The sequence below is a fragment of the Prodigiosinella aquatilis genome, from assembly GCA_030388725.1.
Classification (GTDB): Bacteria; Pseudomonadota; Gammaproteobacteria; order Enterobacterales; family Enterobacteriaceae; genus Prodigiosinella; species Prodigiosinella aquatilis.
This window is the reverse complement of sequence record CP128857.1, coordinates 4,091,938-4,149,608: the sequence shown is the minus strand read 5'-3', so window position 1 is coordinate 4,149,608 and position 57,671 is coordinate 4,091,938. Positions and strand designations below refer to the sequence as shown.

Annotated in this window: 47 protein-coding genes and 2 pseudogenes (1 of these 49 running past the window's edge); 26 read left to right on the top strand and 23 right to left on the bottom strand. The window is 49.3% G+C overall.

The features are described from left to right. The 3 genes from ftsA to lpxC form a co-directional block, all read left to right on the top strand. Positions 1–1,005, top strand: partial view of a cell division protein FtsA gene (ftsA, locus tag PCO85_19365; protein WJV53298.1) — the 3' portion only. 252 nt of this gene lie to the left of the window's left edge; the window shows 1,005 of its 1,257 coding nt (coding positions 253–1,257); its start codon lies beyond the left edge, outside the window; its stop codon occupies positions 1,003–1,005. A gap of 74 nt (positions 1,006–1,079) precedes the next feature. Beyond that, entirely contained in the window at positions 1,080–2,231 is a 1,152-nt protein-coding gene (gene ftsZ / locus PCO85_19360) for a cell division protein FtsZ (protein WJV53297.1), read from the top strand. A gap of 100 nt (positions 2,232–2,331) precedes the next feature. Continuing rightward, positions 2,332–3,249 carry a UDP-3-O-acyl-N-acetylglucosamine deacetylase gene (gene lpxC, locus PCO85_19355; protein WJV53296.1) on the top strand — a complete coding sequence of 306 codons (918 nt, stop codon included), beginning with the start codon at positions 2,332–2,334 and terminating at the stop codon, positions 3,247–3,249. A gap of 22 nt (positions 3,250–3,271) precedes the next feature. Here the strand turns inward: lpxC and PCO85_19350 are convergent, their stop codons facing one another. After that, positions 3,272–3,790, bottom strand: coding sequence for a DciA family protein (locus tag PCO85_19350; GenBank protein ID WJV53295.1), 519 nt, complete (start codon positions 3,788–3,790; stop codon positions 3,272–3,274). 28 nt (positions 3,791–3,818) lie between these two features. On the opposite strand from PCO85_19350, the gene secM reads away from it, so the two are divergent. The 3 genes from secM to mutT all read left to right on the top strand — a co-directional run bounded on the left by secM (position 3,819) and on the right by mutT (position 7,713). Further along, complete coding sequence (secM, locus tag PCO85_19345; protein WJV53294.1) at positions 3,819–4,328, top strand: secA translation cis-regulator SecM; 510 nt, start codon at positions 3,819–3,821, stop codon at positions 4,326–4,328. Positions 4,329–4,429: 101 nt separating this feature from the next. Then, positions 4,430–7,126, top strand: coding sequence for a preprotein translocase subunit SecA (gene secA / locus PCO85_19340; protein WJV53293.1), 2,697 nt, complete (start codon positions 4,430–4,432; stop codon positions 7,124–7,126). A gap of 191 nt (positions 7,127–7,317) precedes the next feature. Then, positions 7,318–7,713 carry an 8-oxo-dGTP diphosphatase MutT gene (gene mutT / locus PCO85_19335; protein ID WJV53292.1) on the top strand — a complete coding sequence of 132 codons (396 nt, stop codon included), beginning with the start codon at positions 7,318–7,320 and terminating at the stop codon, positions 7,711–7,713. 24 nt (positions 7,714–7,737) lie between these two features. On the opposite strand, the gene yacG is transcribed toward mutT, so the two are convergent. From yacG to coaE, 3 genes are read right to left on the bottom strand one after another with little or no spacing between them, the layout of a single operon-like run. Beyond that, positions 7,738–7,935, bottom strand: a complete 198-nt coding sequence (gene yacG, locus PCO85_19330) for a DNA gyrase inhibitor YacG (GenBank protein WJV53291.1) — start codon at positions 7,933–7,935, stop codon at positions 7,738–7,740. A 9-nt stretch (positions 7,936–7,944) separates the two neighbouring features. Further along, positions 7,945–8,697 carry a cell division protein ZapD gene (gene zapD, locus PCO85_19325; protein WJV53290.1) on the bottom strand — a complete coding sequence of 251 codons (753 nt, stop codon included), beginning with the start codon at positions 8,695–8,697 and terminating at the stop codon, positions 7,945–7,947. Next, on the bottom strand, positions 8,690–9,310 hold the full coding sequence (gene coaE / locus PCO85_19320) for a dephospho-CoA kinase (GenBank protein ID WJV53289.1): 621 nt from the start codon (positions 9,308–9,310) through the stop codon (positions 8,690–8,692). The genes zapD and coaE overlap by 8 nt, the downstream gene beginning before the upstream one ends. A gap of 173 nt (positions 9,311–9,483) precedes the next feature. Between coaE and PCO85_19315 the strand changes: the two genes are divergently transcribed. Then, entirely contained in the window at positions 9,484–10,524 is a 1,041-nt protein-coding gene (locus tag PCO85_19315; GenBank protein ID WJV53288.1) for a GMP reductase, read from the top strand. A gap of 18 nt (positions 10,525–10,542) precedes the next feature. On the opposite strand, the gene hofC is transcribed toward PCO85_19315, so the two are convergent. From hofC to nadC, 4 genes are all read right to left on the bottom strand, one after another. Beyond that, positions 10,543–11,745 (bottom strand): protein transport protein HofC, encoded by a 1,203-nt coding sequence (gene hofC, locus PCO85_19310; protein ID WJV53287.1) that lies wholly within the window; start codon positions 11,743–11,745, stop codon positions 10,543–10,545. Positions 11,746–11,754: 9 nt separating this feature from the next. Continuing rightward, complete coding sequence (gene gspE / locus PCO85_19305) at positions 11,755–13,173, bottom strand: type II secretion system protein GspE (protein ID WJV53286.1); 1,419 nt, start codon at positions 13,171–13,173, stop codon at positions 11,755–11,757. Positions 13,174–13,175: 2 nt separating this feature from the next. Beyond that, positions 13,176–13,622 (bottom strand): prepilin peptidase-dependent pilin, encoded by a 447-nt coding sequence (ppdD, locus tag PCO85_19300; protein ID WJV56144.1) that lies wholly within the window; start codon positions 13,620–13,622, stop codon positions 13,176–13,178. Positions 13,623–13,823: 201 nt separating this feature from the next. Further along, the gene (nadC, locus tag PCO85_19295; protein ID WJV53285.1) at positions 13,824–14,714 is read right to left on the bottom strand and encodes a carboxylating nicotinate-nucleotide diphosphorylase; all 891 of its coding nucleotides are present in this window, start codon (positions 14,712–14,714) and stop codon (positions 13,824–13,826) included. Between the two features lie 366 nt (positions 14,715–15,080). On the opposite strand from nadC, the gene ampD reads away from it, so the two are divergent. Both ampD and ampE read left to right on the top strand, forming a co-directional pair. After that, positions 15,081–15,632 (top strand): 1,6-anhydro-N-acetylmuramyl-L-alanine amidase AmpD, encoded by a 552-nt coding sequence (gene ampD, locus PCO85_19290; protein WJV53284.1) that lies wholly within the window; start codon positions 15,081–15,083, stop codon positions 15,630–15,632. A 17-nt stretch (positions 15,633–15,649) separates the two neighbouring features. Next, positions 15,650–16,504 (top strand): beta-lactamase regulator AmpE, encoded by an 855-nt coding sequence (gene ampE / locus PCO85_19285; GenBank protein WJV53283.1) that lies wholly within the window; start codon positions 15,650–15,652, stop codon positions 16,502–16,504. Here ampE and PCO85_19280 read toward each other — a convergent pair. From PCO85_19280 to PCO85_19270, 3 genes and pseudogenes are all read right to left on the bottom strand, one after another. Then, a pseudogene (locus tag PCO85_19280) lies at positions 16,505–16,657 on the bottom strand (alpha-N-arabinofuranosidase). It lies immediately after the preceding gene. Then, a pseudogene (locus PCO85_19275) lies at positions 16,651–17,205 on the bottom strand (MFS transporter). Before PCO85_19275 ends, PCO85_19280 begins: the two co-directional pseudogenes overlap by 7 nt. A gap of 214 nt (positions 17,206–17,419) precedes the next feature. Beyond that, on the bottom strand, positions 17,420–18,775 hold the full coding sequence (locus PCO85_19270) for an amino acid permease (protein ID WJV53282.1): 1,356 nt from the start codon (positions 18,773–18,775) through the stop codon (positions 17,420–17,422). Positions 18,776–19,423: 648 nt separating this feature from the next. On the opposite strand from PCO85_19270, the gene pdhR reads away from it, so the two are divergent. The 7 genes from pdhR to yacL all read left to right on the top strand — a co-directional run bounded on the left by pdhR (position 19,424) and on the right by yacL (position 31,589). Beyond that, positions 19,424–20,188, top strand: a complete 765-nt coding sequence (gene pdhR, locus PCO85_19265; protein WJV53281.1) for a pyruvate dehydrogenase complex transcriptional repressor PdhR — start codon at positions 19,424–19,426, stop codon at positions 20,186–20,188. A gap of 138 nt (positions 20,189–20,326) precedes the next feature. Then, positions 20,327–22,990: a pyruvate dehydrogenase (acetyl-transferring), homodimeric type gene (gene aceE, locus PCO85_19260; GenBank protein ID WJV53280.1), complete on the top strand. Its 2,664-nt coding sequence runs from the start codon at positions 20,327–20,329 to the stop codon at positions 22,988–22,990. A gap of 14 nt (positions 22,991–23,004) precedes the next feature. Then, positions 23,005–24,888 (top strand): pyruvate dehydrogenase complex dihydrolipoyllysine-residue acetyltransferase, encoded by a 1,884-nt coding sequence (gene aceF / locus PCO85_19255; GenBank protein WJV53279.1) that lies wholly within the window; start codon positions 23,005–23,007, stop codon positions 24,886–24,888. Between the two features lie 231 nt (positions 24,889–25,119). Further along, the gene (gene lpdA / locus PCO85_19250; protein ID WJV56143.1) at positions 25,120–26,544 is read left to right on the top strand and encodes a dihydrolipoyl dehydrogenase; all 1,425 of its coding nucleotides are present in this window, start codon (positions 25,120–25,122) and stop codon (positions 26,542–26,544) included. Between the two features lie 313 nt (positions 26,545–26,857). Continuing rightward, a complete protein-coding gene (locus tag PCO85_19245) occupies positions 26,858–28,030 on the top strand; it encodes an alpha/beta fold hydrolase (GenBank protein WJV53278.1) in 1,173 nt (390 codons plus the stop codon). 466 nt (positions 28,031–28,496) lie between these two features. Continuing rightward, positions 28,497–31,094 (top strand): bifunctional aconitate hydratase 2/2-methylisocitrate dehydratase, encoded by a 2,598-nt coding sequence (gene acnB / locus PCO85_19240; protein ID WJV53277.1) that lies wholly within the window; start codon positions 28,497–28,499, stop codon positions 31,092–31,094. A gap of 132 nt (positions 31,095–31,226) precedes the next feature. Then, positions 31,227–31,589: a protein YacL gene (yacL, locus tag PCO85_19235; protein WJV53276.1), complete on the top strand. Its 363-nt coding sequence runs from the start codon at positions 31,227–31,229 to the stop codon at positions 31,587–31,589. Positions 31,590–31,843: 254 nt separating this feature from the next. Here yacL and PCO85_19230 read toward each other — a convergent pair whose 3' ends face one another. The 4 genes from PCO85_19230 to PCO85_19215 all read right to left on the bottom strand — a co-directional run bounded on the left by PCO85_19230 (position 31,844) and on the right by PCO85_19215 (position 36,304). Beyond that, positions 31,844–33,163: an MFS transporter gene (locus tag PCO85_19230; GenBank protein ID WJV53275.1), complete on the bottom strand. Its 1,320-nt coding sequence runs from the start codon at positions 33,161–33,163 to the stop codon at positions 31,844–31,846. 83 nt (positions 33,164–33,246) lie between these two features. After that, a complete protein-coding gene (locus PCO85_19225; protein ID WJV56142.1) occupies positions 33,247–34,197 on the bottom strand; it encodes a phosphoglycerate dehydrogenase in 951 nt (316 codons plus the stop codon). A 39-nt stretch (positions 34,198–34,236) separates the two neighbouring features. Continuing rightward, positions 34,237–35,127 (bottom strand): dihydrodipicolinate synthase family protein, encoded by an 891-nt coding sequence (locus tag PCO85_19220; protein ID WJV53274.1) that lies wholly within the window; start codon positions 35,125–35,127, stop codon positions 34,237–34,239. A 40-nt stretch (positions 35,128–35,167) separates the two neighbouring features. Further along, entirely contained in the window at positions 35,168–36,304 is a 1,137-nt protein-coding gene (locus tag PCO85_19215; protein ID WJV53273.1) for an iron-containing alcohol dehydrogenase, read from the bottom strand. A 217-nt stretch (positions 36,305–36,521) separates the two neighbouring features. On the opposite strand from PCO85_19215, the gene PCO85_19210 reads away from it, so the two are divergent. Genes PCO85_19210 through PCO85_19200 form a run of 3 tightly spaced genes read left to right on the top strand, consistent with a single transcriptional unit; the run spans position 36,522 to position 39,654 of the window. Beyond that, complete coding sequence (locus PCO85_19210; protein ID WJV53272.1) at positions 36,522–37,829, top strand: four-carbon acid sugar kinase family protein; 1,308 nt, start codon at positions 36,522–36,524, stop codon at positions 37,827–37,829. Further along, on the top strand, positions 37,822–38,802 hold the full coding sequence (locus PCO85_19205; GenBank protein WJV53271.1) for a D-threonate 4-phosphate dehydrogenase: 981 nt from the start codon (positions 37,822–37,824) through the stop codon (positions 38,800–38,802). Before PCO85_19210 ends, PCO85_19205 begins: the two co-directional genes overlap by 8 nt. A 33-nt stretch (positions 38,803–38,835) precedes the next feature. Continuing rightward, a complete protein-coding gene (locus tag PCO85_19200) occupies positions 38,836–39,654 on the top strand; it encodes a DeoR/GlpR family DNA-binding transcription regulator (GenBank protein WJV53270.1) in 819 nt (272 codons plus the stop codon). Between the two features lie 374 nt (positions 39,655–40,028). Here the strand turns inward: PCO85_19200 and PCO85_19195 are convergent, their stop codons facing one another. From PCO85_19195 to PCO85_19185, 3 genes are all read right to left on the bottom strand, one after another. Continuing rightward, positions 40,029–40,160: a hypothetical protein gene (locus PCO85_19195; protein ID WJV53269.1), complete on the bottom strand. Its 132-nt coding sequence runs from the start codon at positions 40,158–40,160 to the stop codon at positions 40,029–40,031. A gap of 93 nt (positions 40,161–40,253) precedes the next feature. Further along, complete coding sequence (locus PCO85_19190) at positions 40,254–41,261, bottom strand: LacI family DNA-binding transcriptional regulator (protein ID WJV53268.1); 1,008 nt, start codon at positions 41,259–41,261, stop codon at positions 40,254–40,256. Between the two features lie 97 nt (positions 41,262–41,358). Then, positions 41,359–42,285 (bottom strand): ROK family protein, encoded by a 927-nt coding sequence (locus PCO85_19185; protein ID WJV53267.1) that lies wholly within the window; start codon positions 42,283–42,285, stop codon positions 41,359–41,361. A gap of 771 nt (positions 42,286–43,056) precedes the next feature. On the opposite strand from PCO85_19185, the gene PCO85_19180 reads away from it, so the two are divergent. The 3 genes from PCO85_19180 to PCO85_19170 all read left to right on the top strand — a co-directional run bounded on the left by PCO85_19180 (position 43,057) and on the right by PCO85_19170 (position 47,803). Continuing rightward, complete coding sequence (locus PCO85_19180; GenBank protein WJV53266.1) at positions 43,057–43,974, top strand: dihydrodipicolinate synthase family protein; 918 nt, start codon at positions 43,057–43,059, stop codon at positions 43,972–43,974. Positions 43,975–44,178: 204 nt separating this feature from the next. Further along, positions 44,179–46,146 (top strand): YjhG/YagF family D-xylonate dehydratase, encoded by a 1,968-nt coding sequence (locus PCO85_19175; protein ID WJV53265.1) that lies wholly within the window; start codon positions 44,179–44,181, stop codon positions 46,144–46,146. 310 nt (positions 46,147–46,456) lie between these two features. After that, the gene (locus tag PCO85_19170) at positions 46,457–47,803 is read left to right on the top strand and encodes a gluconate:H+ symporter (GenBank protein ID WJV53264.1); all 1,347 of its coding nucleotides are present in this window, start codon (positions 46,457–46,459) and stop codon (positions 47,801–47,803) included. Between the two features lie 138 nt (positions 47,804–47,941). On the opposite strand, the gene PCO85_19165 is transcribed toward PCO85_19170, so the two are convergent. The 5 genes from PCO85_19165 to PCO85_19145 all read right to left on the bottom strand — a co-directional run bounded on the left by PCO85_19165 (position 47,942) and on the right by PCO85_19145 (position 52,241). After that, positions 47,942–48,709 carry an IclR family transcriptional regulator gene (locus PCO85_19165; protein ID WJV53263.1) on the bottom strand — a complete coding sequence of 256 codons (768 nt, stop codon included), beginning with the start codon at positions 48,707–48,709 and terminating at the stop codon, positions 47,942–47,944. A gap of 227 nt (positions 48,710–48,936) precedes the next feature. Next, positions 48,937–49,503 (bottom strand): TIGR00730 family Rossman fold protein, encoded by a 567-nt coding sequence (locus tag PCO85_19160; protein ID WJV53262.1) that lies wholly within the window; start codon positions 49,501–49,503, stop codon positions 48,937–48,939. Positions 49,504–49,780: 277 nt separating this feature from the next. Further along, entirely contained in the window at positions 49,781–50,659 is an 879-nt protein-coding gene (locus PCO85_19155; GenBank protein ID WJV53261.1) for a metal ABC transporter substrate-binding protein, read from the bottom strand. 26 nt (positions 50,660–50,685) lie between these two features. After that, positions 50,686–51,540: a metal ABC transporter permease gene (locus tag PCO85_19150; GenBank protein WJV53260.1), complete on the bottom strand. Its 855-nt coding sequence runs from the start codon at positions 51,538–51,540 to the stop codon at positions 50,686–50,688. Next, on the bottom strand, positions 51,537–52,241 hold the full coding sequence (locus tag PCO85_19145) for an ABC transporter ATP-binding protein (GenBank protein ID WJV53259.1): 705 nt from the start codon (positions 52,239–52,241) through the stop codon (positions 51,537–51,539). The genes PCO85_19150 and PCO85_19145 overlap by 4 nt, the downstream gene beginning before the upstream one ends. Before the next feature lie 918 nt (positions 52,242–53,159). Here PCO85_19145 and PCO85_19140 point away from each other — a divergent pair. From PCO85_19140 to PCO85_19125, 4 genes are all read left to right on the top strand, one after another. Continuing rightward, entirely contained in the window at positions 53,160–53,507 is a 348-nt protein-coding gene (locus PCO85_19140) for a hypothetical protein (protein ID WJV53258.1), read from the top strand. Between the two features lie 73 nt (positions 53,508–53,580). Continuing rightward, entirely contained in the window at positions 53,581–54,249 is a 669-nt protein-coding gene (locus PCO85_19135) for a YjbF family lipoprotein (protein WJV53257.1), read from the top strand. A gap of 14 nt (positions 54,250–54,263) precedes the next feature. After that, positions 54,264–55,034 carry a capsule biosynthesis GfcC family protein gene (locus PCO85_19130; GenBank protein WJV53256.1) on the top strand — a complete coding sequence of 257 codons (771 nt, stop codon included), beginning with the start codon at positions 54,264–54,266 and terminating at the stop codon, positions 55,032–55,034. Continuing rightward, entirely contained in the window at positions 55,034–57,169 is a 2,136-nt protein-coding gene (locus PCO85_19125) for a YjbH domain-containing protein (protein ID WJV53255.1), read from the top strand. The genes PCO85_19130 and PCO85_19125 overlap by 1 nt, the downstream gene beginning before the upstream one ends. Positions 57,170–57,671 lie beyond the last annotated feature (502 nt).

Genomic DNA, 57,671 nt, shown 5'->3' with positions numbered 1-57,671 from the left:
GGCAAGCATATCAGCTGTCAGAATGAAATCGGCATGGTGCCGATTTCAGAAGAAGAAGTGACGCCGGAAGACGTGGAAAGTGTCGTACATACCGCTAAATCGGTACGTGTACGTGATGAACACCGCATTTTGCATGTTATCCCACAAGAATATGCCATTGATTATCAGGAAGGGATAAAAAATCCAGTGGGATTATCGGGTGTGCGTATGCAGGCAAAAGTGCACTTGATTACCTGCCACAACGATATGGCAAAGAACATTGTCAAAGCCGTGGAGCGTTGTGGTCTTAAGGTCGATCAGCTTATTTTTGCCGGCCTGGCATCCAGTTATGCGGTGTTGACGGAAGATGAACGTGAGCTTGGTGTCTGTGTGGTGGATATTGGTGGTGGCACTATGGATATGGCGGTCTACACCGGTGGGGCATTGCGTCATACCAAGGTAATTCCTTATGCGGGTAACGTAGTGACCAGTGATATTGCCTATGCGTTTGGGACACCGCCAACAGATGCTGAAGCAATTAAAGTGCGCTATGGCTGCGCTCTCGGTGCTGTTGTCAGTAAAGATGAAAGTGTAGAAGTGCCCAGTGTGGGGGGCCGCCCGCCGCGGAGTTTGCAGCGTCAGACACTGGCCGAGGTGATTGAACCGCGTTACACCGAGTTATTGAATCTGGTAAACGATGAACTTTTACAGTTGCAGGAGCAGTTACGTCAGCAAGGCGTAAAACATCATCTGGCTGCCGGAATCGTGCTGACAGGTGGTGCGGCGCAGATTGACGGTCTGGCAGCATGTGCTCAGCGTGTTTTTCATACGCAAGTGCGCATTGGGCAGCCTTTGAATATTACAGGTTTAACGGATTATGCGCAGGAGCCTTACTACTCTACAGCCGTGGGGTTACTGCATTATGGCAAAGAATCTCATCTCAATGGTGAGCATGAAGTTGAAAAACGCGCCTCAGTGAGTAACTGGTTTAAACGCCTGAACAGCTGGCTGAGAAAAGAATTTTAATGGTTATCAAAAGAGATCTTTTGGCACAACTTTTTTGATCTCGAAGTAACACAGGCACAAAACGGAGAGAAATTATGTTTGAACCTATGGAATTAACCAATGACGCGGTGATTAAAGTCATCGGCGTTGGTGGCGGTGGCGGTAACGCTGTCGAACACATGGTGCGTGAACGCATTGAAGGTGTTGAATTCTTTGCGGTAAACACCGATGCACAGGCACTGCGCAAAACCGCGGTAGGTCAGACCATTCAGATCGGTAGTGGTATTACCAAAGGTCTGGGGGCTGGCGCAAACCCGGAAGTGGGACGCAATTCAGCAGAAGAAGATCGTGAAGCACTGCGCACTGCGCTGGAAGGTGCGGATATGGTATTCATCGCTGCTGGCATGGGGGGGGGAACGGGTACTGGTGCCGCTCCTGTCGTGGCCGAAGTGGCAAAAGATTTGGGCATTCTTACGGTTGCGGTGGTTACCAAACCGTTTAATTTTGAAGGTAAAAAGCGGATGGCTTTTGCCGAGCAAGGGATTGCAGAGTTGTCCAAACATGTGGACTCTTTGATTACGATTCCAAATGACAAATTGTTGAAAGTGCTGGGGCGTGGTATTTCGCTGCTGGACGCTTTTGGTGCGGCAAACGACGTATTGAAAGGCGCGGTACAGGGGATCGCTGAGCTGATTACTCGTCCGGGTTTGATGAATGTGGACTTTGCAGACGTGCGTACCGTGATGTCTGAAATGGGTTATGCCATGATGGGGTCAGGTGTCGCTCGTGGTGAAGATCGTGCTGAAGAAGCGGCTGAGATGGCAATTTCCAGTCCGTTGCTGGAGGATATTGATCTGTCTGGCGCGCGTGGTGTGCTGGTTAACATCACTGCCGGTTTCGATCTGCGTCTGGATGAATTTGAAACTGTTGGTAATACCATTCGCGCATTTGCATCTGACAATGCAACTGTGGTTATCGGTACATCGTTGGATCCAGATATGAACGATGAACTGCGTGTAACGGTTGTTGCTACCGGTATCGGTATGGATAAGCGTCCAGAAATCACGTTGGTTACGAATAAACAAAGCAGTCAACCTGTCATGGATCACCGTTACCAGCAACATGGCATGACACCGTTGACGCAGGAGAAACCAGCCGCGAAAGTGGTGAATGATCCGAATACTCAGACTAATAAAGAGCCTGATTATCTGGATATTCCCGCCTTCTTGCGTAAGCAGGCTGATTAATCTGACCGTAAGGTTGGCATCTCCGCTCTTTGTGCTAAACTGTGCCGTCGGCCTTTGTATAAACTAAGGCCGTAGGTTCAGATAATTGCGAGATAAAACGATGATCAAACAACGAACTTTAAAGCGTATTGTACAGGCGACAGGGGTCGGTTTGCATACCGGCAAGAAAGTCACCTTGACTATGCGCCCTGCACCGGCTAACACCGGGGTCATCTATCGCCGTACTGACTTGAATCCACCGGTTGATTTTCCAGCTGACGCAAAATCAGTGCGTGATACCATGCTTTGTACTTGCTTGGTTAATGAGCATGATGTTCGTATTTCTACAGTAGAACATCTGAATGCCGCTCTCGCTGGCTTGGGCATTGATAACATTGTTATTGATGTTGATGCACCTGAAATTCCAATCATGGATGGCAGCGCCAGTCCATTTGTTTATTTACTGTTGGATGCGGGTATTGAAGAGCTGAACTGTGCTAAAAAGTTCGTTCGTATCAAACAGCCTGTGCGTGTTGAAGACGGTGATAAATGGGCTGAGTTGACACCATTTAATGGTTTTAGCTTGGATTTTACCATCGACTTTAATCACCCAGCGATTGGTGCCGGTGCTCAGCGTTATTGCCTGGATTTTTCCGCCGATGCTTTTGTTCGTCAGATCAGCCGGGCACGCACGTTTGGTTTTATGCGTGATATTGAATATCTGCAGTCTCGAGGGTTGTGCCTGGGCGGCAGTTTCGATTGTGCTATCGTCGTTGATGATTATCGTGTCTTAAATGAAGACGGTTTGCGTTTTGATGATGAATTTGTCCGTCACAAAATGTTAGACGCGATTGGTGATTTGTTTATGTGCGGTCATAACATCATCGGTGCATTCACGGCATTTAAGTCAGGTCACGCGCTTAACAACAAGCTGTTGCAGGCCGTGCTGGCGAAACAGGAAGCATGGGAATATGTCACCTTTGAAAACGAGGCTGAAATGCCTTTGGCTTTCAAAGCACCTTCTACTGTGTTGGCCTGATAGCCAAAGATTCTGATTACTGCTACGACTGGTTTTTGCTGGTACTCTCTCCGGCCAGCGATGCCAGTCGTTCTAATACTCGTTTTAATCCCTCTGGACTTTGATTTGCCAATCCCTTCAACATATCAGCACTTTGTGGACTCAGTTTTCTTAATGCCGTCGTAGATGATCCCTTTGTGTGTGGTGATGCTTCTTTTCTCTCGTTTTCATACGCTTTTGCGGCCATCTCTGGATTAATCCTGATGTCGATCGCAGCTAATGATGGTAGTATTTGTGCACGTAGTGCAGAGAGTAGCGTTGGCTGTTCATAACGTAACCGCATCATCCAACTGGCATTAGCGGTTTCAAGCACTAACAGATTGTGTCGGTAATTGGCGACCCGGCACCAGGGGTGCAGTTGTGCCGGTAATAGTGCGCTAACGGCCCGATTAAGTTTTAATAATGCGATAGCGCGTTGCTGGATATCCCGTAGTGGACTATTTTTCGCATCCGATGCGCTATCGAAAAGATATTCCAATGAATGTGGGCGGCTATCACGCATAACGCAGGCTCCGACGGACAGTAAACTTGTGATTGGTATTCTAAATCGTTGGCGACAATTTGGTAGGCGTTATTTCTGGCCGCATCTTCTGTTGGGGATGGTCGCGGCGAGTCTTGGTTTGCCTAACAGTCTGGGAGAATCGCAGAATCCGTCGTCACTATCAAATTCCTCTTCGGCAATAAGCCGCCAGAATTCGGTTTCTTTTGATTTTACTGACCTGGTGGCGTTGAAGGATTCACACCGCCGTTCATCGTTTAGCGTTGATTACTGGCATCGGCATGCCATACGCACGGTGATTCGCCATTTGTCTTTTGCACTAACTATTCCTCAGTCAAGTAATTTTGTACCGTCTGAATCTGCGTCTACTGTACACCATCAGGTATTACTTGAAACACTGAATGCACTGTTGACACATGAAGTTAAACCGCTAACGTTGTCTGTTGCGGCGGAATATCATTTTCCTCTCCCTTCTGTTATTCATCAGCCCGGACTCTGGTTGGCTCAGACTCAGGGTATTCGAGCAGGTCCTTGTGCGTAACGCCGATAACGTTAACGCTATAGCGACGAGTTATAGTTTCCTGAAATTTTCTGATGTTATGCCATTACTGAAAGAATGGCATTGTTGAGATTAAAATTACTATGTTAATGAAATTTTTAACCAAAGTTTTTGGTAGTCGTAACGATCGTACTTTGCGCCGTATGCGTAAAGTGGTGGATGTGATTAATCGTCTCGAGCCCGATATGGAAGCGCTTTCTGATGAGGCACTGAAAGCGAAAACCCAGGAATTCCGCGAACGTCTTAAAAATGGTGAAAAGTTAGAAGCATTGTTACCCGAATCTTTTGCGGTAGTGCGTGAAGCCAGTAAGCGTGTTTTTGGCATGCGTCATTTCGATGTGCAGTTAATGGGCGGGATAGTACTTAATGAGCGCTGCATTGCAGAAATGCGTACTGGTGAGGGTAAAACGCTAACTGCAACGCTACCGGCTTATCTGAATGCTTTGACCGGACGCGGTGTGCATGTTGTGACGGTGAATGATTATCTGGCGCAGCGTGATGCTGAGAATAACCGCCCGCTGTTTGAATTTCTTGGCTTGACGGTGGGAATTAACCTGCCTGGCATGCCTGCTCCTGCGAAACGCGAAGCGTATGGTGCTGATATTACCTACGGTACCAATAATGAATACGGCTTTGACTATCTGCGTGACAATATGGCTTTCAGCCCGGAAGAGCGCGTACAGCGCCAGCTTTATTATGCGTTGGTGGATGAAGTTGACTCCATTCTGATCGATGAAGCCCGTACCCCACTTATTATTTCCGGTCCGGCAGAAGACAGTTCTGAACTTTATATCCGCGTTAACAAAATCATTCCTTACTTGATTCGCCAAGAAAAGGAGGATTCAGACACTTTCCAGGGAGAAGGTCACTTCTCTGTAGATGAAAAAGCGCGTCAGGTTAACCTGACTGAGCGCGGTCTGGTGGTGATTGAAGAGTTGTTGGTGAAAGAAGGCATTATGGATGAGGGTGAGTCATTGTATTCACCGACCAATATTATGCTGATGCATCACATCACTGCTGCATTGCGTGCACATGTGCTATTCACCAAAGATGTTGATTATATTGTTAAAGATGATGAAGTAATCATCGTAGATGAGCATACGGGCCGTACAATGCAGGGGCGTCGTTGGTCTGATGGCTTACACCAGGCAGTGGAAGCGAAAGAGAATGTAACGATTCAGAATGAAAACCAGACACTGGCATCAATCACTTTCCAGAACTATTTCCGCCTGTATGAAAAACTGGCCGGGATGACGGGGACGGCGGATACTGAAGCGTTTGAATTCAGTTCTATTTATAAGCTGGACACTATTGTTGTCCCGACCAACCGTCCGATGATCCGTAAAGATCTGCCTGATTTAGTGTACATGTCTGAACAGGAAAAAATTAACGCGATTATTGAAGATATCAAAGATCGTGCCGCCAATGGGCAGCCGATTCTGGTCGGCACCATTTCGATCGAAAAATCAGAAGTTGTATCACATGCACTGACGGCTGCGGGCATCAAGCACAGTGTATTGAACGCCAAGTTCCATGCAATGGAAGCGGATATTGTTGCTCAGGCGGGGCAGCCTGGTGCCGTAACGATTGCTACTAATATGGCTGGGCGCGGTACAGACATCGTGTTGGGTGGTAGCTGGCAGGCGGAAATCGCACATCTGGAGGCCCCGGATGAAGAGCAGATCGCGGCCATTAAAGCTGCCTGGCAGAAAAGGCATGATGCGGTGCTGGCGTCAGGTGGTCTGCATATCATTGGTACCGAACGCCATGAGTCTCGTCGAATTGACAACCAACTGCGTGGTCGTTCTGGTCGCCAGGGTGATGCTGGTTCCTCTCGCTTCTATCTGTCGATGGAAGATGCACTAATGCGTATCTTTGCCTCTGATCGTGTTTCCAACATGATGCGTAAGCTGGGTATGAAAGAAGGCGAGTCCATTGAGCACCCATGGGTGACCAAAGCGATTGCTAATGCACAACGTAAAGTTGAAAGTCGTAACTTTGATATTCGTAAGCAATTGCTGGAGTACGATGATGTGGCCAACGATCAGCGCCGGGCCATCTACAGTCAGCGCAATGAATTACTTGATGTTTCTGATATCAGTGAAACGATTAACAGTATTCGTGAGGATGTATTCAAAGCCACGCTTGATAGCTATATTCCGCCACAGTCGCTGGAGGAAATGTGGGATATCGACGGGCTGCAACGGCGCCTGAACGCTGATTTTGATCTGGACCTACCGATTAGCGAATGGCTGGATAAAGAGCCTGAGCTGCATGAAGAGACGCTTCGCGAGCGTATTTATGAACAGGCGGTGGAAGTTTATCATCAGAAAGAAGAGGTTGTGGGCAGTGAAGTGATACATAACTTTGAGAAAGGTGTGATGTTACAAACGCTGGACTCATTGTGGAAAGAGCATTTGGCGGCGATGGACTATCTGCGTCAGGGAATTCATCTCCGTGGTTACGCTCAGAAAGATCCTAAACAGGAATATAAACGCGAGTCGTTTTCCATGTTTGCGGCTATGCTGGAATCGCTGAAATATGAAGTGATAAGCACCTTGAGTAAAGTTCAGGTGAGAATGCCAGAAGAGATAGAAGCGCTGGAACAGCAACGCCGTGAAGAGGCCGAACGCCTGGCTCGTCAGCAGCAACTAAGTCATCAGGATGATGTCACTGCGGGTATTCCTATCCAGGTCGATCGTAAAATTGGTCGCAATGACCCGTGTCCGTGCGGCTCTGGCAAAAAATATAAACAATGTCACGGTCGTATTCAGAAATAGGACTGGTTTGTTCGGCATAAGATGAAAGGCGGTCAATAACCTGAGCCTGAACACTCGGACATGTTATTTCGGTGAGCATGAGGATGGCGTGCCTGAGGGGACGCCTCTCCTCGTGTCAGACTAGAATATTCAGGTGTCTTGGTTGACGGGCATGATGAGTTAATGACCGTGTTTACGTGATGGAAGATATAATGACGCAAAAACCTTTATCCGTTGCGGTGGGGATTATTCGCAATGCCCAACGGCAGTTTTTTATCGCTTGTCGGCCCGCCGGTGTTCATATGGCAGGTATGTGGGAATTTCCGGGAGGAAAGGTCGAACAGGGAGAAACACCGGATCAGGCATTAATCCGGGAACTGTGTGAAGAAACCGGAATTGAAGCTATTGACCCACAACCATTGGACAGCAAAACATTTTCTATTGGTGATCGCCTGATTACGCTGCATTTTTTCCTGGTGGAGAACTGGCAGGGTGAGCCTTATGGTCGGGAAGGTCAGCCATCACGTTGGTTGGCTGCAGAGGAACTAAGAGAAGATGAATTTCCACCAGCAAATGCAGAGATGATCCGCTGGTTGAAAACGCATTAAGTCGCTGAGATTCCCACCACCAGATTAGTCTTTCTGTTCGCTCCAGTTTTCATTCTCAGAAATGTCTTCATTACTGGGAATGTATTTCTCTTCATCTGCCCATTCGCCAAGATCGATAAGTTGGCAGCGTTTGCTGCAGAAAGGGCGATAAGGACTTTGTTTGCCCCAGACTACCAGTTTGGCGCAGGTCGGGCATTTTACTGTGGTGATATTGTCATCCATTGTTTTCTCCTAACAGCAGGCCAGTTCAAACAGTAAACGTGGCGAAATTTGTCCATGTTCGCTATCCAATGGTAAGAAGCGAATGGCATAACGAGTTTTGTGACCAGAAATTTGTGGATAGATTTGACTCTCCAGCGCTATGCGTAAACGCAACAAATCGGTATCGGCGGCGTTGCCCTGATAAAAACCGTTCAGACTGGTTTGCGGACGAAATATTCCAGAGTAGCGGATCAGTTCCAGAATCATATCCAGTGAGTGTTTCAACGGAGAAAGTGAACTCATCCAGTCAGATATCTGGCTAGTCTTCTGCTCTTGCAACTGATGCAGCCAGATATGCAGAGTAGGTAAATCGAAGCTGCAACAACCACCGGGAATACTGAGCCGCTGACGCACCATGCTGATGAGGCGGTCTTCCCGTAAGCCTTGTCCCATCCGAGGGGCTGATACCAGGTTGGTGGACTGTTGTTTCAGGTTTCGTCGTAGAGTATTAATGCGCTCCATATCGACACCAGGTACTTCACTCCACTGCAATAGCTTATTTTGTTGGCGTTCTAGCTCTTTCAGTAATTCAGGCCGGGGATCGCCACGCTCAAGAATATCCAGCATATCCGCGATAGCACGGAAGAATGTCAGTGCAGTTCCGATATCATTCAGTGCATGATTGTCACACATCTGCTGTAGTAAAAACTCAATGCGTAACCAGGTGCGCATTTTCTCATTTAGTGGATATTCAAATAAAATCGTTGATGAAACATCACTCATTATTAGTAATCCTGTCTGTTGCTGCCAACTCAAGATAACGTTGATGTAAAGCAGCAATGCGCGGAGCGAGATCGCTCGGGCTACCGTTATTGTCAATGATATCATTGGCACAAGCCAGGCGCTGTTCCCGTGTCGCCTGGGATGACAGTATATTTTTCGCTTGCTGGCGACTGATCCCATCGCGGGCAAGAGTGCGTTCCAACTGGATTTCCGGGGAGACATCCACGACCAGAATGCGTTGTGCTCGCTGCTGTAAATTATTCTCGATTAAAAGAGGGACAACCCATAAGACGTAAGGACCAGGCGCAATCTGTAGCTGGCGTTGTGTTTCTGCGCTGATCAGTGGGTGGAGCAAGTTGTTCAGCCACTGTTTGTCTTCTGGAGCCGAGAAAATACGTTCACGCAGCGCGGCGCGGTTGAGAGTACCATCAGTGTTCAGTATGGCAATACCATATTTTTGTACAATTTTTTTCAGTGCCGGTTTACCCGGCTCAACAATCTGGCGGGCAATAATGTCCGCATCAATGGTGGTTATCCCCAATTTGGAGAAGCCCTCCGCTACTGTACTTTTACCGCTACCAATACCGCCAGTTAAGGCTACGATGTATGCCATTGTGTCAATCTGAAAAAAAGCGAAGTAAATTTACCGGATTCTAGCCCAAATAAAGGTAAATTCGCAGTCTTGTCGCAGGATTATTCATGCGTATGATAACGTCACTGGATATGGCACTTAATCACGACGATTATTTTCTTTGCAAATTTTCGCCGCTAACCAGGATGTATCTTATGCGTATTGAAGAAGATTTAAAGTTAGGTTTTAAAGACGTTCTTATTCGTCCGAAACGTTCCACCTTAAAAAGCCGCGCTGAAGTGGAGCTGGCACGTCAATTTACTTTTCTCCACGCAGGATGCGACTGGTCCGGTGTACCGGTTATTGCTGCCAATATGGACACCGTAGGTACATTTCGCATGGCACAGGTATTGGCGACATTTGATGTCTTAACTGCCGTGCATAAGCACTATTCCCTGGAGCAATGGCAACAGTTTGTCAAAGACTCTTCCACTTCCGTGTTGCGTCATGTAATGGTTTCTACTGGTACATCCGATAATGATTTTTCCAAGATGAAACAGATTTTGGCGTTGTCACCAGAACTGAAATTTATCTGCATTGATGTAGCCAATGGTTATTCCGAGCATTTCGTTACGTTCCTGCAAAAGGCGCGTGAAGCTTGTCCGGATAAAGTGATTTGTGCGGGCAATGTCGTGACCGGGGAGATGGTGGAAGAGCTTATCCTGTCTGGCGCGGATATTGTTAAAGTTGGTATCGGGCCTGGTTCCGTGTGTACGACACGCCTGAAGACTGGCGTGGGATACCCGCAGCTTTCTGCTGTTATTGAATGCGCGGATGCAGCGCACGGATTGGGTGGGCAAATTGTCAGTGATGGGGGATGTGCTTCTCCAGGGGATGTAGCCAAAGCCTTTGGCGGCGGAGCAGATTTCGTGATGTTGGGAGGCATGCTGGCTGCACATGATGAATGTGAGGGGGCGGTAGTGGAAGAGAATGGTGAGAAGCAAATGCTGTTTTACGGCATGAGTTCAACATCTGCCATGCAACGTCATGTCGGTGGTGTAGCGGAATATCGTGCAGCAGAGGGAAAAACCGTGAAGCTACCACTGCGTGGGCCGGTAGAAAATACTGTGCGTGATATCCTCGGTGGATTACGTTCAGCTTGTACCTATGTTGGCGCCTCTCGTCTAAAAGAACTGACCAAACGCACGACCTTTATCCGGGTAGTAGAACAAGAGAACCGTATTTTTAATCAGTAGTTATTGATGCTGGCTGGCTCAGGTTCCAGCCAGCACATTACCCAACTGGAATATCGGCAGGTACATGGCGACAACCAGTGTGCCAACCATTCCACCTACAATGACGAGTAATATGGGTTCGAGTGTTTGCGTTAGCGTTTCGGCAAACTGTTGGGTATGACGTTCGTACCATTCAGCCAATTGGGCAAACAGATTATCCAGTGCCCCGCTTTCTTCACCCACACGGATTAATTGCTGACAGGGGGCCGGGAACAGAAAAGAATCGTCGATTGCTTCACCCAGTGGTATTCCCTGCTGTATTTGCGACTGAATGTGCTGCAATGCATGTTGGTATATCCGATTGTTGAGACCGGAAGCCGCGGCCAATCCGGAAGGGAGCGAAACACCAGCATATTGTGTCATAGCCAGTGTATGAAAAATCTGACTTAGGCAGTTTCCTCGTATGATTTTTGAAACAACTGGCAGTTTCAACCACAGCCGTTGCTCCCGCGTTTTCCAGACACTATTCCGTTGACGCAGATGGATATAGATCGAGGAAACAAGAAACAGGATGAGGATACCGGAAACACTATAGTGTGTTATCAGATCAGACAATGTCAGCAGTGTCCGGGTAAACCAGGGCAAGGGCGCATCAAAAGAGGCGTAAAGCCGGGCGAACTCAGGCAATACCTGCGTCATCATTAACAAACTGACTGCTATGCCCACGGCAATAACAAAGCAAGGATAACGTAGTGCTTTGGCGACTTTTTGTCCTAGTTCCTGTTGTGTTTCCTGATATTGCGCCAGTTGCAGACAGCATTCATCCAATTTCCCTGTTAGTTCTCCAACGGTAATTAATGAGTAGCAAATAACGGGAAATATCATGGGGTAACTACGCAATGTTTCAGAGAGTGTCTTGCCCTGAGAAATCTGTACGCCAATATCTTGTAACAGGCAACGCCATCCTGGACGCTCGTGCTGTTCGGCAATCAGTGTCAGTGCATTCAATAGCGGTAATCCTGCCTGTAGCAGAGTCGCTAACTGGCGGATAATGGCGGTTAGCTCAGTAGTGCGCCAGTAGTGTTTGGTCAGGTATTGGCCGATTTTTACCCGTAAAGGTTGATACCCCAGTTCAATCAGATAGTCATAAATTTGCTGTTGCTGAAAACCAATACGTTCACCATAACAAAGTTCTCCATCTGTAGTGATTGCCTGCCAATAGTACAGTTTTTGTAACCTCATGTTTTCCCCTTAATTTGTAATATCACCTATGACCCGATAGACTTCTTCTTGAGAGGTAACACCTTCATTAACCAGAGATAATCCGGCAGATAGTAACGAAGGGAATACAGTTGAAGAGGCGTGGGCGGCTTGTTGGACCGGAATGTCTTCTGCTAATGCCTGCTGCATGTCAGGTGTGATAACCAACAATTCGTAAATGGCTGCACGGCCGTAATAACCGGAGAAACAGTGGTTGCATCCTTGGGCTGTCCAGCGGTGTAACGAGCCTTGCCAGAGATGTGGTGGTAAAGATAGTTCTGGTGTTGTGGACGTGCGGCAGTAAGGACACAACCGACGAACCAGACGCTGAGAGATGATCAGTCTTAGCGCTGCGGCTAATAAATAGCCGGGAACGCCCAATTGCCTTAGCCGAGTAAGTGTTTCAGCGGCTGAGTTAGTGTGCAAGGTGGATAGCACTAAGTGCCCGGTTTGTGCCGCATTCACTGCTATTTCAGCTGTTTCGGCATCACGGATTTCACCGACCATAATCACATCTGGATCTTGTCGCAACAGCGCCCGCAATACTCGCCCAAAGCTCAGGTTATTCTTGGTGTTTATCGCTGTTTGATTAATGCCCGTAAGTGGTATTTCCACGGGGTCTTCCACACTGCATATATTACGACTGGTGTCGTTGAGCCAGCGAATGGCGCTGTAGAGTGTAAAGGTTTTCCCACTGCCAGTGGGGCCAGTCACTAAAATCATGCCCTGAGGCAACTGAAGTGTTTTCATAAATTGTTGTAATGCCACCGGAGAGAGCCCCAGCGTTTCCAGTGTAAGTGCGTGCTGATGGGTCTGTAGTACCCGGAGCACCACTTTTTCGCCTTCCTGCACCGGCAATGTGGCGATACGAAATGAGTAGGATTGTTGGTCCAGTGACAGACTGAATTGCCCATCCTGAGGTAGTCGTCGTTCTGCAATATTCAGTTTCCCCATAATCTTGAGCCTTGCAGTGATACGCGGGGACAGTTCAGCAGCAACTGATGGAACTTCTTGCAATACACCATCGATGCGCAACCGAACACGATAGCCAGACGTCAGTGGTTCAAAATGGATATCGGATGCGCGTCGCTGTATTGCCAACTTCAGGGTTTGGTTGATGAATTGCACTACTGGTGCATCTTCACCGTCGTCTATTGTGTTTGGCGCCGTCTGATGCTGTTGTACATTTTCTGTCTCCTGATGAGGGTTCAGATGTTGCTCTAATCTGGCTACAGGCCACTGTTCAATCAATACATGTCGGTTGCTGGCAAAACGCAGAGCAGAAATTAACTCTTTCGATTCAGTACCGTTGATGGCGATGGATAAGGTCTGATCATCCATGTCCAGCAATAGCGCATGGTAGCGGTGGCATAGGGATGATAGTTCTTTGGACAGGTCATTATTCATCATGGTCAGCCTGCCGTATTATCAAAGCGGAACACATCCTGACAGGCTTGGCGCAAGCTCTCCGCGTCGGCATCAGTCTGGCAGTCCCTTGTCCAATGTGATGCACCGGTTTGCACATCCAGACTGGGCGTCATCACAACGCGTAATCCTTGCAGTGTTGACTGTCCCGTCAGGGAAATCGACCCTTGACTGACGGTAGATGCGCTGACATAGCGGGAGGTTGTCGCTGTCGGTATCCCCTGACTGCCAGCGTTACAAGTAGCAAAGCTAGCGTTGCTCAGACCACAGAGATCGATGGTGGTTTTGTAGGAAACCATGGTCTGGAGCATGTCTGTCATGGCGGCTTTTTGCAGATAGCCCTGATAAGCGGGAATGCCCAGGGAACTGAGTATGGCGATGATCACAATGACCACCATCAGCTCGATTAGCGTAAATCCATGCTGTTTCACGATATCAATCCTTGCTGTGACGGGTGGCGGCAGGATAGCGTTGCTGGTGTAACTTCGTCGATGTGGTGAAATCAGATCAGGAACTGTGCTCGGGGAAATTTTTGAGGATTACATTGAATAACGATTTTTTTGCGTAGTCGGTTACAGTTTTATTTGGTGTTCCAGGTGTGGCAGTAGGAAAAACCCGGCATTGCCGGGCTCGATTCAGTTTAAACGCATAGAGAGATCCAGTGCATGGACATGTTTAGTCAACGCACCAACCGAGATGTAATCGACACCGGTTTCGGCGTAGTCCCGTAACGTTTTCAAGGTGACATTACCGGAAACTTCCAGCAGAACCTGCCCTTGAGCAAGCTGTACTGCCTCACGGATTTTTTCCAGGCTGAAGTTATCCAGCATCACGATATCCGCACCTGCATCCAGTGCTTGTTGTAGTTCATCGAGGGTTTCCACTTCCACTTCAACCGGAACATCGCTGCGTAGCTTAAACGCCTGCTCTACCGCCTGCCTGATAGATCCGGCGGCAATAATATGGTTTTCCTTGATCAGGAAGGCATCAGATAATCCCAGGCGATGATTGCTGCCGCCGCCGCATAAAACCGCATATTTCAATGCTGTTCGTAATCCGGGCAGCGTTTTGCGGGTATCCAGCAACTGAGCGTGAGTTCCTGCCAGCAACTTCACATATCGGCTGACTTCTGTGGCGATGCCGGACAGTGTCTGCAGAAAATTAAGTGCGGTACGTTCTCCAGTTAAAAGTTGACGCGACGGCCCTTGCAAGCGGCACAGTGGCTGATTTTCCGTCAGCAGTGAGCCATCTTTCACATACCATTCCACACTGACCTGATCGCCAAGCTGGTGGAAGACTTCTTCCAACCAGTGTTGCCCGCAGAAGATACCGGCTTCACGAGTGATAATGACGGCGGTTGCTGATTTGTCATCTGGCAGTAGTAGGGCAGTGATATCCTGTTGTACATCAACCTCACCACCCAAATCTTCGCATAACGCCAGACGAACGCAGACCGGAATATCATTCTCAATGCGTTTTAACAACATTGCCTGGCGTTGTTCCTGACTATAACGACGAGTAGTCATCGTATAAAAACTCCGAGAGGGATCCGGAGGCTTATGCTACCTTGTTTATGCAATGACATCCAATTTGAATGTTTTTATAATTCAAAATGTTACTTGTTATTCTGGGCGGTTCACGCAGATATCGCCAGTATGAAGGATAATGCGAAGCGCGGGTTGTCAGCCATCAAACATGACCTCATCCGTTTGCTGGAGCCGTTAAGGAGAGGGCATCACAATCGAATTTAATGATAGGATAATCAATAATAGCTTTATATCCAGCCGGTTAGTCTGGTTTCTGGAAACGTGCTACTCTTTTTGCCGAGATCGTGCGGCAGTGTAATAGACCGATATCGATCTTCATGGTGCATTGATGTAAGGGTTCTGCTGATGAGATTGGAGAATGGCTGGTTATCAGGGGTCACGCGTGTTCCGTCTCCCTATCATGATGATCGGCCGGAGAATGAACTACCTTCCTTGCTGGTGGTACATAATATTAGTCTTCCGCCTGGTGAGTTTGGCGGCCCTTATATTGATCAATTATTTACCGGCACGTTGGATGCAGCTGCACATCCCTATTTTGCGGATATTTGTCATCTGCATGTCTCTGCCCATTGTTTGATTCGCCGCGATGGTAGCATTGTTCAGTATGTGTCGTTTGATAAACGGGCTTGGCACGCGGGTGTTTCACACTTTGAAGGGCGTGAGCGTTGTAATGATTTTTCCATCGGTATTGAGCTGGAAGGAACCGATACGCTACCTTTTACCACCGAACAGTATTCTCAATTGGCGACAATGACTCGCCTGTTGTGCCGTGCTTATCCGATTACGCCATCACGCATTACCGGGCACAGTGATATTGCTCCCGGACGCAAAACCGATCCTGGCCCGGCCTTTGACTGGGATTTTTTCCAGCATTTGTGGCAGGCTCACCTGGATTAAGAAGGGAGTAACAACAGATGACGCTGTTTACATTATTATTGGGGTTAGGGTGGGAGCGCTTGTTTAAACAAGGTGAACACTGGCAGTTGGATCATCATTTGGAAGTGTTGTTCCGCCACCTTTCACCTCCCACATTGTTTCAGACAATTACGCTGACCTGTTTCAGTATGGGTGCAGTGGCGTTGGTATTGTGGTTTTTCAGCGGACTCTTGTTTGGTGTGATTTTGCTTCTGTTATGGATTGCGATTTGTCTGCTTTGCATTGGCGCCGGTGAAGTAAGGCAGCATTATCATCGTTACCTGCAGGCCGCGGATCGCGGTGAAGCCGATGCCTGCCGGGAGATGGAGGCGGAATTGTCATTAATACATGGCTTGCCAGTGGAAAGTGGTGAGCATGAACGGCTGAAGGAGTTACAAAACGCGCTGTTGTGGATTAATTTTCGCTTTTATCTGGCACCAATATTCTGGTTTATCGTGGCGGGCCCATATGGACCGGTAGCGCTGGTGGGATACTCTTTTTTGCGAGCCAGACAAGCTTGCCTAGCCCGGCACCATACGCCACTGGACCGTGCCCGTTCAGGCGTGGATTCGCTGCTTCACTGGCTCGATTGGATCCCGGTCCGATTGGCTGGCGTGGCTTATGCATTGCTCGGACATGGTGAAAAAGCATTACCCGCATGGTTTGCTGCGCTAGGGGATTTCCATAGCTCGCAATATTGGGTATTAACCCAGTTGGCCCAGTTCTCACTGGCCCGAGAGCCTCATGTTGATCAAGTCGAAGCACCAAAAGCGGCGGTTACTCTGGCGAAGAAAGTGACGCTGGCGATTGTGGTTGTCGTGTCGTTGCTGACTATTTACGGTGCGTTGGTGTAATCATTGTTCAGCCGGCGGTATGCCGAAATCTGGCATACCATCGGCACTCCAGTTGAAGGTTTTGATACGCGTATGTCGGTTCGGATCCCACAAGGGGTCGCCCTCAATTTCCGTATAGTTACGTGCATGATAAACCAGCACGTCCTCGCCATCTGATAGCCGCGCGCTTTATTGTCACCGCCAAACCATTCTGCCAGCGGCAACAGCAATAGCGATAGAATCAGTGTGGCAATGCCGACCATCACAAAACGATAAGACTGGCAGGAAACGCGCTCGCCGGGATCGTTGGTGATAACGCCGCCCAGTGAACAGTAAGGAATATTAATCGCAGTATAGGCAAGCGACATCAGGAAGTAGGTGACAAAGGCATAGACCACCTTACTTTCATATTCCCAGTCCGGCGTGGTAAACATCAGCACGCTGAATATGACGTAAGGGACTGAAACCCATAATAACCATGGTCTAAAACGTCCCCAACGGCTACGCGTACGGTCGGCAATCGCGCCCATAATCGGATCGGTGATGGCATCTACTACCCGTACCGACAGTAGCAGGATGCCGACCATTGCCGGCGCCAGTCCGAAAATATCAGTGTAAAAGTAACTCAGGAATAACATGACGGCACCGTTGATCATATTGCAACCCGCATCGCCCATGCCGTAGCCAATCTTCTCTTTAACTGAAAGTGCTGTAGTGCTCATCGTCTGTTCCCACCCCTGGATGATAATCCTGTGTAGTGGAAAACATTATTGATGCTTATGTCTTCATCTGCGCAGCAGGAAACCGCCACACAGATAGATAAAATGGCTGAAGATGGGGAGGTGTGATGGAGTTAACAATACGTACATTGAAAATCATCGATACGGGGGGTATTCGAAATATCGTAGGGGGAGCCATTAATGGTCCCCCTTATCATTACGCTTTCTGCACTTTGCCCTTAATAAAATAGCCAATGCCCAGTATCAATATCCAGACCGGAATCAGTAGTACGGATATCCGAATACCCGGTGTCAGGTACATAATCACCAGAATGGCGGCCAGAAATAGCAGGCACAGATAGTTGCCAAATGGATATAACAGCGCTTTGAATTTAGTTTCTGTTCCTTCGCGCTCTTTTTGCGCACGGAATTTCAGATGTGCCAGACTGATCATCGCCCAGTTGATCACCAGTGCGGAGACCACCAGCGCCATCAACAGCTCAAACGCTTTACCGGGCACCAGATAGTTAATCAGTACACACGCTGCTGTCGCCAGAGCTGAAAGAGCAATCGCGACAACGGGGACACCACGGCTATCCATTTTCAGCAATACTTGTGGGCCGTTACCTTGTTTCGCCAAGCCATACAGCATACGGCTATTACAATATACACAGCTGTTGTAGACCGACAGCGCTGCGGTTAATACCACAATGTTTAAGACCGTTGCGACTATATTACTGTTCAATGCATGGAAAATCAGAACGAAAGGGCTACCACCTTCCACCACCTTTTCCCAAGGGTACAGTGATAACAATACCGTCAGGGAGCCAATGTAGAAAATCAGGATACGGTAGATAACCTGGTTGGTGGCGCGCGGAATGCTTTTTTCCGGGTCATCCGCTTCTGCAGCGGTAATACCGACCAGTTCCAGGCCACCAAAAGAGAACATGATGACGGCCATCGCCATGACCAACCCGTTAATACCATTCGGGAAAAATCCTCCCTGAGCCCATAGATTGGTAATAGTCGCTTCAGGTCCACCATGGCCGCTTATCAATAACCAACTGCCAAAGGCAATCATCCCGACAATGGCTGCAACCTTGATGATGGCAAACCAGAATTCCAGTTCGCCATACACTTTTACATTGGCCAGGTTGATGGCATTGATAAACAAAAAGAAGACGGTGGCAGAAACCCAGGTCGGAATATCTGGCCACCAGTATTGTACGTAAATGCCAACTGCGGTCAGTTCCGCCATGGCGACCAGTACATACAACACCCAATAATTCCAACCAGAAGCAAACCCGGCAAAATTACCCCAGTATTTATAGGCAAAATGGCTGAAAGATCCTGCTACAGGTTCCTCTACTACCATTTCTCCCAGTTGGCGCATGATGAAAAAAGCGATAATACCGCCAATGGCATATCCCAGCAGGACAGACGGCCCCGCCATTTTTATTGTCTGTGCGATGCCGAGAAACAGACCCGTACCTACTGCACCACCCAGGGCAATCAACTGTATATGACGGTTTTTTAAGCCACGCTGTAGCGTTCCGTCTTGTTGACCTTCCATTGTTTTAACCCTCTGCCAATGTAAGCCAAGGCAAGGAAATACCGCCAGCATGATAGCGCGGTTTTTTTTGCCTTTTTACGTTTATGTAATTTTATGTTTACGGGAGCCTATCGGATGAAAATGCCGAGCTATCTACCGTTCGTCAGAGAATAGTGATAAGCAATTAAGATTGCACTGATTTCTTGCTGATATTGAGAGGGAAATGCAGTGCAATGATACAAAGTTACCCCTTTGATGTTTTTTATCCTTTCTCATTACCAGTAGATTCCCGATTTCACGTTGATCCGAACACATTGCACATGTATTTAAAGCGCCTTGCACAAGGCCAGAACAGCCTTTCATGGCAAATGTGAATTTAAATTCTATTTTAGTGAATTAATATTCATAAATTAGTCATTTAAACGGTTCAGCTTTGCCTGAAATTGGTTTCAAAAAAGTTAAAATAATTGGATGGGAGCAATGGTAATACCACTGACCTCTTAGGCCTTTGCAGCATATATTTCAGGCATTTGTTAAAATTTAAGGGGATTGGTAATTTAGCGCAATGACTGTATGGACAGAAGGTGAATACTTTGTTACTTTAGCGTCACGTTTTTTGGAATTGGTATTACCAATTTACTCTGCGCTTTCCGCTGAGAAGAATTCACCATGGCATATAGCAAAATCCGTCAACCCAAATTGTCAGATGTGATTGAGCAACAGCTGGAGTTTCTGATCCTTGAAGGAACCCTACGTCCCGGCGAGAAACTTCCCCCGGAGCGTGAGCTGGCTAAGCAGTTCGATGTCTCCCGTCCTTCTCTGAGAGAAGCTATACAGCGTCTGGAAGCCAAAGGACTGCTTTTACGCCGTCAAGGCGGTGGTACTTTCGTGCAGACCAACCTCTGGCAGAGTGTTAGCGATCCGCTGGCAGAATTACTGAGCAATCACCCCGAATCACAATTCGATCTCCTCGAAACTCGTCATGCGCTTGAAGGCATTGCTGCTTACTATGCTGCATTGCGCGGCACAGAGTCGGATTTACAGCGTATCCGAGATTGTCATGCCTTGATTGAAAAGTCTCGGGAAGCGGGTGATTTGGAGGCGGAGTCAGAAGCCGTTATGCACTATCAGATCGCCGTCACCGAAGCCACTCACAACGTGGTACTGCTGCATCTGCTGCGCTGTATGGGGCCGATGCTGGAACAAAATGTGCGGCAAAATTTTGAATTGCTTTATCTGAGCCGGGAAGTTTTGGCGAAGGTAAGCAGCCATCGCGCCAGAATTTATGAGGCGATTGTTGCCCGTGAGCCAGAACAGGCGCGCGAAGCATCACACCGTCACCTGGCGTTTATTGAGGAAATATTGCTGGATCTTAACCGGGAACATAGTCGGCGCGAACGATCACTGCGTCGTCTCCAGCAACGCAAGGATTAAGTGCCCTATTTGGGGTTCTGTATGCGATAACCAAGACGAAGGGCCTGTCTTCCTGCGCTTTTTTCCATCGCAGGTTCAGAGTGTAAGAAGACAGGCTCCAGATAACTCAACTGATTAGAAACAGATAAGGAATAAACCATGTCAGAACGTTTGAATAATGACGTGGATCCGATCGAAACACGCGACTGGCTACAGGCGATCGAATCGGTTATCCGTGAAGAGGGTGTTGAACGCGCTCAGTTCCTGATTGATCAGGTACTTTCCGAAGCGCGTAAAGGTGGCGTCAAAATGGCTGCCGGCAGTGCAGTAAGCCAATATGTGAACACCATCAGCGTGGACGATGAGCCGGAATATCCTGGCAACCTTGAGCTGGAGCGTCGTATTCGTTCTGCTATCCGCTGGAATGCGATCATGACGGTACTACATGCTTCGAAGAAAGATTTGGAGCTCGGTGGTCACATGGCGTCATTCCAGTCTTCTGCCACGTTCTACGAAGTGTGCTTTAACCACTTCTTCCGCGCCCACAATGCGCAGGACGGTGGCGATTTGGTGTATTTCCAGGGTCATATTTCTCCAGGCATCTATGCCCGTGCCTTCCTGGAAGGCCGTCTGACAGAAGATCAGATGAATAACTTCCGTCAGGAAGTCCATGGTAATGGCTTGTCTTCTTACCCACATCCAAAATTGATGCCGAATTTCTGGCAGTTCCCGACCGTATCCATGGGGTTGGGGCCTATCGCGGCTATTTACCAGGCTAAGTTCCTCAAATATCTGGAACATCGTGGCCTGAAAGATACATCTAAACAAACCGTCTATGCGTTTCTGGGCGATGGTGAAATGGATGAGCCGGAATCCAAAGGCGCCATCACCATCGCTACCCGTGAAAAACTGGATAATTTGGTGTTCTTCATCAACTGTAACTTGCAGCGTCTGGATGGCCCGGTTACGGGTAATGGCAAGATCATTAATGAACTGGAAGGTATCTTCGGTGGTGCCGGCTGGGAAGTTATCAAGGTTATCTGGGGTGGCCGTTGGGATGAACTGTTGCGTAGAGATACCAGCGGTAAGCTGATCCAACTGATGAATGAAACCGTTGATGGTGATTACCAGACCTTTAAATCCAAGAATGGCGCTTATGTGCGGGAGCACTTCTTCGGTAAATATCCGGAAACCGCCGAACTGGTGAAAGACTGGACTGATGATCAGATTTGGGCGTTGAACCGTGGTGGTCACGATCCGAAGAAAGTCTATGCCGCTCTGAAGAAAGCGCAGGAAACCAAAGATAAACCGGTCGTTATTCTGGCACATACCATTAAAGGCTACGGTATGGGTGACGCGGCTGAAGGCAAGAATATTGCCCACCAGGTTAAAAAGATTAACATGGACGGCGTGCGCTATTTCCGTGACCGCTTCAATGTGCCGGTCAGTGATGAAAACATCGAAAAGCTGCCGTTCCTGACATTTGAAAAAGACTCCGCAGAGTACAACTATCTGCACGAACGTCGCCAGGCTCTAGAAGGTTATTTACCGACTCGTCACACTAAGTTTACCGAAAAACTGGAATTGCCGACGATGGAAGATTTCAGTTCTCTGCTGGAAGAGCAGACCAAAGAAATCTCTACCACTATCGCTTTTGTTCGTGCTCTGAACGTGATGCTGAAGAACAAATCGATCAAAGATCGTCTGGTTCCGATTATCGCTGATGAAGCCCGTACTTTCGGTATGGAAGGTCTGTTCCGTCAAATCGGTATCTACAGCCCGAATGGTCAGCAGTATACTCCGCAGGACCGCGAGCAGGTCGCTTACTACAAAGAAGACCAGAAAGGTCAGATTCTGCAGGAAGGCATCAATGAACTGGGTGCTGGCGCATCCTGGCTGTCGGCGGCAACGTCTTACAGCACCAACAACCTGCCGATGATTCCGTTCTACATCTACTATTCCATGTTCGGATTCCAGCGTATCGGGGATCTGTGCTGGGCCGCCGGCGACCAACAGGCTCGTGGCTTCCTGATCGGCGGTACTTCTGGCCGTACGACGCTGAATGGTGAAGGTCTGCAGCATGAAGATGGTCACAGCCACATTCAGGCGCTGACCATTCCAAACTGTATCTCCTATGATCCGTCTTATGCCTATGAAGTCGCGGTGATCATGCATGATGGTCTGGTTCGTATGTACGGTGAAACGCAGGAAAATATCTATTACTACATCACCACACTGAACGAAAACTACCACATGCCAGCCATGCCGCAAGGTGTGGAAGAGGGTATCCGCAAGGGTATTTATAAACTGGAAACGGTTGAAGGCGGCAAAGGTAAAGTTCAGTTGCTGGGTTCAGGTTCTATTCTGCGTCATGTGCGTGATGCCGCTCAGATTCTGGCGAGCGACTTCGGTATCGGCTCTGATGTTTATAGTGTTACATCCTTTACTGAACTGGCCCGTGATGGTCAAGATTGTGAACGCTGGAACATGTTGCATCCGACGGAAACCCCGCGCGTACCGTTCATTGCCCAGGTCATGAATGATGCACCCGCTGTCGCTTCCACCGACTATATGAAACTGTTTGCAGAACAGGTACGTACCTACATCCCGGCCAGCGATTATCGCGTACTGGGTACTGACGGTTTTGGTCGTTCCGACAGCCGTGAGAACCTGCGCCACCACTTCGAAGTGGACGCTTCCTACGTGGTAGTTGCAGCATTGGGTGAACTGGCTAAACGCGGTGAAGTTGACGCTTCTGTAGTGGCTGAAGCCATCAAGAAATTCAGCATTGATCCTGAAAAAGTTAACCCGCGTCTGGCATAAGAGGTAAAGATTACATGGCTATCGAAATCAACGTACCGGATATCGGTGCAGATGAAGTTGAAGTCACCGAAGTGATGGTGAAAGTCGGCGATAAAGTTGAAGCAGAACAGTCGCTGATCACGGTAGAAGGTGATAAGGCTTCTATGGAAGTCCCTTCACCTCAGTCGGGCGTGGTTAAAGAGATCAAAGTGGCGGTGGGCGACAAGGTTGCTACCGGTAAATTGATTATGATTTTTGATTCTGCTGACAGTGCTGTTGCGGCTGCACCCGCCAAAGTCGAAGAGAATAAAGCAGCGGCTACACCGGTTGCTGCGACTGCCAGTGTCGCCAAAGAGGTTGAAGTACCAGACATCGGTTCGGATGAAGTTGAAGTTACCGATGTGATGGTGAAGGTGGGTGACAAGGTTGAAGCGGAACAGTCTCTGATCACCGTAGAAGGCGACAAAGCTTCGATGGAAGTCCCGGCACCATTTGCCGGTATCGTGAAAGAAATCAAGATAAGCACTGGCGACAAAGTGAAAACCGGCTCGCTGATTATGGTTTTCAACGTGGGTGGCACGGCGCCCGTCGCTGCTGAGACTGCCTCGGCGGTGGTCAGTAGTGTTTCCGCAGCAAAAGATGTGAATGTGCCTGATATCGGCGGTGATGAAGTTGAAGTTACCGAAGTGATGGTGAAAGTGGGCGACAAAGTGGCCGCTGAACAGTCACTGATCACTGTGGAAGGCGACAAAGCCTCTATGGAAGTCCCGGCGCCGTTTGCCGGTATCGTGAAAGAAATCAAGATAAGCACTGGCGATAAGGTGAAAACCGGTTCGCTGATTATGATCTTTGAAGTTGAAGGTGCAGCTCCTGCTGCTGCGTCGGCGGCGAAGAAAGAAGATACGGCACCGGCGGCTAAAGCAGAGAAAGTTGCTGCCCCCGCGGTTGCCAACGCGGACAGCAAGGGCGAGTTTGCCGAAAACGACGCTTATATTCATGCCACTCCGGTTATCCGTCGTTTGGCGCGCGAATTTGGCGTCAATCTGGCGAAAGTGAAGGGGACCGGCCGTAAAGGTCGTATCCTGCGCGAAGACGTTCAGGCGTATGTGAAAGACGCGGTGAAACGCGCTGAATCCGCTCCTGCCGCTGGTGCTGGTGCTACCGGTGGCGGTCTGCCTGGTATGCTGCCGTGGCCGAAAGTGGATTTCAGCAAGTTTGGTGAGATTGAGGAAGTTGAACTGGGTCGTATCCAGAAAATATCTGGTGCCAACCTGAGCCGTAACTGGGTAATGATCCCGCATGTTACGCAGTTCGATGAAGCTGATATCACTGAAGTAGAAGTATTCCGTAAACAGCAGAACCTGGAAGCCGAGAAGAAGAGACTGGACGTGAAAATCACGCCGCTGGTCTTCCTGATGAAAGCCGCTGCCAAAGCGCTGGAAGAATTCCCACGTTTCAACAGCTCTATTTCTGAAGATGGTCAGAAGCTGACACTGAAGAAATATATCAATATCGGCGTGGCGGTTGATACACCGAATGGTCTGGTGGTTCCGGTATTCCGTGATGTTAACAACAAAGGCATCATTGAATTGTCCCGCGAACTGGCGATTATCTCCAAGAAAGCTCGCGATGGTAAGCTGACCGCATCTGATATGCAGGGTGGCTGCTTTACTATTTCCAGCCTTGGCGGCATCGGCGGAACGGCGTTTACGCCGATCGTCAATGCACCGGAAGTGGCTATTCTGGGCGTGTCAAAATCGTCCATGAAGCCGGTCTGGAACGGCAAAGAGTTTGCTCCGCGTCTGATGTTGCCGCTGTCACTGTCCTTCGACCATCGTGTCATTGATGGTGCTGCGGGTGCACGTTTCGCCGCATATATCAGTACGATAATGGCAGACATTCGTCGTCTGGTGATGTAACGGTAAAGGCTGGCTCTGTGGCCAGCCTTTTTGTTAACGTCAGTGCCGCAGGTCGGAGCATGCTCTCCTGCGGCGGTTGAGACACTGTTCACCCGAACATGCTTTGCAGATTATTAACAATTCTGTAAACTGCTGGCGGTGGAAGCGTCCCGGTGGATGAAGGGCGTGCTTGAATTAACTCGCCATAAAAATGACGTCTGACCCGCCGGACAAACAAAACAAGAGGTCATGATGAGTACTGAAATTAAAGCTCAAGTGGTGGTGCTTGGCGCGGGTCCTGCAGGATATTCTGCAGCATTCCGTTGCGCAGATTTAGGTCTGGACACCGTACTGGTAGAACGTTATGCCACCCTGGGTGGTGTGTGTCTGAATGTAGGTTGTATCCCCTCGAAAGCATTACTGCACGTAGCCAAAGTCATTGAAGAAGCCAAAGCGCTGGCGGAACACGGCATTGTGTTTGGTGAACCGCAGACTGACATCGACAAAATTCGGACCTGGAAAGAAAAAGTCATCAACCAGCTGACGGGTGGTCTGGCTGGTATGGCGAAAGGCCGTAAAGTTAAAGTGATTAACGGTCTGGGTAAATTTACCGGCCCGAATACGCTGGTTGTCGATGGTGAAAACGGCAAAACTACCGTTAATTTCGATAACGCCATTATCGCGGCAGGTTCCCGTCCGATTCAGTTGCCATTCATTCCACATGAAGATCCACGCATATGGGATTCTACTGATGCGCTGGAGCTGAAAACCGTTCCAGGACGCATGCTGCTCATGGGCGGCGGTATCATCGGTCTGGAAATGGGTACTGTTTATCATGCTCTTGGTTCACAGATCGACGTGGTTGAAATGTTGGATCAAGTCATTCCGGCAGCGGATAAAGATGTCGTTAAAGTGTTTACCAAACGCATCAGCAAGAAATTCACCCTGATGCTGGAAACCAAAGTGACCGCTGTCGAAGCCAAAGAAGATGGTATCTATGTCACAATGGAAGGCAAAAAAGCGCCTGCCGAACCACAGCGTTATGACGCGGTGCTGGTAGCGATTGGTCGTGTACCAAATGGTAAACTGCTGGATGCAGGTCAGGCTGGCGTGGAAGTCGACGATCGTGGTTTCATTCATGTCGACAAACAGATGCGTACCAACGTACCCCACATCTATGCTATCGGCGACATCGTAGGCCAGCCTATGCTGGCGCATAAAGGTGTGCATGAGGGACATGTGGCAGCTGAAGTTATCGCTGGCAAGAAACACTATTTCGACCCGAAAGTCATCCCGTCCATTGCCTACACTGAACCAGAAGTGGCGTGGGTGGGCTTGACCGAGAAAGAAGCCAAAGAGAAAGGCATCAGCTACGAAACCGCAACTTTCCCATGGGCAGCCTCTGGACGTGCTATTGCGTCTGACTGCGCAGATGGTATGACCAAACTGATTTTCGACAAAGAGACCCATCGTGTTATTGGTGGTGCGATTGTCGGTACTAACGGTGGTGAACTGTTGGGTGAAATCGGTCTGGCGATTGAGATGGGTTGCGATGCGGAAGATATCGCACTGACTATTCATGCGCACCCGACGTTGCATGAATCTGTTGGTCTGGCAGCCGAGATTTTCGAAGGCAGCATTACTGACTTGCCGAATCCTAAAGCAAAAAAGAAATAAATTTTTCCATCTCTGATACCGGTCACTTAGGCTGAATTTCAGGGAGAAGCCATGGGAGAGGTTCCCAAAGGGATACCTCATCCTGTGGGCCACCCCGAGTACCTGGGCATTTAAACGATCGACATTCCCCGTATCGCTGTCTGAAGCCTGGGACGCTCCATTAAGCATTTCATATTCTATCCGGCACATGTTGCCGGATTTTTTTCTACCTATATCGCAGAATTTCACTTCTCTTCCGCCGTTCTTATTTCTGTCAATTACAATCAACTCCCTATAAAAGAAACATTGTTTTATTTTTATGGTGAGAATAATAATGAAACTGAACCGATTACGTAACACCCTCTGTTTGCTGACAATGTGTCTGGTAAGTTCTTCACTGATGGCTAACGACAAGGATTACCAAACCTCCGCGGTTACTGAAGACGCGTTGCCAACGTTCTATCCGCAACTCAAGCAGCAGATGACTTATTCAGACTCTTGGCTGTCTGGGCACGATAAGAATTTCAGTCAGTGGAAAGTACAGTCACGAAATAAGGTTCGTACATTGTTACTGACGCCAGATTCCAGTAAAGCGTTTGATCCGCAAATGGTGGATCAACAGGATCGCGGCAGTTATAAAGCTGAAAAAGTGGCATTTAATCTGACAGACGAGAGCCGAGTGCTTGGACTGCTACTCATCCCAAAAACACCTGGCCCTCATCCGGCAGTGATTTTGCTGCATGACCATGGCGCGAAGTTTGATATCGGCAAAGAGAAAATGATTAAGCCATGGGGGGATGAAGCACAACTGACGTCGGCGCAGGCATGGGCAGATAAATATTTTACTGGCCGATTTGTGGGTGACGAACTGGCCAAGCGTGGTTATGTGGTGTTGGCAGTGGATGCCATTGGCTGGGGTGATCGTGGGCCGTTGAAATATGAACAGCAGCAGGCGTTGGCCAGTAATTTCTTCAATCTGGGACGTTCACTGGCGGGAACGATGGCGTATGAAGATATGAGAACGCTTGACTTCCTTGCCTCGCTGAAACAGGTCGACCCGCAACGTATTGGCATCGTAGGTTTTTCGATGGGCGCGTACCGTGCCTGGCAATTGGCGGCGTTGTCTAACAAAGCCGCCGCAACAGTAGCGGTTTCCTGGATGGGAACCTACGAAGGGTTGATGACACCAGGCAACAACGTATTGCGTGGTCAGTCGTCGTTTTACATGCTACATCCAGGATTATCATCCTATTTCGATTTCCCTGATGTGGCCAGTATTGCTGCTCCCAAACCGATGTTGGTCTTCAACGGTGGCAAGGATAAACTCTTCCCCGTCAGCGCGGTAGAAGACGCTTATGACAAAATGCACCGAGTCTGGCGTTCACAACATGCCGACGACAAGCTGGAAACACGTATCTGGCCGGAATTAGGGCATGTGTTTTATCAGGAGCAGCAGGATGTGGCTTTTCAATGGTTGGATCGTTGGCTGATGCCGGAGAAAAAGTAGTCACTTCTCTGGAGAGAAATTCTCTGTATATCGGCGTAGTTTGACACTGCATTTTCAGTCAGTCCTCAGAATGATGAGGGCTGACATTGGCGGCAATACCAGGTGGTGCCATATTGCGGACATAGTCGAACTATCTCTTTCTTAACTCATTGTTATTTTGAGTTTCTTTTGCTTTTTAGCGAAACACTTCTTTTGTCTTTTATATGCTAGAGCGGCCTGCAAATTACGTGCTATTCTGGCAATACAGACAGTAACAATAGGGTCATATTGAGACGTGAATCGATTAAGTAACAAAACAATGTTGCTATTATGTGAATGAATTAACAATCAATTCAAATCCTGATATGCTCAACAGGCTGGACCGGACACTCTGACCCTACATCCACACGCTTACATTCAGGCATGGACATCACAACCGGAAGCAGAGCGCCGGGTTAATTAAGACAATGAGAGCGAGGAGAAAGTCGTGCTAGAAGAATATCGTAAGCACGTAGCCGAGCGGGCTGCACAAGGGATCGTTCCTAAACCATTAGACGCCGCACAGATGGCGGCATTGGTGGAATTGCTGAAGAATCCTCCCGCTGGTGAAGAAGCATTTTTAGTCGATCTGTTAGTCAATCGCGTTCCGCCGGGTGTTGATGAGGCGGCCTACGTCAAAGCGGGTTTCCTGGCCGCCATCACCAAGGGTGAAGCTGTGTCTCCCCTTATTACGCCGGAAAAAGCCACCGAACTGTTGGGTACCATGCAGGGTGGATACAATATTCATCCACTGATTGACGCGCTGGAAAACCCCACGCTGGCGCCCATCGCCGTCACGGCGTTGTCTCACACCCTGTTGATGTTTGACAACTTCTATGATGTGGAAGAGAAAGCCAAGGCTGGTAATGCTTACGCCAAACAGGTGATCCAATCCTGGTCGGAGGCCGAATGGTTCCTGTCTCGCCCGGCGCTGGCAGAAAAAATTACCGTGACCGTTTTCAAGGTGACGGGAGAAACCAACACTGATGACCTGTCTCCGGCACCGGATGCCTGGTCCCGTCCCGACATTCCGCTGCATGCTCTGGCGATGTTGAAAAATGCCCGTGACGGCATTGAGCCGGATCAACCCGGCGTGGTGGGGCCCATCAAACAGTTGCAGGCGCTGGATCAGAAAGGGTTCCCGCTGGCTTATGTGGGCGATGTGGTGGGAACCGGCTCGTCCCGTAAATCGGCCACCAATTCGGTGCTGTGGTTTATGGGGGACGATATTCCCAACGTCCCGAACAAACGCGCCGGTGGCGTGGTGCTGGGGGGTAAAATCGCGCCGATTTTCTTCAACACGATGGAAGATGCGGGTGCATTACCAATTGAAGTCGATGTTGCCAAACTGAATATGGGCGACGTGATCGACATTTACCCCTACAAAGGGGAAGTGCGTCATCATGATACTGATGCGCTGTTGGCGACCTTTGAGTTGAAAACCGACGTGTTACTCGACGAAGTGCGTGCCGGTGGACGTATTCCGTTGATTATTGGCCGTGGGTTGACCACCAAAGCCCGCGAATCGCTCGGATTACCGTCCAGCGATGTCTTCCGTATCGCCAAAGCGGTCGCCGCCAGCAGCAAAGGCTTCTCGCTGGCGCAGAAAATGGTGGGGCGCGCCTGTGGCGTGGCCGGTGTTCGTCCGAACGAATATTGCGAACCGAAGATGACGTCGGTGGGGTCGCAGGACACTACCGGTCCGATGACCCGTGACGAGCTGAAGGATCTGGCCTGCCTTGGTTTCTCGGCGGACCTGGTGATGCAATCTTTCTGTCATACCGCCGCCTACCCGAAACCGGTTGATGTCACCACACACCATACGCTGCCCGATTTCATCATGAACCGTGGCGGTGTGTCGCTACGTCCCGGTGACGGTATCATCCACTCCTGGCTGAACCGGATGCTGCTGCCGGATACGGTCGGTACCGGAGGGGATTCGCACACCCGTTTCCCGATAGGCATTTCTTTCCCGGCGGGGTCGGGGCTGGTGGCGTTTGCGGCGGCGACAGGCGTGATGCCGCTGGATATGCCGGAGTCGGTACTGGTGCGTTTCAAAGGCAAAATGCAACCAGGTATCACGCTGCGGGATTTGGTGCACGCGATCCCTTATTACGCCATTCAGCAGGGGTTGCTGACTGTCGAGAAGAAAGGCAAGAAAAACATCTTTTCCGGCCGTATTCTGGAAATTGAAGGGTTGCCGGATCTCAAGGTCGAGCAGGCGTTTGAACTGGCGGATGCGTCTGCCGAGCGTTCGGCGGCGGGTTGCACCATCAAACTGGACAAGGCGCCGATCATCGAATATCTCCACTCCAACATCGTCTTGCTGAAGTGGATGATTGCCGAAGGTTATGGCGACCGTCGCACGTTGGAGCGTCGCATTCAGGGGATGGAAAAATGGCTGGCGGAGCCGACGTTGCTGGAAGCGGATGCGGATGCGGAATACGCCGCGGTGATCGAGATCGATTTGGCGCAAGTCAAGGAGCCGATCCTGTGTGCGCCGAACGATCCGGATGACGCCCGCCTGTTATCTGATGTGGCGAACAGCAAGATTGATGAAGTGTTCATCGGCTCTTGCATGACCAACATCGGCCATTTCCGGGCGGCGGGGAAATTGCTGGATCAGCATAAAGGCCAGTTGCCGACCCGGCTGTGGGTGGCACCACCGACACGGATGGATGCCGCGCAGTTAACGGAAGAAGGCTACTACAGCGTGTTTGGCAAGAGTGGCGCGCGGATTGAAATTCCCGGTTGCTCGCTGTGCATGGGGAATCAGGCACGAGTGGCGGAAGGGGCGACGGTAGTGTCCACGTCGACGCGTAACTTCCCGAACCGTTTGGGTAATGGCGCGAATGTCTATCTGGCGTCAGCGGAGCTGGCGGCGGTTTCCGCCCTGTTGGGCCGTTTGCCGATGCCGGAAGAGTACCAGACCTACATGGCACAGGTGGACAAAACCGCGAACGATACCTATCGTTACCTGAATTTTGACCACTTACAGCAGTATACGGAAAAAGCGGATGCGGTGATCTTCCAGACCGCCGTTTAAACCGTTATAGTTATGCCCGCATAAAAGGGAGGCCGTTTGGCCTCCCTTTTTTACTGTCAATTTGCGGGCTGTCACTACGGCATCTCCGCCTGGTAGCTACACTGACTATTGCGTACTCACAGGAGAATCATCATGGACTATGAATTTTTACGCGATCTGACTGGTCAGGTAATTGTCAAAATGTCGATGGGGCATGAGGCAGTTGGGCATTGGTTTAATGAGGAAGTAAAAAGTCAGTTGGTACTCCTGGACGAGATTGAAAATGCGGCGCGTGATATCGCTGGAAGTGAACGCCAGTGGCAGCATATCGGGCATGAGTACACATTATTGTTAGACAGTGAAGAAGTCTTGATTCGTGCAAATCAGCTTGAACTTGATGGTGATGAGATAGAAGAAGGTATGAGCTATTACGACGAGGAAAGTCTGTCGCTGTGTGGGCTGGATGATTTTCTCGATCTGGTTGTGAAATATCGGGCGTTTGTGCAAAAAAGTTGAAATATCCGATAGTAATATAGTGCGAAGTGTAACCTCACAAGAAAGGTCGGGTAGTCGGAAAATAGCAAGAGTATGGCACCAGAAGAAAGCCGAGTGTAGCGGGCTGTTGTCAGTGTTGAAGCGTTGAGATCGTGGGCCACAAACCACACTTATTGTGGCACGACTGGTGTAGTTAATGGCAGTACTGAAAGAGAGTACGGTCAAAGCCACAAACCGTACTCTCTGAGTATTTGTGTGCTTACCTTGCTGATTGGTCAAGCTCTTCCCATCGATAACTGATGTGTTGAAGGCGCATCGGGATCCTCGATTGGCTCAACTTTTCCCATGAGGAGTAGGTAGTTCAGGATACCGATTGCTACTAACACGGAGGAGAAGACTAACGCCCAGGTGAAGGAGCCTGTGGTGGCCACAATAGCTCCGGTTACAACCGGCCCGATAGCCCCCCCCATATTGGAAACGCTGTTTTGCAGACCGGCGACCACAGAAACGCTGTTTTTGGGGGCCACGTCACCGGGTAATGCCCAGACCTGAGAAGCAGCGACTGTGGTGCCCGACTTTGCTACGCACAGTAAGAAAACAGTCATAGATACCGAATCGGTGAAGGGAGCAATACCAATGCAGAGCGCCATCAATAGCCCAATAGTTAAAAACAGCTTACGGGTGGTGGTCAGCGATAATATTTTTTTATGTATTATCCGGTCGGATGCCCAGCCAGCTATGATTTCGACAATCATGCCGCACAACAGAGGTAGGGCAGCAATCATCCCCATTTTGATAAAATCCATTCCTTTATCCTTTACCAGATAGGTCGGTAACCAGGTGATAAAGAAGTAGGAGGTGTAGTTGATAGTGAAGAAACCAATGCACATGGCCCAGATATTGCGATAGCGCAGTAATTTGTACCACTTCATTGGACGAACGCTTCTATCACCATGTTTACGGGCCTGACCATCACGGATCAAGCGCACTTCCTGTTGGCTGATTGTCTTATGCTCTTCCGGGTTTTCCGAGTATATAAAATACCAGGCAATCACCCACAGTAGACCGACAGAACCGATGATCAGAAAAGTCAGTCGCCAGTCGAACATGTAGATCATCCAGACGATCAGTGGCATGGCCACAGCACCACCAAATTTTGATGCACTGTCGAATAGACCGGAGACGGTAGCTCGTTCTTTATCCGGGAACCAGCGAGCAGTGATTCCGGCGTTACTGGGATAAGCTGCCGCCTCGCCCACTCCTAGAGCCAGACGCAATGCCAGTAGGGATTTGAAACCGGTTGAGAGCCCCATCATTGAGGTGGCAATAGACCACCAGGCAACGGCTAATCCCAGCCCCTTTTTTTGGCCGAAGCGATCGGCAAACCAGCCAGCGGGAATTTGCAGTAGAGCATAGGACCAGAAAAATGCGGCCATAATAAAGCCCATTGTTTCGGGATTCAGACTCAGTTCATCAATAAGATGCGGTGCAGCGGCAGAGAGCACGGTACGGTCAATATAGTTAATAGCAATTGCCAGCCACATCAAGCATGCAATCCACCAGCGGATATGGGTGTTACCTGTATGAGAAGTCATAGTCATAGCCCTGTACAGAGATTATTATTAGCTGAATCAATGTTCAGCTTTTTGTCGGTGAGGAGGCGGTGCCCCAGGCTTATTTACAGATTGTTCATCACATTGACGGGAGGCTGCTGCTGCTTCACACATTGAATAATTTGCTGCACACAACGGGCGCTGATGGCGCTGATGGCCCCGTCGGTATATCCCGCGATATGTGAGGTGGGAATGAAATTAGTCAGGGAAAATAGCGGATGCTCAGTCAGCGGTTCATGCTCAAAAACGTCGGCGGCGGCACCAGCGATGGTGTTGTCAATCAGCGCCTGATAAAGGTCGCTTTCGTTGATCACGCCGCCTCGTGACACGTTGATCAAAAAAGCCGATTGCTTCATTTGGCGCAGACGCACGGCATTAAACAGATGGTGTGTCTCATTCGTCAACGGTGTATGCAGGGTGATAAAATCACTCTGCTCTGTCAGCTCATCCAGAGAAACAAACTGAATGTTATATTCATCGGCAAACTGTTGATCGGGATAAAAATCGAAAGCCAGCACTCGCATATTGAAACCGTTTGCCCGCAGAGCTACCTGTTTGCCAATGTTCCCCAGACCGATAATGCCCAGCGTTTTTCCATAAACATCAGTGGCAAAAATACGTGGCCAGCGACCGGCGCGAGTCTCCAGCGCTGCCGTTGTCACTTGACGTGCTGCATTGAGAATTAATGCAAGGGTAAAGTCGGCAACCGCATGCTTGTTGGCGTCGGGAACGTTGGTTACATAAATGCCTCTGTCCCTGGTAGCTTGCAAATCGATATTGTCGACACCTACGCCATGTTTGCAGATGATTTTCAACTGTGGGGCAAGATCCAGCAACGTATCACTGACGTCGGTAAACGCCACAATCAGTGCCACGGCATCAGCCAGGTGCGGCTTAAGTGCTTTTAACGGTGCATCTGTAGGCAGAGTAATCAGTTCAAAACCCTGTTCCTGTAACACAGTGATCGGCTGTGGATCATATTTGGCAAAAGAAGGGGAGGTACAGATCACTTTCATCATGTTTTTCCTGATGTTAAAGCAGGCAACACTCTGCCGCTAAATGATTGAACAATATTGATTGACGATCTGGTGGATCCGCTGCTCTTCTTCGGCGCTGAAACACACGGGATAGCGGCTCACGCCAACATCCTGGCCCATCAACGTCAGCGCCTTTTTCACCACAGCCGGGGAGAAGGCGACGGCATAGAGCGTTTTGCGTAATTCGCTAACCTGTTCCTGAGCGAGTTTCGAGCCTTCAATGTTGCCAGCATGAAAACGCTGCCAGATTTGACTGATAGCTTCAGGAGCAACGTTGGCCAGCCCAGAAATACAGGCTGAACAGCCGTCGACAAATCCTTGATGGATCAATGAATCCGGGCCGTTCAGTACATCAAAGCCCGGCATATCTTTGACGGCATTGAGAAAACCGCTCAGGCTTTCATAGCTGCCAGCACTGTCTTTGATGCCGATGATATTGGGATGGTCCGCCAGAATGCGGGCGGTTTCAGGGTGGATCGTATTGCCGGTACGGGCTGGAATGTTGTAGAGAAATATCGGTACGGTTAACGCATCCGCGACAGCGCGATAATGGGCGATTAACTCTTCCTGTTTGAGTGGCACAAAGTACGGTGTGATGACGGAGACGGCATCGACACCCAGCGCAGCGATTCGTTTACCTAACTTGATGGTCTCCCTGGTCGAAATTTCACCAATGTGTGCCACTACTGGCACGTTACCGGCCACTTCATCGACACAAGCCGCAGTGACCGCCACTTTTTCATCGGTGTGCAATACAAAAAACTCACCATTGGTGCCATTACAAAAAACCCCGTTGCCGTATTGCATCTGGCGTCGTACCTGATGGCGCATGGCTGAAGGACTGAATTCACCTTGCTCGTCAAATGGCGTGACAACTGCTGTCAGTACGCCGGTAATACGTTTATTCATTTGTGTTTCCTCGTCGTTCTCATTATCCGAAGATGAAGGCTTAAAACAGTGTTAAATAGATATCGCGAACGTCATCAGCGCTGACGGTGGTCGGTACGTTCTTCATTAAACGCTGTACCTGTAAGGCTGACTCCACCAGATAAGGCAGGTGCTCTTTGTCGATACCCAGTTGTTGCAGTGAGGCCGGTAAATTCAGACGTTTCACCAGTGCGGTGAAATAACTGACCAACTCTTGGGCTTTCTGTGAAGCATTAAGGGACAGATCTGCGTCCGGTAGCAGATCGTAAGCCTGTGCAAATTTTTCCTGAGCCGCTGGCTGGACGAAACGCATGCAGGGTGCCAGCAGAATGGCGTTAGCTACGCCATGTGGTATGTGATATTTGCCGCCAAGGGGATAAGACATCGCGTGTACCAGGTGAGTGCCGGAATGAGCGATGGCTGCACCGCCGTAATATGAGGCCCATAGCATGTTGAGCCGGGCTTCCAGATTTTCCGGTTCGCGTACCGCTGTTTCGATGTTGGCAAACAGTTTCTTTAATCCTATCAGGGCATAGTTGTCTCCCACCGGATTGGAGACGGTGGCGGTGAAGCATTCAATCAGATGGCACAGCGCATCAATGCCGGTTGATGCGGCAATGTGCGGCGGCATGCTAGTGGTCAATTCTGGTACCAAAGCAACGTAATCCGGCAACATCATGGGAGTGATGATCCCGACTTTGGTTTCTTGTTCCGGGATAGCCAGAATGGCATTCGGGGTGGCTTCGGAACCGGTTCCTGCTGTGGTGGGAATAAGCAGGGAAACGGTGCGTCGGGTGGGTTTTATTCCGGCGAGCAAGGCTTCCAACGTAATGGTTGTATCACCGGCACACAGCAAAGAAAGCAGCTTGGCGACATCCAGTACACTGCCCCCGCCAACACCAATCACTGCATCAACGCCGGTGGCGGTAAGCTGATTCAGGATTGCTTCCACATCATGCTGGCTGGGCTCAGCCGGTACATTATCAATCAAAGATAGTTGCGGTACGTTGTTCTTTATCTGTGTGATCAGCGTTTGAACACCGGGTAATCCCACAATATTTTTGTCAGTAACCAGTAGTGCGTGCCGCTTGCCATTCAAGAGGTAGCGAATGTCCTGTAGTGACTGATGACCACTGATGATGGTGCTGTTGATATTCATGCTAATTACCTTGCCTGTTTTTACTGTTACATCAGCATAATAGTGATGATTTTTATCAGTCATTATGACTTCTTATGATCAAAATGAACCGTTAATTGCCACATTATGGGGGTAATTTATAGATTAAATTCATATTTGATAATTTGATATTGCTCACATATAATCAAATATGATTTTATATGATCATAATCAGGTAATCACAAGGCGGGGATTGGGTATGCCGAAAGGGCAGGATGTAACCCAGGTAGAAGTAACCCAGGTATTGGTCGTCGCGGATGATTTCACTGGTGCCAATGATGCGGGCGTTGAATTGTCACTCCGTGGCGCTCGGGTCAATGTGGTATTTGATGTCAACAAACTGCATGGTGATTTGCTGAGCGATGTGACCGTCATTAATACTGACAGCCGCGCGCACTCGGCATCATCGGCGTCAGAGCTTACCGTACAGGCGGTGAGTGCCTGGTTGAAGGCCGGTGGTCGGGGCTGGATCGTGAAAAAAATAGATTCGACTCTGCGAGGCAATCCAGGTGCGGAAATCGAAGCGGTTCTACAGGTGGCAGATATTCCACTGGCACTGGTCGTTCCCGCATCGCCGTCTCTTGGCCGTATTACTCGCGATGGGCAAGTGTGGGTCAATGGGCGTCTGTTAACCGACACAGAATTTGCCAGCGACCCAAAAACACCAGTGTGTTCTGCATCCGTAGGCATGCGTCTGGCCGAGCAAAGTCGTTTACGTCAGGCCGAGATACATTTGAGTGAATTACGTCACATTGACCTCGCCGCACATTTGCGGACGTTGGCACAGTGTGGTGTCCGGTTGGTGATTATAGATGCAGAAAATCAGAATGACCTCGATAACGTCATTCATGCCGCCAACCAGTTATGTTTTAAACCTTTGCTGGTCGGTTCTGGCGGGCTGAGTGAAGCACTGGCGAAACGGATCCGTTTCTCTTCATCAGTCAATCAATCGGTACTGGCCGTTATCGGATCTATGAGTGAAATCGCTCAAAAACAGATAATTACTGTCAGTCAGCATCAAAAAGCGGTGCTGATTGATATCGATATCAATCTATTTTTCGGGGATTCTCTGGCTGAAAACGCCGAGCGTTGGGCGTATGACGCCGTGTCTGCGCTTCGGCACGGGCAACACTGCCTTCTTCGTACCTGCCATCACGATCATCAACGTTTTGATGTCGACCGTGTCTGTCAGCAACAGCATTTAAGTCGTCAACAACTGGGGGATGTCATCAGCCAATTTCTGGGTGAGCTGACACGTAATATTGTCAAGCAGCACTTACCGGGTGGGCTCTATTTATCAGGTGGCGATATAGCGATTGCTGTTGCAGTAGCGTTGGGTGCCAGCGGTTTTCAGATTAAAGGGCAAATAGACTCCTGTGTGCCGTGGGGGCGGTTTTTGGACAGTATTGTCGGTGATATCCCCGTAATGACTAAAGCGGGAGGGTTTGGGAATGAAACCACCTTGCTGCACGTTTTACGTTTTATTGAGGAGAGAGTGAGTGAGTAAAATTATTGCAGTAACGATGGGAGATCCTGCCGGTATTGGCCCTGAAATCATCATAAAATCGTTAGTCGCGGGAGAGTTGTCTGGTGCCCCGGCGGTGGTGATTGGCTGTGTACAAACGTTGCGCCGTATCCAGATGCTGAATGTGGTTCCTCATGTGGAGTTGAATGTTATCGATCGACCGGCTGATGCGCGGTTCACGCCTGGTATTATCAACGTGATTGATGAGCCGCTGGACGATCCACAGGCATTGCAACCGGGAAAAGTTCAGGCGCAGTCGGGTGATCTGGCTTTTCGTTGCGTGAAACGGGCAACGGAACTGGCAATGGCTGGTGAGGTTTATGCGATTGCTACCGCGCCGTTGAATAAGGAGGCGCTGCATTCCGCCGGGCATCTGTATCCGGGGCACACCGAATTACTGGCGAAGCTGACCAACAGCCGGGATTACGCTATGGTGCTATATACCGACAAGCTGAAAGTGATCCATGTTTCCACTCATATCGCGCTGCGGAAATTCCTCGACACGCTGAGTCGGGAACGTGTTGAAACCGTGATTGCGATGGCTGATACTTTCCTCAAACGCGTTGGTTTTACCCACCCGCGTATCGCTGTAGCCGGGGTAAATCCGCATGCGGGTGAAAACGGCTTGTTTGGTGACGAAGAAATCAATATCGTCATGCCTTCGGTTGAGGCGATGAGAGCGAAAGGCATTGATGTCTATGGCCCTTGTCCACCGGATACGGTGTATTTGCAGGCTTATGAAGGTCAATATGACATGGTGGTGGCGATGTATCACGATCAGGGACATATTCCGCTCAAGCTATTGGGTTTCTATGACGGGGTGAATATTACCGCAGGTCTGCCGTTTATCCGCACCTCAGCGGACCACGGCACGGCGTTTGATATTGCCTGGACAGGAAAAGCGAAGTCTGAGAGCATGGCCATCTCAATCAAGCTGGCTATGCAACTGGCTTGATTCATCAGGATAACTGAGTAAACGGATATCGTTGTGGGGCAAACATTGAGTGATATTTCCCGCGTGAGCGGGGATAGGGTTAAAGGGCAAAGTCGTCAGGACCAGATTATGGATTATTTGAAAAGCCATAATCTGGTGACGGTAGATGAACTGGTTGCTGTCATTGATGCTTCCCCGGCGACCATTCGTCGTGATCTGATAAAGTTGGATGAGCAAGGCGTGATCAGCCGTAGTCACGGCGGCGTAACGCTCAACCGCTTTATTCCTTCCCAGCCGACCACTAATGAAAAACTACAGCGCAATCTGGCGGAAAAACAGGCGATTGCCCGTTATGCCGCCACGCTAGTACAGCCGGGCAGCGCCGTGGTGCTGGATGCCGGCACCACCATGCTGGAATTGGCACGTAACCTGACGCATCTGCCGTTGCGGGTGATCACCGCTGATTTGCAAATCGCATTGTTTTTGTCAGAATTCAAGCAGATTGAGGTTACGATCATCGGTGGTCGTATCGACGATAGCAGTCAGTCCTGTATTGGCGAGCATGGTCGGCGTCTGTTGCGCAGCGTATATCCAGATATTGCGTTTATCAGCTGTAATTCGTGGAGTCTGGAAAAAGGCATTACCACGCCGACGGAAGAAAAGGCAGGGATCAAACAGGACCTGGGGCTGAATGCCAGCCGACGAGTCTTGCTGGCGGACAGCAGTAAGTACGGTGCCTATTCCCTGTTTTGCGTGTCGCCGCTTACTACACTGTCAGACATTATTACTGATAGTGGATTGCCGCCAGATATTCAGCGTCAATTGCAGGCGCAGCCGTTTAATCTGCAACTGGTGGATGTTAATTCCCGTTGATTTACTGGTATATAAGACAATATTTCAGTGGCCTGCGGATAGACAATCCCTTGATCCATATTGTCAATTTCCTGTTCCACCTCCACCTTTCCGGCATGACCCCCCACGGGAAAAATAGGATGCAACCCGACAGGTAGTTGACAGTCCCGTCGGGCAATCAGTGTCAGACTAAAATCTACGCAACCGTTTTCCGCCAGCATGATGGTGCGTTGCCGCTCTGCCAGCGGATAATCTTGTGGAAAATGGGAGTTAAGTTGTACCCGGTTATTTTCAACCGCAGTAATTTCCCACTCGCCGTTTACCGGCAGTCCAGGTGGAGTATGGTGGTAATAGTTATGATCATCCTGTTCGGTATGCCCGAAGGGAACACCGACTCATTCTCTCGCTAGTCGATACATTAGCGGCGGTTGATCCGTACACGCTTGCGGATTATCCAGCCAGTGAGCGCGATAGAGTACCAATATGGCCTGTGGTGTATCCGGCCGGAAGGTTAACGTATTCAGCATGCCGCCAGCACTGCCGACTTCGGCGCAAAGCAGGCCATCATGGCTGTTCAGGATAACGGAACGAGCGACTCCTGATGGTAAGAAACGGATAAATCAGTGTGTCAGGTTGTCGTGTTGGTCTTCGCCGGCACTTTTTCTGACGATCAGTGTCACGGCCAACTGTCGTTGTTCCTCTAGTGGTGCGGCATTCAGCAACAGTTGCAATCCCTGTCGCCCCAGCTCAGCTTTATCAATGGCGATGGTCGTCAATGGTGGATGTGACACCCGGGCCGTTTCAATATCGTCAAAACCGACAACCGCGACATCTTCCGGTACGCTCAAACCATGTTGCTGGCAGACGCGTATCGCAATCAGCGCTGCTGAATCATTATAGGCAAAGATGGCGTCTGGCCGCTGCGGAAGCGCCAGCAATTCTTCCACCGCGTTGATCAGTGATGTTTCGGTATCCAGCAATGGTGGGGCTATCACTTCATATTCCGGTGAGGTCAACAGTTTTGCCTCATATAGCGCCTGTCGGTAGCCTTTTTCACGCAAACGAATACTGTAATGGGCCAGACTGCTGGCCAGAAAGGCGATACGTGTACGACCCTGTTCAATCAGGTGTCGGGTGGCCAGATAACCGCCCTGCACATTATCGGGGTTGACGCTGGGTAGATTGGGGGACCACAGATCAATCAGCGCCAGCGGCAATTGCATGCTTTGTAGCACGGCGAGCAACTCCGGTTCAAAAAAACCGGCGCACAGCAAGGCATCTGGATCATGGCGGCGCACCTGTTCTTCAATTGCATCAGTTGGGCCAAGGGCCAGAAAACTGAGTGCTATCCCTTCTTCACGACAGGCATTCTCCACTCCGAGCAGTAACGGTGAGTAGAAAGACAGGGCGCTGGAGATATTGTGCTGACGATGTAGCAGGAACAATACGCGGCGGATTTTATCACTGCGTAAGCGGGTAAAGTCATAGCCTTGTTGCTGAGCGATAGTAAGAATACGTTGCCGGGTTTCATCTTTCAGACCTGGTTGTCCTTTCAGCGCACGGGATACCGCACCTGCCGACATACCTGCTTGCGTGGCAATGTCTCTTATTCTTATCCGCTTGGTCATGCGTTTCCTTAGTGTCCGGTTTATCGACGGTCGTGGCTTGTTTGGGTTGGATAAGACTGTTCACGGTCAGATTAATAATCAATGACGGGGAAATGTATCATAAAGCGATACACGCGGCTGCATGTGTCTGACCCAACCAGGCCGCGCCGCGCACGCCACTACTATCGCCATGTTGTGCGGCGACAATCGGCGTCACGAAGGTATTGCTGAAGATATGGCGGGCCACTTGTTGCTCCAGTCCATGATAGAGCGCTCGACAGTTGGAAAGCCCGCCACCTATCACAAACACATCAGGGTCGAGCAGGTTTACTACACTGGCCAGCGAACGGGCCAACTGATCCTGAAACAGCGCAAAATGGGTACAAGCGTCAGTGTTCCCAGCTTCCACAGCGGCCATGATTTCCACGGCACTCAGCATGGTGTTATGCCGCAAGTTGTAGCGTTGTGCCAGACCGGTGCCGGAAATAAATGACTCGGTACAATTAACTTTACCGCAGTAACAGGTGACCGATGGGCCATCCTGATCCGGCGTGTAACGCGGCAACGCGTTGTGTCCCCATTCGCCAGCGTTGCGATTGCGCCCATCGATAATCTGCTGATTGACCGCAATACCACCGCCGCAGCCAGTGCCGAGAATAACCCCGAACACGGTGGCGTAGCCTTTAGCGGCGCCGTCAATCGCCTCCGATAGTGTAAAACAGTTAGCATCATTGCTGATGGCAACCGGTTGTTTGACATAGGCTTCCAGCATAGCTGGCAGTGGTTGCTGGTTGATGACCAGGATATTGGAGTTCTTGATCTTTCCGTTACTGACTTCCACCGTGCCGGGTAAACCGATGCCAATGCTGAAAGGTGCGCCAAGTGCCTGGCGCGTTTCATCAATGATTGTGCACAGATGCTGAAAGAAAACGTGATAGCTGCGTTTTACTGTTGCATGGCGCTGTCGGTAAACCACCTCGCCGTGTGAATCCAGCACCACGGCTTCTATTTTTGAACCACCGATATCAATACCCAGACTTAACATGTTCTTTAGCTCCTGCTCGGGACGGTGCACTGGCTGAGGTGCCGCATAGGACGCAGAAAAGTTTACTGCTAAATGTTTACTAAACACAATTTAATTTATACGTACCTCACATTAGTGCGCATTACATTAATATGTTTATTTTCATGTGGATATATATTTTTATGAAAATATGCCGTGAAAATAACGTTGCTAACGTGAACCATCTCACGAAAGTAATATTATTAAAAACACAATGTTTACTAAACATTATGTGGATACTATTAAATAAACACCTGCTGGTAACGCAGGCTGCGATGTTTATGATTATCCATGATACTTAAATGGGGTAATCAATGATCCCCGGCCAGTGGATAACGTCTGAACAAGTAATTCATCCACTTTTCGCCTGACCAGTAATGTCTGCTTCATCGTATCGCTATGCTGAAGCAGCAGGCATCACTCATACCACTGAGCCCTCCACAATAAACGCCGTATTGATACGGCATTTTTTATATATAATTTATATATATCAATATATTATAAAAATACGATGACGTTTGTTGGTTATTGCACTCGTATTTTATTTTGTGATCTGCAAGCCATTTCCAGGACTTATCATCAGCATGGTTATTTACTCACCACAAATTGGGGTGGTAGTATCGTTTCGTTAATGTAGAACATGGTTCTATAATATAAAACAAAATATCAATGAAGATCGACTGACACATATCGATTGTTGTGGTCAGGCGATGCCTTCCCTTCTCTACGTTTGATGATGTAAGGAGCGGTTAAATGAGTTCTGCCACAAAATTTGCCGGGATTATTCCCCCGGTATCCTCGATCTTTTCTACGGATGGATCACTGGATGAAGCGGGCATGCAGCGGGTTATCGACAATCTGATTGCGGCTGGCGTCAATGGCTTGTTTTTTCTCGGCACCGGTGGCGAATTTTCGCAGATGTCGGCGGCTGAACGTATGCAACTGGCGGAAGTGGCTGTCCGTATCGTGAATAAGCGCGTACCGGTGCTGATTGGTGTAGGCAGTACCAATACCCGTGAAGCCGTAGCGCTGAGCCAGCATGCGCAATTGGCCGGTGCCGATGCCATCGTGGCTATCAATCCGTATTACTGGCAAATTACTGAAGAAAATGTATTTGGCTATTACGGTGCGATTGCCCAGGCGGTAACGTTGCCGATCATTCTGTATAACTTTCCGAAGCTCACCGGACAGGATCTTTATCCTGATTTGGTAAAACGCCTCGTCGATGCGTATGCCAATATTGTCGGCATTAAAGACACCATCAATTCGGTTGCCCATCTGCGCGACATGATCACCATCGTCAAGGCGGCACATCCAAATTTCAGCGTATTCTGCGGATTTGACGACCACTTGCTCAATACATTGCTGTTGGGAGGTGATGGCGCTATTTCCGCCAGCAGCAACTTTGCTCCGCAACTGTCGGTTGCGCTTTATCAGGCGGTCTGTGCCGGTGATGCGATTCAGGCGATGGAAAAACATAAAATTATTCTGCAATTGCCGCGGCTTTATCAGATAGACAGCCCATTTGTTAACGTAGTGAAAGAGGCGATGTGCCTGTGTGGTCTGGATATTTCCACCACCTGTTTACCTCCCACCCAACCCTTGAATGCGGCACGAAAAGCGCAGGTAAAACAAACGTTGGTTGATGCGGGTGTTTTGCCAAGGGAATGATATATGCCCGTTGTCTTTCAAATTGCAGGTGTGTTGGCTGCGTTTATGTCCCGAATCACTTACTTGAGTAAGTTCATCGGGACGCTCTCTTGCCGCCTTCCTGTATTTTGAAATCTATTGGGTATAACGCTGCGGATGGGCGTCGTTACCATCGTTACCCATGAAAATGATAATGATCATTCAATACTGATAAGTGAATAAGCCATGTCTATTTCGACTATTTTTAATCACGATAATGCACAGATCTACGATATTCATACGCACGCTGCCGGGCCGCAAGGGGCTTTGCCGCTGACGCCGGAAATGCTCATCGATTCGCCAAGCGGCAATATCTTTGGTCTGACACTCAATGCCGGTATGGGGTGGGACCCGAACAAGATGCTGGGCAGCGAAGTGCTGATCCTGGGCACGCAGGGCGGGATCCGTAACACCGACGGTTCACCAGTTGCGTTGGGATACCACACCGGTCACTGGGAAATCGGTATGCAAATGCGTGCCGCCGCCGAAGAAGTGACCCGTCATCACGGTGTACCGTTTGCGGGTTATATCAGCGATCCCTGTGATGGCCGTTCGCAGGGAACCACCGGAATGTTCGATTCTCTGCCGTACCGTAATGATGCGGCGATCGTGTTCCGTCGTCTGATTCGCTCACTGCCCACCCGCAAAGCGGTGATCGGCGTCGCTACCTGCGATAAGGGCTTGCCGGCAATGATGATTGCTCTGGCGTCTATGCACCGGTTGCCGACGATTATTGTACCGGGCGGCGCAACGTTGCCACCAACTCATGGGGACGACGCCGGTAAAGTGCAGACAATAGGTGCGCGCTTCTCCCACCATGAATTGACTCTGCAAGAGGCGTCGGAACTCGGCTGTCGTGCTTGTGCGTCACCGGGAGGCGGATGCCAATTTCTTGGCACGGCTGGCACATCGCAGGTTGTGGCGGAAGGATTGGGCATGGCGTTACCCCATTCGGCGCTGGCTCCTTCGGGGCAAGAAGTGTGGCTGGAGATTGCACGTCAGTCTGCGCGTGCGGCACTCATACTGGAACGTAAAGGATTGACGACCCGAGATATCCTGACCGATAAAGCCATCGAAAATGCGATGACTGTCCATGCGGCCTTCGGTGGCTCGACGAATTTACTGTTGCATATTCCGGCCATTGCTCACGCGGCAGGATGCCGTATACCTACGGTGGCGCAGTGGACCGCCGTCAACAGCCGGGTTCCGCGTCTGGTCAGTGTGCTGCCTAATGGCCCGGTCTATCATCCGACGGTGCGGGCGTTTCTTGCCGGTGGCGTACCGGAAGTGATGCTCCATCTGCGCCAACTGGGATTGCTGCATGAAGATGTGCTGACGGTTACCGGTGAAACACTGGGCGCCAATCTGGATTGGTGGGAAAAATCGGAACGACGGGCGATATTCCGCCAGCGTTTGCAGGAGCTGGATGGTATTCATCCTGACGAGGTGATCATGAGTCCGCAGCAGGCGCATGATAAAGGACTGACCTCGACCATCACGTTCCCGGTGGGAAACATCGCGCCGGAAGGTGCCGTCATCAAATCCACGGCTATCGATGCCTCGGTCGTGGGGGTGGATGGTGTCTACCGTCATACCGGGAAAGCTAATGTCTTTACCTCTGAAGCACAGGCGATCAAGGTGATCAAACAGGATGAGGTCCATGCTGGCGATATTATGGTGATCATGGGCGGTGGGCCATCCGGCACCGGTATGGAAGAGACTTATCAAGTGACTTCCGCACTGAAGCATCTACCTTATGGTAAACATGTTTCGCTGATTACCGACGCCCGTTTTTCTGGTGTTTCCACCGGCGCCTGTATTGGTCATGTCGGGCCTGAAGCGTTGGTCGGTGGCCCGATTGGAAAACTACGTGATGGTGATCTGATTGAAATTATTATTGATCGTGATCGGCTGGTGGGGTCGGTTAATTTTATCGGCAGTGAACAACAACCGCTAACGCCGGAAGAGGGTGCGGCTGTGCTGGCCCAGCGCCATTCTCATCCTGATTTGATGCCTCATCCTGAATTGCCCGATGATACCCGCTTATGGTCGGCACTACAGGCCGTCAGCGGCGGGACCTGGAAAGGGTGCATTTATGATACCGATGAAATTATCCGTGTGTTACAGGCGGGGATGGCTGCGTTGAATAAATAATTCCACCACAGATAAAAATAAATCAGTCTGACTGAAGATCAATATGGCGCGATAACTCCCTTCTCTCTTTGGAGATAATAGGCGGTTATCCGTCATAGCCCATTACGCTGTTTTTTTATCTTTGTTTTTATCTCTAATGATTTTAAAGATGAAAAAAAGATGTGCCAATTCGACTGCAATTTTAAAGATGAATAATGCATCCATTACATGATCAATTAATTATGGAGGGGAATACTGCTTATCACCAGGGAAATATAAATAACGATGATAAATCTTACCTTTAATACTATAAAAATCTGGAGTTAATAATATGCCACTGCTTATTGTTTGCATCGGTATCGTTGTTCTGCTTATTTTAATTATGAAGTTAAAATTAAATACTTTTGTTTCATTGCTTATTGTGGCCTTTGGGGTTGCACTGGCTCTGGGGATCCCTTTTAACGGTGTCATTAAATCAATCGAAACCGGGTTGGGGGGAACTCTGGGCCATATTGCACTTATTTTCGGCGTCGGGGCCATGTTGGGAAAACTGATTGCTGACGCAGGGGGCGCGCACCGTATTGCGGTAACCTTGATCCATAAATTTGGTGAACGTCATATTCAGTGGGCCGTGGTTATTTCCTCCTTTATTGTCGGCATCGCGCTATTTTTCGAAGTCGGCCTGGTACTGCTGATTCCCATATTATTCACTATTTCCCGGCAACTGAATGTTTCTATTCTTCATTTGGGAATACCTATGGCGGCGGCGCTATTAGTGACTCACGGCTTTCTGCCGCCGCATCCCGGCCCGACCATGATTGCCGGTGAATATGGCGCGGATATTGGTACGGTGCTGCTTTACGGTATTCTTGTCGGCGCACCGGTTGTCGTGTTGGCCGGCCCGGTATTCAACCGAGTGGCGAAAGTCATTGTGCCAGAAGGCTTCAAAAAAACCGGAAATATTGATTCACTGGGAACACTCAAAAATTTCCAGTTGGAGGATACACCGGGATTTAAGATCAGTATTTTTACCGCCATGTTGCCGGTAATATTAATGTCGATAGCGACCATCGTTTCCATGATTCAACAGGAAACCGGGTTGGTGGATAATTCTGCGCTGGCATTAATTAAACTGCTGGGGAATGCTTCTGTCGCGATGGTGATTTCGTTGCTGTTCGCCATCTATTCCATGGGCTTGTCCCGGGGAATAGCGATGAAAGATCTGATGGCGTCGTGCGGTGTGGCGGCGGCTAATATCGGTATCATGCTGTTGATTATTGGCGGCGGTGGCGCGTTTAAGCAGGTACTGATTGATGGCGGTGTCGGGAAATATGTGGCTGAGCTATTTTCCGGCTCTTCGGCGTCCCCGATTCTGCTTGCCTGGAGTGTTGCGGCGATTCTGCGTATTTCTCTGGGATCTGCCACTGTGGCGGCCATCTCCACCGCCGGGCTGGTCATTCCGACCTTGGCGCAGAGTCATGCCAATCTGGCGCTGGTCACGTTGGCTACCGGGGCAGGCAGTGCGATAGCCTCTCACGTCAACGATGCGGGCTTTTGGATGATAAAAGAGTATTTCGGCCTGACTATGAAGGAGACGTTCGCTACCTGGACGCTGCTATCGACCATTGTTTCGGTTGCCGGACTGGCTCTGATTTTGCTGCTTGATATGGTGGTCTGATTAAATGCCCGCCTAATCGACGGCTTGTCTGACTAACGACTCTGGTGCGAAGAGCGGTTTCCCGTTTATCCACCAGAGTCACGGCTGGTCGCGGATGATAAGCATCAAGAGATGCTGAATGAAGCGAAACAACCGGGTTCAACCGTTAGCGTCATTGTAGCCGAGGTGCTGGGAAAGCGCTTTGGCCGCTGCTTTCAGCAACACAATATAGTCGTTGATTTCTGCATCGGTCACACGATTGGTCAGCGTGGACATACTGATGGCGGCGATAATCTGACGTGAATGATTCCATATCGGTACTGAAATACATCTAACGCCTTGTTCATTCTCCTGATTATCCAGCGCATAACCATTCTGGCGGACAAGTTCCAGCTCTTTCAGATAAGCGTCACGATCAATAATGGTATTGGGTGTCTGGCGGGTAAAAACATAATCTTTCAGCAGAGCATTAATGTCCTGTTCGGAATTAAACGCCAACAATGCTTTACCTATTGCCGTAGCGTGAATAGGCAGGCGTCGGCCAATACGGGAAAACGTAATTACTGCTAATTTGCCCTCTACCTTATCGATATAAACACCTTCTTTACCATCAAGGATGGCAAGGTGTGTGGTCTGGCCGGTTTGTGAGGATAAATCCAATAAGTAGCTGCGCGCTTTTTCACGAATATCAATGGAGTTAATCAGCAAATTGCCACGTTCGACCAACTTCATTCCCAACCGGTATTTGCCATTTTCGCTGTTCTGATCGATATAACCCATCATTTGCATCGTTTTCAGCAGAGAGTGCAATGTGCTCTTGTGTAAGCCCATTTTGGTGCTGATATCCGTAATCTTGAGTTCAATATCGTATTCATTAAAAAGATCCAGAATACGTAAAGCGCGTTCTACCGATTGAATGATTGGCATAGAAGAACCAACTACTTATAGAATAAGGAAAATTATCGAAATGGTACTACTTCGGCAGGGGTAAATCAATTTGCCGATGCGCTGATGGCCGGCAGGAACATGATGGTTCTACCTGCCTGCCGGATGTCACCACGCATCAGTCTGGGAATGGCGTGATACCCGTCATCTTTCGCGTCGCAGCGGCGTTGGCTATGTTCGCTTGTCGCCTTTTGGGTATATTGATCCGCTTATTTCTGCCATTTAGTCTGTGGTGGCATATAGGTCATTGCTTTTTCCAGAATATCCTGTGGATCCTCTGAAATAATAAGCATATCGAGATAGTCTTTTTTCATAAAACCGTCACCGACCACTTTTTGCAGGAAATCGATAAACGCGGTGAAATAACCATTGACGTTATATAAAATGCAGGGCTTATTATGAATGCCTAACTGAGACCAGGTCCACTGTTCAATAATCTCATCCAAGGTTCCGGCGCCACCTGGTAATGCAATGAAAGCATCCGCTAATTCGGCCATTTTTGATTTACGCTGATGCATATCATCAGTAACGATAAGTTTAGTGAGTTGGGTGTGCGCAATTTCCTTATCTACCAGATGCTTTGGCATGACACCGGTAATAATCCCATTGTTTTTTATCGTTGTGTCAGCCACTAAGCCCATTAATCCTACTTTCCCGCCGCCATAGACGATATTGCACTCTTTCCCGACTAAATAATTAATTAAATGCTCTGTTTTTTGACGATAAATAGCATTATTACCAATGGATGAACCACAAAATACGCCGAAGTTCAACATTTCTTCCCCTTTATATAGGTCAGGAATACAAATGGCCTAACATAAATATACTCGTCATCTTTCATGTTACATGTACGTTGGCCGCGCTTAATTACTCTGTCCCTGGGCATCGCCCTTTTGAAGCCGCTGCAAGCCACCTTCCTGCAACCTGAATCATTTGTAGTATATAAATATTGTACGGAATAAATAACCTTATTTTAGCTTGGCTGATCGAAGGGCAGTATGCAGATTAAATACCCCACCCGGATTTTTCCAGGCAGGGCAAGGTGGCGGGACGTTATTTCATGCTGGCGGCAATGGTGTCCACATTGTGTTTAAACGCGGCGGTATAAGTGGGTGCCGGTCCATTGCTATCGGTCAGGGCTTCCGGGAACAATTCACCACCCGGCTTCGCACCACTGGCATTGGCAATCTGTTTCACCAGCCGCGGATCGGTCTGATTTTCAATAAAGTAACTTTTCACGTGCTCCTGCTTAATTTGAGTAATCAGCTTGGCGACTGTCTGGCTACTGGCTTCCGACTCGGTGGAATAACCCATTGGCGCCAGGAACGTCACACCATAAGCGGCGGAAAAATAGCCGAAAGCATCGTGGCTGGTCAGTACCTTGCGTTTTTCTTTAGGAATGCTGGCGAAGGTTTTCTTGGCATAATCATCCAGTTTTTGTAATTGCTGAACATAACTTTCCCCGTGTTGGCGATAATAATCCGCGTTTTGCGGATCAGCCTTCACTAGTGCATCAATGATATTGTGAGCATAGACAATCCCATTGCCCATGTTGTTCCAGGCGTGTGGATCCGTTACGGTTTTACCATCTTCATCCATTTTCAGACGATGAATGCCAGTGGATGCGGTAACAACCGGCCCTTTATAGCCGGACGCTTTGATCAGGCGATTCATCCATCCTTCCAGACCCAGTCCGCTGACGAAAACAACGTTGGCGCTGGCCAGTGTTTTGCTGTCTTTGGGGGAGGGTTCAAATTCATGTGGATCACCATTTGGCTGCACTAAATCGGTAACGGTGACGTGCTCGCCGCCAATCTGGCTGACCATATCGCCCAATACAGAAAAACTCGCCACAACATCCAGATTTTTTGCCATCGCCAATGGACTGAGCAGTAAACCGGACAGCGCTATAACCAGAGCAGAACGTTTCATTTTTTCCCTCTCATGAGTGGTGATAATCAATAGCGGGTACGTAACATGCCGCCATTGGAACCAAAAAATACCGAAATACAAAAGAATAAGGTGGCGGTGAGTATCACTGCTGGTCCGGCAGGTAAATTGGCATAGTAAGACCAGAACAGGCCGATCACGCTGGCGATACTGCCCAGTGTAACGGCCAGCGTCAGCATCGTGGCCAGCCGTTGCGTCCAGAAACGGGCACAGGCGGCAGGCAACATCATCATGCCGACTGCCATCAGGGTGCCGAGCAGTTGGAATCCGGCGACCAGGTTGAGTACCACCAGCGATAAGAACAGCGCGTGGATCACGGCGCGAGTGCGGATAGAGAAAATTCGCAGGAATGTAACATCGAAGGATTCTATCACCAGCGCCCGATAAATGATGGTCAGTATCAACACTGAACATGTGGTAATGCCGCCGATGACCAGCAAGGCCTGCTGGTCAATCGCCAGAATGGAGCCAAACAGCACATGTAGTAGATCGACGCTTGAACCGCGTAAGGAAACCAGCGTCACACCCAGCGCCAGTGAACCAAGATAAAATCCGGCGAAGCTGGCATCTTCCTTCAATTCGGTGTGACGACTGACCAGCCCAGACATCATGGCAACCGCCAGCCCGGCAATAAACCCGCCAATCCCCATCGCTACCAGCGACATGCCGGAAATGAGATACCCGATAGCCACGCCGGGCAGTACCGCATGGGACAGGGCATCACCCACCAGGCTCATGCGACGTAACAACAAAAAGCAACCCAATGGAGCAGCACTGAAAGTTAATGCCACACAACCAACCAATGCCCGGCGCATAAAACCGAAGTCGTTGAACGGCTCGGTTAGCAGATGGAATAACGTCATTGCACCACCCTTAATGATGGCACGCCCGGTAGCGGGGAAGCGGGAGCGCTCAGCAATTCATGGCAATCGCCCCAGCGAGGGTCTTCCGCATTTAGCATCAACACGCGGGGAAAGTGGTTTTCCACCAAATCCAGATCGTGCAATACCGCCAGAATCGTACGGCCTTCTTTGTGTAATTGTTGAATAACCCGCAGTAGTGCTGTGGTGGTTTGGGTATCGATCCCGGTGAACGGTTCGTCCAGCAGAATAAGCGGGGATTGCATCACCAGCAGGCGAGCAAACAGAATGCGTTGTAGCTGACCGCCGGATAATGTGCCGATGCGATGATGGGAAAAGGGTAACATGCCAACGGTGTCGAGAGCCTGCGTCGCCTGCTGCCGCCAGTGTTTGGAAATGCGGCCAAACATACCGCAGTGCGGCATGCAGCCCATCAGCACTAAATCGCTGACACTAATGGGAAACTGGCGATCAAATTCCGACAGCTGTGGTAAATAACCGATGTGCTTTCTGGCTTCCGGGGCCAGACAAAAATGCCCGGCCAGTGGCGGTAGCAAGCCGGTCAGTGTCTTCAGCAGCGTAGATTTTCCGCACCCATTGGCACCGACGATAGCGGTCAGCGAACCGCGGTCAAAACAGCCGTTGAGTGTTCCCAAAGCGGGCAGACCGCGATAGCCAAATGAAAGTGAATGTAATGCAATCATGCCAATGACACCGCCCACCAGATCAAGCACCACAAGACGACCAGCAGCGGACAGACGATGCCTAGCCGGCTGAGTGTGGAAAAGGAATACAAGCTGCTCATACGATCCCCTTAAATTTAATGTTATAATATAACATATCGTATTTGTAACGCAATGGCATGCCTTCGGGATATTGGTGTTGGGTTTTTATGTATATACCCCAAATAATTCGAGTTGCAGGAAGGCGGAAAGAGAGTGAATCCCGAGGCGCTTACTCAGGTAAGTGATTCGGGTGAACGAACGCCGCCAACACACCTGCAACTTGAAGTATGACGGGTATAGCGGCATTACTGAATAAATCGAACAAGACTTACCACAACTGGGAGATGGCTCAGGCGCTTATTAATCCATTTTCTACATTGATGGCGATTTCTCTTTGTTGCCCGGATTACACCTGCGTCAGCAAACGGGTCAAGTCCGTCGATATCGGTTTCAAAACCTCGGTCTTATTCGCCAGACCCACAGGAAACGCAAGGTAGTGACCTCAACCTAGGGATCTTTGGTCTACAGGCGTTCAGTGGCGAAAATAGCAATGCATCGAATAAAAGGCCTATTTCTGTTTTCTGACATTACAGAATTACGATGCACAAGTTGCAGAGGCGATGGTGGTAATCGGCACATTAAACGAAATAACGAACCAGTACGCCATAAAATGTATGTATTTTGATATATCTAACTAATTATAAAGGATATTATTGCTTAATCTGATTTATTCAATACCCCCTATTATTTCCTCCACAATATAGTACTGTTGACACTGGTAAGCGTTAATACAGGTAAACCAACTCATTAATATATCTGTAATAAGAAAAAGGATATTTTTCTATGGGTTAGTTTTGCTTGTTGTATTTCATATGAAATAAATAAGGAAACCCAAAAATGAGAAAAACTCTCCTTACGTTGACCATCGCGCTGACGATGTCAACCAGCGCCTTTGCTGCTCCCGGTGGTATTACCCCAGGCGCTATAAGTACTGGTGGTACCGCCGCAGGTACTGGTAGCACTGTCGTTGGCTCGGGTATTACTGCTGCGGGCACTGGTGGCATTGCCGCTGGTGCTGGTGTCGCAGGTGCGACAGCGGTTGGCGGTCTGACTGTCGGTGCGATAGCTGCTGGGATTGCTACTGTCGCGGCTATCGGTGTCGGTGTGGCTGTCGCGTCTAATAGCGGCAACTCTAACAGTGGTAGTGGTACGACCGCCTCTACAACCACTTCTACTCGTGGTTGATATTTTGTAAGTCAAAGGCACTTCAGTGGCCTTTCATTATTTCGTGATGGCGAGCGGGCGAGAACAATATTTAATGATACGAAAAAAATCGCAGCACTTTATTCGCACTTTATGGATTGTTCTCTTCCTTTCTGCGTGTTCACAGCAGCAGGCACAAGTAAGGCAAGTTGTCGGGCTGGCTATCTGGGGGACGAAGGGGGTCTCTGTCACGCCTGAACAGGTTGCCCGAATTCCTTATGCTTCCGCCTATCTGAAGTTGGGTAAATTGCCGAGGGCTTTTGTGGTACTGGCTTTTGCGGAAAATCAGCAACTGAAGTGGCTCTCGGCTGATAAAGGTATCGTAACGACCTCACTAGGGGGCCGCCTGATAAAAACCCAAGATCTGGGGGAGGATATCCTGCGGGTCACCAATCTTGCGCAAGACCCGCTGACATTGGGGTTGCTGAACCCGGATACGCCAAAACAGTGGCATACACGCATAAGCTGGCGTTTGGTATTCCGCGGCGGATATGAGGTGCAGTCTCGATTTAAACGTATCGGTAATGAAACCGTGACTATCCTGGATAAGCCCCGCCAGCTGGTACGTTTTGACGAACAGATCACCGTTCCTGCTCTCAACAAGTCTTACACCAACCACTATTGGCTTGACCCTGTAGGTGGTCAAGTTATCAAGAGCCTTCAGTATATGGGACCTGATATGGATTTGGTTGAATTCACCCTGTTAAAGCCGTATGCAAAATAGTGAGTTTTATGCTGATGTTTAAACGTATAACTGCCACCCTGCTGCTAGCGAGCAGTGCCGCAAGTGCTGCGACATTGACCGTTCATTATGCTGATCAGGCTCCTCGTTCCATTCAACTGGCAGATGGTACTCGTTTGGCGCAGTTTTACACGCAGCAGGCGCTACCCGCGAATGTAAACTGGCAAACGGCTTTGATTACGACACCTTCCTATACCGAACACGCTAAGGCGCAGGGGGATGATATTCAGGAGCAACTATATTCGCTACAGAATTCATGGCGTAATCAGGATGGCGATTATGCTATTGCCGCCTGGTACTTGGCCGAAACCCTGAAGAGTGTGGACATTGTCGGACGTATCAGGACGGATCTGGACCCGGATCGAGTACGACTTTTTGTAAACTATAATCGCCCGCTGGTTGGACAGTATTCCTTGTATTTGACGCCTTATACCGAAACGTTCTCGTTGTTCGGTTTGATCAATTTGAATATTGATATCGGTACGCCACATGTATTCAAGGATGTGAAACTGAAGTCCGGCTGGTCTGTTGACCAGTATGTTCAGGGGTATCGTTGGCTACCGGGTGCCGATAAAAATTACGGTTATCTCATCAGCGGCACCGGAACCTGGCGCAAAGTGCCATTGGCTATATGGAACCGGAAACATATTGAGCCCGCTGCGGGAGAAACGCTATTTGTTGGCTTCGATCCCACGATACTGCCTGAAAACATGTCATCCCTGAATGACCAGATTGCTGACTATCTTGCTAACCGGATTCCACATTAATGCCTAAGAAAAAAGAATCTAAACTGGGTTGCGTGACGTTGGCAATCAGCAGCCTGTTGGTGTCGCAAGCTCGAGCCGCCAGCCCTCTGGAAGATAACCTGGCCAGCCAGGCGAACCCAAACGACTACTATCGACCGGCAGGTGTCTCCCAGGGCGATTTTGGTGGTGTCGGTTTATTGCAAATGCCCACAGCACGTATGACGGATACTGGCGAGTTCAGTGCTAACTATCGTGATAACGATCAATATCGCCGCTATTCGATCTCCATGCAGGTATTGGACTGGCTGGAAGCGACGATACGCTATACCGATGTACGTACCCGACTCTATAGCAACATTGAAAGCTTTAGTGGCCAACAGTCATATAAGGATAAGAGTTTTGACGTAAAGGCCCGGTTATGGCGGGAAGATAGGCTGTTTCCTCAGGTTTCCATCGGTTTTCGCGATATCGCGGGTAACGGGCTGTTTGACAGTGAATATGTGGTGGGCAGTAAGCGCTTTGGGGCTTTTGATTTCACTATGGGCATCGGCTGGGGAAACATGGCCCAGAGCGGCAATATCTCCAATCCGTTCTGTTCAGTGTCCAACAGTTTTTGTTCTCGGGACGATAGTTTCAGCGGACAGGGCGGTCAGTTTGAGGTGAAGAACTTTTTCCACGGCCCCGCTGCGGTATTTGGTGGCATTGAGTATCAAACGCCATGGGATCCGTTACGTCTGAAGCTGGAATACGATAGTAATGACTACAGTAACGAGTTTGCTGGGCGTATTCATCAGGATTCTCCGATTAATGTTGGTCTGGTGTATCGACTTGGGGATGCGCTGGATACGTCGCTTTCCTGGGAGCGTGGTAATACGTTGATGTGGGGCATCACGTTGCGTACTAATTTCAATAAGCTCCGGCCTCATTATTTGCACAATGAGATGCCCGTTTACGCACCGGTACAGGATAAACAAGGTGGTACAAACTGGAATCAGGTAGCGACAGAGCTGCATGATAAAGCGGGCTATGGGCAGGCGGATATTTATGCAGATAGCAGACAGGTAACGCTGGTGGCCAGTCAGGACAAATACCGGAATATGGATGAGGCGTCACAGCGGGCGGCGATAGTGCTGGCAAACCATGTGCCGGCCAGCGTTAGCGAATACCATATTGTGACGAAGAATCAAGAACTGCCAATTGGTAGTGTATATGTTGATGCTAATGCGCTGCGCCAGCAGCAGACGGCCTCGACCCCGCTGGGGCAACCCGAGCCGGAAGCATTATACCGTGAGCCGACGTATGGGATTCAGGGGCAGCAAGTGCTGAATACGGTTCCCAAACGGTTCAGCTTCTCTATCGACCCGTCGCTCACGCAGTCTCTGGGCGGACCAGAATCCTTTTATATGTATCAGTTAGCGGCCAATGCTTCCGGGCATGTCTATCTTAACGACAACTGGAGTGTTGATGGCTCGGTGTTGGTTAACATCATCAATAATTACGATAAGTTCAACTATGAGACGCCTCCGAGTGATGGTACCTCACTACCTCGTGTACGCACCTGGATACGTGAATATGTCACTTCATCAGATGTGTTGTTGACCAATCTACAGTTGAACCGCCGTGACCAGTTGGCTCAGGGGTGGTATAGCCAGATATATGGTGGCTATCTGGAGATGATGTATGCCGGCGTTGGTGGTGAAGTATTGTATCGCCCATATGGACGGAGCTGGGCAGTTGGGCTGGATATAAACTATGTCAAGCAGCGTGACTGGAATGATACTCTGAGACTGGCTGATTATGATGTTGTAACTGGGCACTTGACGACTTATTGGGAGTTGCCATTCCTGAAAGGCGGGTTGGCGAAGATCAGCTTCGGACGTTACCTGGCCGGTGATAAAGGTGTTACGCTGGATCTGTCGCGACGATTTGATAGTGGTATTGTCGTAGGGGCCTATGTGACGAAAACAAATGTTAGTGCAGCAGAATACGGTGAAGGCAGCTTCACCAAAGGTATCTATGTTTCTATTCCGTTTGATCTGTTCTTCCTGAATCCAACTACCAGTCGTGGTATGGTGGGCTGGACGCCTCTAACGCGTGACGGTGGGCAGATGCTGGAGCGTCAAAGCACGTTGTACGGTATCACCAGCACTCAATGATAGTTGGCAAAGTCTCAGGCGTTGAGTGGTTCAGCACCTATCAGCGTAAGGATTCTGTAGCAGATTACCGCATCGCTACTGAACAGGGTTATCCGCTGTATACAGTAACCAGGTCCGTGGCGAGTAACCCTGAACCTTTATGCTATTTTGCATGGACATATAGCGCTATTAATATTTTTTAGCATGGTTATTTATTGGTTGCGGCCATCTTCATGAATTGCAAAATATTAGTATTGTGAATATGGATAATACTAAAACATAAGATAATGATAATATGTTGATATTAAATTATTTTTTATCTGTTTAAGGTTTAATTATCGGTAATGCACGGAATCATGGAGAGATGCTTTACGAGCCATTTTTAAATTAAAGTTTCATTCAATTCAGTGTTCATTTATCGTCAGTTTTTATTAAATGAGATAGTGGTTTATTTTTTGATCCGTTATTTCGGTGGTTTGCGTTGTGGTTTTTTCTCATTCATAAGTAACCTATACGATGTATA

What these genes read in the sequence shown, in the direction of transcription:
- ftsZ (WJV53297.1), top strand. Translation starts at nt 1,080, where the DNA reads ATGTTTGAACCTATGGAATTAACCAATGACGCGGTGATTAAAGTCATC.
- lpxC (WJV53296.1), top strand. Translation starts at nt 2,332, where the DNA reads ATGATCAAACAACGAACTTTAAAGCGTATTGTACAGGCGACAGGGGTC.
- PCO85_19350 (WJV53295.1), bottom strand. Translation starts at nt 3,790, where the DNA reads ATGCGTGATAGCCGCCCACATTCATTGGAATATCTTTTCGATAGCGCA.
- secA (WJV53293.1), top strand. Translation starts at nt 4,430, where the DNA reads ATGTTAATGAAATTTTTAACCAAAGTTTTTGGTAGTCGTAACGATCGT.
- mutT (WJV53292.1), top strand. Translation starts at nt 7,318, where the DNA reads ATGACGCAAAAACCTTTATCCGTTGCGGTGGGGATTATTCGCAATGCC.
- yacG (WJV53291.1), bottom strand. Translation starts at nt 7,935, where the DNA reads ATGGATGACAATATCACCACAGTAAAATGCCCGACCTGCGCCAAACTG.
- zapD (WJV53290.1), bottom strand. Translation starts at nt 8,697, where the DNA reads ATGAGTGATGTTTCATCAACGATTTTATTTGAATATCCACTAAATGAG.
- coaE (WJV53289.1), bottom strand. Translation starts at nt 9,310, where the DNA reads ATGGCATACATCGTAGCCTTAACTGGCGGTATTGGTAGCGGTAAAAGT.
- PCO85_19315 (WJV53288.1), top strand. Translation starts at nt 9,484, where the DNA reads ATGCGTATTGAAGAAGATTTAAAGTTAGGTTTTAAAGACGTTCTTATT.
- hofC (WJV53287.1), bottom strand. Translation starts at nt 11,745, where the DNA reads ATGAGGTTACAAAAACTGTACTATTGGCAGGCAATCACTACAGATGGA.
- gspE (WJV53286.1), bottom strand. Translation starts at nt 13,173, where the DNA reads ATGATGAATAATGACCTGTCCAAAGAACTATCATCCCTATGCCACCGC.
- nadC (WJV53285.1), bottom strand. Translation starts at nt 14,714, where the DNA reads ATGACTACTCGTCGTTATAGTCAGGAACAACGCCAGGCAATGTTGTTA.
- ampD (WJV53284.1), top strand. Translation starts at nt 15,081, where the DNA reads ATGAGATTGGAGAATGGCTGGTTATCAGGGGTCACGCGTGTTCCGTCT.
- ampE (WJV53283.1), top strand. Translation starts at nt 15,650, where the DNA reads ATGACGCTGTTTACATTATTATTGGGGTTAGGGTGGGAGCGCTTGTTT.
- PCO85_19270 (WJV53282.1), bottom strand. Translation starts at nt 18,775, where the DNA reads ATGGAAGGTCAACAAGACGGAACGCTACAGCGTGGCTTAAAAAACCGT.
- pdhR (WJV53281.1), top strand. Translation starts at nt 19,424, where the DNA reads ATGGCATATAGCAAAATCCGTCAACCCAAATTGTCAGATGTGATTGAG.
- aceE (WJV53280.1), top strand. Translation starts at nt 20,327, where the DNA reads ATGTCAGAACGTTTGAATAATGACGTGGATCCGATCGAAACACGCGAC.
- aceF (WJV53279.1), top strand. Translation starts at nt 23,005, where the DNA reads ATGGCTATCGAAATCAACGTACCGGATATCGGTGCAGATGAAGTTGAA.
- lpdA (WJV56143.1), top strand. Translation starts at nt 25,120, where the DNA reads ATGAGTACTGAAATTAAAGCTCAAGTGGTGGTGCTTGGCGCGGGTCCT.
- PCO85_19245 (WJV53278.1), top strand. Translation starts at nt 26,858, where the DNA reads ATGAAACTGAACCGATTACGTAACACCCTCTGTTTGCTGACAATGTGT.
- yacL (WJV53276.1), top strand. Translation starts at nt 31,227, where the DNA reads ATGGACTATGAATTTTTACGCGATCTGACTGGTCAGGTAATTGTCAAA.
- PCO85_19230 (WJV53275.1), bottom strand. Translation starts at nt 33,163, where the DNA reads ATGACTTCTCATACAGGTAACACCCATATCCGCTGGTGGATTGCATGC.
- PCO85_19225 (WJV56142.1), bottom strand. Translation starts at nt 34,197, where the DNA reads ATGAAAGTGATCTGTACCTCCCCTTCTTTTGCCAAATATGATCCACAG.
- PCO85_19220 (WJV53274.1), bottom strand. Translation starts at nt 35,127, where the DNA reads ATGAATAAACGTATTACCGGCGTACTGACAGCAGTTGTCACGCCATTT.
- PCO85_19215 (WJV53273.1), bottom strand. Translation starts at nt 36,304, where the DNA reads ATGAATATCAACAGCACCATCATCAGTGGTCATCAGTCACTACAGGAC.
- PCO85_19210 (WJV53272.1), top strand. Translation starts at nt 36,522, where the DNA reads ATGCCGAAAGGGCAGGATGTAACCCAGGTAGAAGTAACCCAGGTATTG.
- PCO85_19195 (WJV53269.1), bottom strand. Translation starts at nt 40,160, where the DNA reads ATGCTGAATACGTTAACCTTCCGGCCGGATACACCACAGGCCATATTG.
- PCO85_19190 (WJV53268.1), bottom strand. Translation starts at nt 41,261, where the DNA reads ATGACCAAGCGGATAAGAATAAGAGACATTGCCACGCAAGCAGGTATG.
- PCO85_19185 (WJV53267.1), bottom strand. Translation starts at nt 42,285, where the DNA reads ATGTTAAGTCTGGGTATTGATATCGGTGGTTCAAAAATAGAAGCCGTG.
- PCO85_19180 (WJV53266.1), top strand. Translation starts at nt 43,057, where the DNA reads ATGAGTTCTGCCACAAAATTTGCCGGGATTATTCCCCCGGTATCCTCG.
- PCO85_19175 (WJV53265.1), top strand. Translation starts at nt 44,179, where the DNA reads ATGTCTATTTCGACTATTTTTAATCACGATAATGCACAGATCTACGAT.
- PCO85_19170 (WJV53264.1), top strand. Translation starts at nt 46,457, where the DNA reads ATGCCACTGCTTATTGTTTGCATCGGTATCGTTGTTCTGCTTATTTTA.
- PCO85_19165 (WJV53263.1), bottom strand. Translation starts at nt 48,709, where the DNA reads ATGCCAATCATTCAATCGGTAGAACGCGCTTTACGTATTCTGGATCTT.
- PCO85_19160 (WJV53262.1), bottom strand. Translation starts at nt 49,503, where the DNA reads ATGTTGAACTTCGGCGTATTTTGTGGTTCATCCATTGGTAATAATGCT.
- PCO85_19155 (WJV53261.1), bottom strand. Translation starts at nt 50,659, where the DNA reads ATGAAACGTTCTGCTCTGGTTATAGCGCTGTCCGGTTTACTGCTCAGT.
- PCO85_19150 (WJV53260.1), bottom strand. Translation starts at nt 51,540, where the DNA reads ATGACGTTATTCCATCTGCTAACCGAGCCGTTCAACGACTTCGGTTTT.
- PCO85_19145 (WJV53259.1), bottom strand. Translation starts at nt 52,241, where the DNA reads ATGATTGCATTACATTCACTTTCATTTGGCTATCGCGGTCTGCCCGCT.
- PCO85_19140 (WJV53258.1), top strand. Translation starts at nt 53,160, where the DNA reads ATGAGAAAAACTCTCCTTACGTTGACCATCGCGCTGACGATGTCAACC.
- PCO85_19135 (WJV53257.1), top strand. Translation starts at nt 53,581, where the DNA reads ATGATACGAAAAAAATCGCAGCACTTTATTCGCACTTTATGGATTGTT.
- PCO85_19130 (WJV53256.1), top strand. Translation starts at nt 54,264, where the DNA reads ATGTTTAAACGTATAACTGCCACCCTGCTGCTAGCGAGCAGTGCCGCA.
- PCO85_19125 (WJV53255.1), top strand. Translation starts at nt 55,034, where the DNA reads ATGCCTAAGAAAAAAGAATCTAAACTGGGTTGCGTGACGTTGGCAATC.